Source organism: Tabrizicola flagellatus (genome assembly GCF_046295235.1).
Taxonomy (GTDB): domain Bacteria; phylum Pseudomonadota; class Alphaproteobacteria; order Rhodobacterales; family Rhodobacteraceae; genus Tabrizicola; species Tabrizicola flagellata_A.
Map to the genome: position 1 here is coordinate 1 of NZ_JBKBLV010000018.1, position 52,919 is coordinate 52,919.

Below are 52,919 nucleotides of genomic sequence, written 5' to 3' on the forward strand. Positions count from 1 at the left end.
ACGGAAGGGGCCGAAAGGGCCGGCGCATGAGCCGGATGATCCGCAGCATCGTCACGCTGGGCGGCTGGACGCTGGTCTCGCGCGGGGCGGGGCTGGTGCGCGAGCTGATGATGGCCGCCTACCTTGGCGCGGGGCCGGTGGCAGACGCCTTCAACGTGGCCTTCTCGCTGCCGAACATGTTCCGCCGCTTTTTCGCGGAAGGCGCGTTCAACCAGGCCTTCGTGCCGCTCTACTCCAAGAAGGTCGAGGCCGGCACCGATGCCGAGGATTTCGCGCAGAACGCCTTTTCCGGCCTGACCGCCTTCCTGATCCTCTTCACCCTGATCGGCACCATCGCCATGCCGTTTCTGGTCTGGGCCATGGCCTCGGGCTTCGTCGGCGACGGGCGCTTCGACCTCGCGGTCGAGTTCGGGCGGATCACCTTCGTCTATATCGGCTTCATCTCGCTCTTCGCGCTGCTATCGGGCATCCTGAACGCCCATGGCCACTTTGCCGAGGCGGGCGCGGTGCCGGTGCTGATGAACCTTGTCTTCATCGCCGCCATGATGCTGGCCCACTACAACGGCTGGGATATGGGCCTGACGCTGGCCTGGACCACGCCGATCACCGGGATCGCGCAACTGGCCTGGACGCTTTACGCCGCCCGCCGCATCGGCTTTGTCCCCCGCCTGCGTCTGCCGCGCCTGACCCCGGATTTCCGCCGGCTGATGGTCAACATGGGGCCGGCGCTCATGGTCGGCGGGGTGGTGCAGATCAACCTTCTGGTCTCGCGGCAGGTCGCCTCGGGGACAGAGGGCGCGATCTCCTGGCTGGTCTATGCCGACCGTCTCTACCAGCTGCCGCTGGGCGTGGTGGCGATCGCGGTGGGCACGGTGCTTCTGCCCGAACTGTCCCGCCGGCTTCAGGCCGGCGACAGCGCGGGCGGGCAGGACGCCTTCAACCGGGGGACGGAGTTCGCGCTGCTTCTCACCCTTCCCGCCGCCGTGGCGCTGGTCGTCATCGCCCTCCCGATCACCGAAGTCCTCTACCAGCGCGGCGCCTTCGGAGCCGACGATACCGCCGCCACCGCGCTTGCCCTGGCGATCTATGGCCTGGGCCTGCCCGCCTTCGTCCTGCAAAAGGCGCTGCAACCGCTGTTCTACGCCCGCGAGGACACGCGCAGCCCCTTCCGCTATGCCGTCTGGTCCATGGTCCTGAACGCAGTCCTTGCCTTCGGGATGATGCCCTGGATCGGCTTTTCCGCCGCCGCCTGGGCCACCACGCTGTCGGCCTGGGTCATGGTCGGTCAACTCTGGTGGGGCTCGCGGGCCTTGGGCGAGGAGACGCGCTTCGACGCCCGGTTCCGGTCGCGCCTCTGGCGGATCGCGCTGGCCTCGGCCCTGATGGGGGCGGCGCTCTGGGTCGGCTGGGGCCTCCTCATGCCCCTGCTGGAAGATCGCGGCTGGCGGATCCTCGGCCTTGTGCTTCTCATCGGGATCGGCATGGCCAGCTATGCCGTCGCAGCCTTTGCGCTCAGGGCCGTGCGCCTGTCGGACCTGCGGGCGCTCCAGCCTCAGCGCTGACGGATCTGGTCCAGCACCCGCCGGAACCCGCCGGGGCTGACCACGACCGACAACAGGAACCCCGCCGCAAAGCCCGCGACGTCGGCCACCCAGTCCCAGCCGCCGCCGAACAGCATCCCGAAGACGAACTGGAAGAACAAGAGGAACCCGATCAGCGAAAAGGCGCGCCACTTGTTCGCGCCCACCCGCGACAGGTTGGTGAAGATCATGAAGGTGAAGGCCCCGATCAGCCCGTAAACCGCCGGATAGGCCCCGATCAGCGGCGCGCGGATGCCTGGCACCAGAAGACCATAGGCCAGAGCCCCCGCCGCCGCCGAGCCCAGCACCACCGCCAGCACCGCCCACCAGCGGAAGACCTCGCCCACCCATTTGCCAAGCGCGAGCAGCATGACCACGGCAAACAGCGCATGGGTCACCCCGCCGTGCACCAGGCTGTAGCTGACCAGCCGGTGCAGCTCTGCGGCCGGGTGGCCGCCGGTTTCCCATTGCAGCTTCAGAAGCTCGGGGAACATCCCGAAGCGTTCCACCGCCTGCAACCGCCAGCCCACGCCCTGCGCCCCGCCGACCAGTCCGGCCTCGGCCAGCGACAGGAGCATCTCCATCGCGATCACCGGCAGGGCCAGGGCCCAGACGATCCAGGGCAGGGGGTTCAAGGGAGGGGCGTGCAATTCCTGATCCATGTCCTGCCTCGCTGCCTTGTCCGATTGACGCCTGTTTGCCCTTGGATTACGCGGGTCCGGCAGGATTTTCCAGATGGAGCCACCCCATGACCTCGCAGGCTTCGGCGGTCCAAACGCCGAAAACCTTCAAACCCCGCATCTTCTCGGGCATCCAGCCCTCGGGCGGGCTGACGCTGGGCAACTATCTCGGCGCGCTGAAACGCTTCGTGGAAAAGCAGGACGAGGGGATCGAGACGATCTATTGCCTCGTGGACCTGCACGCGATCACCGTCTGGCAGGATCCGGCGAAGCTCCGCCAGCAGACCCGCGAGGGCGCGGCCGCCTTCATCGCGGCGGGGATCGACCCGAAACGGTCCATCCTCTTCAACCAGTCCCAGGTCTCCGCCCACGCGGAACTTGGCTGGATCTTCAACTGCATCGCCCGCATGGGCTGGATGAGCCGGATGACCCAGTGGAAGGACAAGGCCGGCAAGAACGCCGAGGCGGCATCGCTCGGCCTCTTCGCCTATCCCTCGCTGATGGCGGCCGACATCCTTGTCTATCACGCGACCATGGTCCCGGTGGGCGAGGACCAGAAGCAGCACCTGGAGCTGACCCGCGACATCGCGATCAAGTTCAACAACGACTATGGCGTGGACTTCTTCCCGGTGGTCGAACCCCTGATCGAGGGCGCCGCGACCCGCGTCATGAGCTTGCGCGACGGGACGAAGAAGATGTCCAAGTCCGACCCCTCGGACCAGAGCCGGATCAACCTGACCGACAGCGCCGACATGATCGCACAGAAGATCCGCAAGGCCAAGACCGACCCCGATCCGCTGCCCGAAACCGCCGAGGGCCTGAAGGACCGCCCCGAGGCGCGGAACCTTGTGAACATCTATGCGGCCTTGGCCGGGCACAGCGTGGACCAGGTCATCCGCGACTTCGCCGGCGCCCAGTTCGGCACCTTCAAGCCCGCCCTCGCCGATCTTGCCGTCGCCAAGCTGTCGCCGATCACCACCGAGATGAACCGACTGATGGCCGACCCGGCCGAGATCGACCGCATCCTCGGCGACGGGGCCGAGCGGGCCGCCGCCATCGCCGAACCCATTCTCGAACAGGTGTTCGACATCACCGGAATGATCCGCTCGCGCCGCAAGTAATCCACAGCTTTTGCGCGCGCAGGGCCCGGCCTGTCACATTCCCGATTCAGCCCGACCCTAGGGTCAGGGCGTCCGGAGATGCGATCTGTCCCCATCGCCCCGGTCCCTGCCTGCTGTCCCCTGAAGGGCAAGGACCTGTTCCGACACGCCCCCGTGCACCCCCCGCACGGGGGCATTTTTCTGCCGCAGCGTGTCCCTGCGGCGGCCCTGCTCGCCCGGAATGCCAAGTCCTTGACTCCGCAGACTCTCCCGACCCCGATTTCCGCTTTTCCACAGCTATTTTCGCAAGAAATCGCTTTACAGGCTTTCGCTCCTGTCCCACCATATCTAGTAAGGGCCTCGTCAGGCAAACGCAGACCCTTGCCAGATACCCAGTTTCTAGTGGGTTTCGGCCCGCCAGAAGCTTCATGATGAGGCCGGGCATGTCGCTTTCCGAAGACTACGCTGCGATGGAGGATCTCCACCCCATCGACATCGTCGAAACCCTGGCCGAACACCACGCCTGGGAATTCGACCGTGTGACCGACGACCAGATCGCCATGGCGGTCGAGGGGCAATGGCGCACCTATTCCCTGACGCTGGCCTGGAGCGACCAGGACGAAACCCTGCGCCTGATCTGCACCTTCGAGATGGACCCGCCCGGCGAAAAGCTGCCGAACCTCCTCGACGTGCTGAACCGCTGCAACGACATGGTCTGGTCCGGCGCCTTCACCTGGTGGGCGGAACAGAAGCTGATGGTCTGGCGCTACGGGCTGGTGCTGTCGGGCGGCCAGATGGCCGGGCCGGAGCAGATCGACCGCCTGATCGCCAGCGCGGTCAGCGCCTCGGAACGGTTCTACCCGGCCTTCCAGCTCGTCTCCTGGGGCGACCAGTCCCCGGCCGAGGCGATGAAGGTTGCCATTGCCGAGGCCTACGGCCGCGCCTAACCTGCCCCCGGTTCGAAAGGGGGATCGGATGAACCTGGATCGTGTGACCCGTGAGGGGCTGGTGCTCTTGGGCTGCGGCAAGATGGGCACGGCGCTGTTGACCGGCTGGCTCGCCGCCGGGGTGCCGCCGGCCTCGGTCTGGGTGATCGAGCCGAATCCGACCGACTGGCTGAAGGGCACCGGCGTTCACCTGAACAGGGGCGTTCCCGCCGCGCCGGCCGTGGCGCTTCTGGCGGTCAAGCCGCAGATGATGGGCGCCGCGCTGCCGGCCTTGCAGGCGCTGGGCAACGGCAGGACGCTGTTCGTCTCGATCGCCGCTGGCACCAAGATCGCCACCTTCGAGGAGGTGCTCGGCACCCGCACCCCCATCGTCCGCACCATGCCGAACACCCCGGCGATGGTGGGCCGGGGGATCACCGCGCTCTGCCGCAATGCACATGTGTCGGACGCCGATTTCGCCCTGGCGCGCGACCTGATGGCCGCCGTGGGCGAGGTGGTGGACCTGACCTCCGAGGACCAGATCGACGCGGTCACCGCCGTCTCGGGCTCGGGCCCCGCCTATGTCTTCCACCTGATCGAGGCCCTCGCCGCCGCAGGGGAAGCCGAGGGCCTGCCTGCCGGGATGGCGATGCAACTCGCCCGCGCCACGGTCTGCGGGGCGGGGGAACTGGCCTATCAGAGCCCGGAAAGCGCCGCGCAACTGCGCATTGACGTCACCTCGCCCGGTGGCACCACGGCTGCGGCGCTGGCGGTGCTGATGGACCCCGAGACGGGCTTCCCGGCCCTGATGCGCCGGGCGGTGAAGGCCGCCGCCGACCGGGGACGGGAACTCGGCAAATGACCATCACCTACGACGATTTCGCCCGCGTGGACATCCGCGTCGGCCGCATCACCCGCGCCGAACCCTTCCCCGAGGCGAGGAAGCCCGCCTACAGGCTCTGGGTCGATTTCGGGCCGGAGATCGGGGAGAAACGATCTTCGGCCCAGATCACGAAACATTACCGGCTCGAGGACCTGGTCGGCCGGCAGGTGCTGGCCGTGGTCAACTTCCCGCCGCGCCAGATCGGCCCGGTCCTGTCCGAGGTGCTGGTCCTGGGCCTGCCCGACGCCGCGGGCGCGGTGGTGCTGATCGGCCCGGACCAGGAGGTGCCGCTGGGCGGCAGGCTGTTCTGATACGGTGGTTGGCGTGAAGAATTGTCAGCTACACTGCTGTGCATCTCGATGACTTCTTTCTGGCTATCCTGAAGCATAATGCTCAGTTCATCTACTCCCCTAGCCACTTCGCAAGGGTAGTTCCCCGCGATGAACGCCTTCATGCAAAGGGGGCGGAATTGCCATCGGTCGCGACTGGACACCTTGTCATCGGACTGTCTAGGCTTTGGGTTGAAGTGCGAAAGCATGGGGGAGCTATGCGCAAGTTGGTGTTTGCGGCCGCCGCGGCATTGATGGGATGCAAGGCAGATTATGTTGGCGAAGGAAGCATCAAGGCGGCTCAGGCTGCCATTGATGGGAAAGCGGCTACAATGACCGGTGTAATCGGCATCGAAACCGGCAGCGAGACAAAGTGCAGGGAACTCGCTCCATCTCTGGCCGAGGCGCTTGCCACGGAATATGCAGGCGCGACATTCATCGGATGCACGCGGCGCAATTTCGACAACTTCGCAGATTTCAGGGTGGCGCTGCCGGTCCTCCCAGCGAACACCAAGTCTGGTCCACCGCTGTCGATGCGGACAAGTCTTGCTGACGACACGGTTATGGTCGGCCTGTATCTTGACCTTGATGCCGTGGAACGCCTGAGGGCAGAACTGCCTGATGACGTCACACTCTTTGCTTCGGGGCCAATCGACATCGCTGTGACCGTTGACGTACGAAATGATACTGATGCCCAGGTTTCGGTGACTACGAACGGAGCGTTCGTGGATGGGCAGCCCATGCCAAACCAGAGAGTGCACGATCTCGCTTCGGGCGCGATCATTCGTATTCAGCCCTCAAACGTTCATGCAGCCGCACTGGCGAACGGGCAGGGTGCCTTTCTATTCAGCTTTGACCGCTGATGCGTCAGTCGGTGCAGATCGGGGCGCGCGACGCCTCTTGCTAAGTCAAACGTATCTCAGACCCCGATCAGTTCCGCCTGCCGTACGATGACCTCGGCCTGGCGCATGCTGGCGATGTCCACCAGCCGCCCCTTGTAGACCGCGGCCCCCTGGCCCGCGGCCTTCGCAGCCTCCATCGCCTCCAGGATCTCGCGCGCCTCGCGCACGGCGGCTTCCGAGGGGGTGAACACCTCGTTCGCCAGTGCCACCTGCTTGGGGTGGATCGCCCATTTTCCGACCATCCCCAGCGTCGCCGAGCGTCGCGCCTGGGCGCGGAAGCCCTCCTCGTCGCTGAAATCCCCGAACGGCCCGTCCACCGGCAGGACGCCATGCGTCCGGCAGGCCGCCACGATCGCCGCCTGCGCCCAATGCCAGGGGTCGGACCAGTACTTCTGCCCCTCGCGGTGCATGTAGTAGTTTTCCTGCGTCCCCCCGATCCCGGTGGTCTGCATCCCCATCGAGGCCGCGAAATCCGCCGCGCCAAGGCTCATCGCCTGCAACCGGGGACTGCTGGCGGCGATCTCCTCGACATGGGCGATCCCCGCCGCCGTCTCGATGATGACCTCCAGGCTGATGCGCTTGCCGCGCCCTGCCGCCGCCTCGCAGGCCGTGACGAGCGCATCGACCGCATAGACATCCGCCGCGCAACCGACTTTCGGGATCATGATCTGGTCGAGCCGCTCGCCCGCCTGTTCCAGGAGGTCCACCACATCGCGATACCAGAAGGGGGTGTCGAGCCCGTTGATCCGCACCGACAGCGTCTTGCGGCCCCAGTCCACCTCGGAAATCGCCTTGATGATGTTCGCCCGCGCCTGCGGCTTGTCCGCCGGGGCGACGGAATCCTCGAGGTCCAGGTTGATGACATCCGCTGCCGAGGCCGCCATCTTGGCAAAGAGTTCGGGGCGCGACCCCGGGCCGAACAGCTGGCAGCGGTTCGGGCGGGCGGGGGCGGGGGGTTGCAGGCGGAAGCTCATCTAAGATTCCCGTGGGCAAGGATATTACGTCGGATTCGCAAAGACGGTTATATTGTTGCGTGCCGCAGTGCAACATCCGTTTTGCATGCGCAGAAAGTGCCGCCGCTTCCCAATCCCTTTCGCGGCCCCTAAAGTTCCCCCCATGATTACCGCCCAGGCCGAGACCTTCCCCCTTCGCACCCCCTTCACCATCTCGCGCGGGTCCAAGACCGAGGCGCGGGTGGTGACCTGCACGGTCGCGCGCGGCGGCGTCAGGGCCTGGGGCGAAGGGCTTCCCTATCCGCGCTATGGCGAGACGGTGGAGGCGGCCGTGGCGGCGATCAAGGGCTTGCCCGAGGGGATCACGCGCGCCGCGCTGCAAGAGGCGATGAACCCCGGCGCGGCACGGAACGCCGTGGACTGCGCACTGTGGGATCTGGAGGCGAAAGCCTCGGGTCGGCCGGTCTGGCAGCTGGCGGGTTTGGCCGCCCCGAAGCCGGTGGAGATCGCCTTCACTCTCTCGCTCGATACGCCCGAGAAGATGCGCGAGGCGGCGGCGCGGAATGCCCATCGGGCGGTACTGAAGGTCAAGCTCGGCACCCCCGCCGACATGCCCCGGATCGAGGCGGTCCGCGCCGGTGCTCCCAAGGTCCGCCTGATCGTCGATGCGAACGAGGGCTGGACGCCCGAGGTCTACAGCGACTTGGCCCCCCACCTGATCCGCCTTGGGGTGGAGATGGTGGAGCAGCCCCTGCCGCAGGGGGCCGACGACATGCTGGCCGAGATCGCGCGGCCTTTGCCGGTCTGTGCGGACGAAAGCGCTCATGACGCGGCCTCGCTCCCCAGCCTCTTGGGCAAGTACGACGTGGTCAACCTGAAGCTCGACAAGACCGGGGGGCTGACCGAGGCGCTGCGCGCGCGGGACGAGGCGCGGCGGTTGGGGTTGCGGGTGATGGTCGGCTGCATGATCTCGACCTCGCTTTCCATGGCCCCGGCGATCCTGGTCGCGCAAGGTGCCGACTGGTCGGACCTTGACGGCCCCGCCGACATGGCGCAGGACCGCGCGCATCCGGTCACCTATGACGACCGCCACATCCACCCGGCCCTGCCGCAGCTTTGGGGATAACAGCATGACCCGCACTGTCTATGTGAATGGAGACTACCTGCCCGAAGCGGAAGCGAAGGTCTCGATCTTCGACCGGGGGTTCCTGATGGCCGACGGCGTCTATGAGGTGACCTCGGTGCTGGACGGCAAGCTGATCGACTTCGAGGGGCACATCCGGCGGCTGGAGCGGTCGCTGCGGGAGCTCGAGATGACCTGCCCGATCTCGTCTGATGAGCTGCTGGCGATGCATCGCAAGCTGGTGGCGCGGAACGGGATCGACCAGGGGATGATCTACCTTCAGGTCACGCGGGGGAACCCTGGGGACCGGTCGTTCCTGTTCCCCGACGTCTCGGTCCCCGGCACCGTGGTAGCCTTCACGCAGAACATCCCGAACCTTGCGGATGCTCCGGCGGCCAAGACCGGGTTCCGGGTCATCACGATCCCGGACCTGCGCTGGAGCCGCGTCGATATCAAGACGGTGCAGCTGCTGTATCCCTCGATGGGGAAGATGGCGGCGAAAAAGGCCGGGGTGGATGACAGCTGGTTCACCGACGAGGCGGGTGCGGTGACCGAGGGGACCTCGAACAACGCCTATATCGTGAAGGGGAACCGGATCATCACGCGGGCCCTGGGCAACGACATCCTGCACGGGATCACCCGGGCGGCGGTCCTGCGCTTCGCGGCCGAGGCCCAATTCGAGGTGGAGGAGCGGCCGTTCACCCCGGCCGAGGCGCAGGGGGCGGACGAGGCGTTCTCCACCGCGGCCTCGATCTTCGTGATGCCGGTCGTGGAGGTGGATGGCAAGCCGGTCGGTTCGGGCAAGCCGGGGCCGGTGGCGACGCGCCTGCGCGAGATCTACCTGGACGAGATGCGGAAGGCCGCGATCTGAAGGTGTCCACGGTGGACAATCGCCGAGTTGCATTTGGAAACAAGAACTTGCGATTTTCCGTTAGGGGTTCCTTAACCCCTGTCCACGGCGCCTCGGGGGCCGCATGACGCTGTATATCGATGCGGACGCCTGCCCGGTGAAGGCCGAGGCCGAGACGGTCGCCACCCGCCACAGGGTGCGGATGGTGGTGGTGTCGAACGGGGGGATCCGGCCCTCGCAGAACCCGCTCGTCGAGAGCGTCTTCGTGGGCCAGGGGCCGGATGAGGCCGACAAGTGGATCGCCGAGGCCTGCGGGCCGGGGGACGTGGTCGTCACCGGGGACATTCCGCTGGCCGCGAAATGCGTGGCAAGGGGCGCGCGGGTGGTGAAGCACAACGGCGAGGAACTGACGGCGGCCAATGTCGGCATGGCGCTGGCGACGCGGGACCTGATGCAGGATCTGCGCTCGGCCGATCCGTTCCGGCAGGGCGGGGGCAAGATGTTTTCCAAGGCGGACCGGAGCCGGTTCCTAGATGTGTTGGACCGGGTGTTGCGGGCGGCGGCGCGGGGAGCATGAGTGGTCCCGGGCGTGTTGCGGTTGCGTGGGTTGGACGTGGGGATGGTGCGCTGTAGCGCACCCTACGGTGGGGGTGCGGTGGTGCGCGTTGCACGGTCGGGAAGGTGCGCTGTAGCGCACCCTACGCGGCGGTGAGCCGCGCACCGTTCTCTTTCGACGGCTTCCGGCGCGGGGCGCGGGACGGGGTGCCGTTGGCGCTGTCGATCTTCGCCTATGGGGTGGGGTTCGGGCTGGTCGCGGCACAGGCCGGGTTCGGCGTTGGCAAGGCCGTGGCGACCAGTGCGGCGATCTATTCCGGCTCGGCGCAGCTGGCGGCGGTGAACCTGCTGCAGACCGGCGAGGCGACGCTTTGGGCACTGTTCGCCACCATCCTGGTCATCAACGCGCGGTATCTTCTGTTCGGGGCGGCCTTGCAGCCGTGGCTGTGGTCGGCGGGGCCGGTTCGGGCCTATGGGAGCTTGCTGCTTCTTGGCGATGCCAACTGGCTGATGACGATGCGCAAGGTCCGCGCGGGCGAGGAGGACCGGGCCTATCTTGCCGGTACCGGGGCGCCGATCACGGCGGGATGGTTGGCGGGGACGGCGCTGGGCGCGGGGGCGGTGACGGTGCTGCCGAGGCCCGAGGCGCTGGGCTTCGACCTGATGCTCGCCTGCTTTGCCGCGGGGATGATGACGGCCATGGTCAAGGCGTGGGCGGACCTGCTGCCGGTGGCGGTGGGCGCGGGGACGGCGCTGGTCGTGGCGCATCTGTTCGGCCCGGCCCCGGCGATCATCGCGGCGGGGCTGGCGGGGGCTGCGGTCGCGGCGCTGGTGCACCGATGACGGACAGCTTTCCGGTCCTGCTGGCGGTCATGGCCTCGGCGGCCTTCCTGTGCCGGGTGGCGGGGTTCACGCTGATGCGCCTTGTGCCGGTGACGCCCCGCATCGAGGCGGCCTTGCGCGCCACGCCTCTGGCGGTGATGGCGGGGATCACGGCGCTGGCGGTGCAGGCGGGCGGGCTGGCTGAGGGGCTGGCGCTGACCGCCGTCGTCGGGCTGACGCTGGTGTTGCGCAGCGACGTGGCCGCGGCCTTGCTGGGGGTGGTCGTAGTGGCGGCGCTGCGCCGGGCGGGGGTTTGAGGAACGGCTCCTGCGGCGCGCGCTCGGCTTCGCGTTGCGGTGAAGGGTAACTCCTCGTTCGCCTTCGGCTTCTCGTCGTGAGGGAGCGGTTCCAGCGAGGAGGGGCCGAAGAGGCCCAGGACGAGCGGCGCCGAAAAGCAGAACCGGCGGCCCCTTGCGGGACCGCCGTTTTCCGTTTCCTGGCCCTGCCGGCTTAGTGCAGCCGGGCTTCGACCTGGGCGATGGCGTCGTCGATCGAAGTCGAGACGGCATCGGCGGTCATCTGCTTGGACAGCACGTCGCCGGCAGCGGCCACGGCCACCGCGACGGCCTGTTCCCGGACCTGGCGGATCGCGGCGGCTTCGGCCGACGCGATCTGTTCGGTGGCCGACGCCATCCGGCGGGCGATCGAGGCCTTGAGGTCCTCCTTCGCCTGGGCGGCGGCGGCGAGTGCCTCCTCCCGGGCCGCGCTGACGATTCGGTCGGCCTGTTCCTGGACTTCCTTCTGCCGGCGTTCGTAGGTGGCGAGGATCGACTTGGCTTCCTCGCGCAGGGCGCGAGCCTCGTCGAGTTCGGCCTTGATGGCGGCGGCGCGGGCGTCGAGCATACCCGTCAGCTTGGCCGGGACCTTCATGTAGACCAGGATACCGATGAAGGCGATGAAGGCGATCAGGACCACGAAGTTCGTGTTCTGCAGCGAGAAGAACGGACCTGAGGCCGCCATCGCGGGCGAGGCGACAAGGGTGAAGAGAATGGAGAGCTTCTTCATCGCCTTACCCTTTCAGCCGGGCGGCAACGGCCGCGGTCACGGTTTTTGCGTCTGCGCCGACGCCAAGCGCGGCAACCAGTTCGGCCGCGACATCACGGGCCACTTCGGACACCGCCTGGGCGGCGCCGTCGCGGATTTCGGCAATCGTCTTCTCGGATTCCGCCGCCTTTGCCGCGATTTCGGCATCGGCTTTCGCGGTGGCCGCATCGAGGTCCTTCTGGATCTCGGCCCTGGCCTGGGCCACGATCTTCGCGGCCTCGGTCCGAGCATTGGCCAGCGCTTCGTTGTAGGATTTCTCGGCCTCGATCGCTTTCTGCTTCAGCTCTTCGGCTGCGGCAAGGTCGTTGGTGATCGTGCTTTTCCGGTCGGCCAGCACCGCGCCGATGCGGGGCAGGGCGATGCGCGACAGCACGAAATAGATCACGACCAGCGTGACCAGAAGCCAGAAGATCTGGTTCGGCCAGGTCGAGAAGTCGAGCTGGGGCATCCCCACAGCCTTTCCCGCCTCGGCAGTAGCTTCGGTTGCCATGTCGTCTCTCCTGTGGAACCTGGGCCGGGGATCATCCCGGCCCGGATGTCAGCGCAGAAAGATCAGACGGCGAACATCAGCAGGAGAGCGATCAGGAACGAGAAGATCCCGAGAGCTTCCGCGAAGGCGATGCCGACGAAGAGGTTGGCCATCTGGCCCGGGGCCGCCGACGGGTTGCGCAGTGCGCCCGCCAGGAAGTTCCCGGCAATGTGGCCCACGCCGATGCCGGCGCCGCCGAGGCCGATGGTGGCCAGACCGGCACCGATGTATTTGCCGAGCAGAGCGAGTTCGCCTTCCATGATGTCTCTCCTATGGATGGAATGCTGAGGTTGGTTGGACCCGGACCTAGTGATGGGCGTCGCCGACGGCGTCGCGCAGGTACACGCAGGTCAGAATGGTGAAGACGTAGGCCTGAACGGCGGCCACGAGCGTTTCCAGCCCGTAGATCGCGATGATGGCGGCGATCGGCACGACCGAGGCGATGCCCATGGCGCCGGCAAAGCCTGCGAAGACCTTGATCACGGCGTGGCCAGCCATCAGGTTGCCGCCAAGACGGATGGAGTGCGAGAGCGGCCGCACGAAGTAGGAGATCAGTTCGATCACCGCGAGGATCGGGCGCAGCACCAGCGGCGCCGAGGAGACCCAGAACATCGACAGGAAGCCGAGGCCCTTGCGGTAGAGGCCGACCAGGGTGACGGTCAGGAACACCAGGAGCGCCAGCACCGCCGTGACCGCGATGTGCGAGGTGGTGGTGAAGGACATCGGGATCAGGCCCAGCATGTTCGACAGGAAGACGAACATGAACAGCGTCATGATGTAGGGGAAGAACTTCAGCCCTTCGTGGCCGGCCACGTCCTCGACCATCTTGTGGATGAAGCCGTAGAACAGTTCGGCCACCGATTGCCCGCGCGAGGGGACGATGGCGCGGCGGCGAGTGGACAGGACCAGAAGCGCGATCATCGCAAGGACCGCGATGCCCATCCAGAGCGTGACATTGGTGGGCGTGTACCATTCGATGGGACCGTCGCCGAACAACGGCTTGACGACGAACTGATCCATCGGGTGGATCTGAAGCCCGCTGCCGTGTTCTTCCGTCGCCATCGTCAGTTCCCTTCCTTGTTGGCCTGTTCGGCCTTCCGTCCCAGTTCCCTCGCGCTGCCCAGCATCGTCCTGACGCCTGCCGCGAAGCCGAAGAGCGAGAAGATCACCAGGAAGACCGGCAGCGTGCCGAACAGCACGTCGAGCCCGTAACCGATGCCGGACCCCAGCATGATGCCGGTCGCCAGCTCGATCACCATCCTCCAGGCCAGCTCGCCCTGCGAGAAACCCTTGGCTGCGGCAGACCTGGGCGGCGGTTCCTTCGCCTTCACCTTCGACAGCCGCGCCTCGAGCTCGCGCAGGCGGTCGGGATCGGGTTCGGTCGCCATCGGCCATGTCCCTCGCAGTCGAGGCGGTTCTACGGAGAGGGGCATGGAGAGTCAAGCGTGCAAAACTTCCGGCAAGTCATTGAAAAGAATATATTATGATGATTGCTTTTGGTGCTGCGGGCCGGCTTTGGGCTTGATTTCATATTCAACCCCGCGGTTGACGATTTTGCAGCCCGCGGAAATAGTCGCCCGATGACCGACCGCCTTGATGCCGTCTTTGCCGCGCTTGCCGACCCGACCCGCCGGGCGATCCTGACCATGCTTCTGGAGGACGACATGGCCGTGACCGATGTGGCCGAGCCCTTCGCGATGAGCCTGGCCGCGATCTCCAAGCATCTGTCGGTGCTGGCCGATGCCGGGCTGATCAGCCGGGAACGGCGTGGCCGGGTGATCTGGTGCAAACTCGAACCCGAGGCGATGCGCGCGGCCTCGGTCTGGATGCGGGGGTTCGGGTTGTTCGACCCCGTGGACCTCGACGCCTTCGAGCGGTTCCTGGAGCAGGAGCTGTCGGAAGAGGACTAGCGCCGCCGCCGTCGCCTGAACCAGCGTTGCAGCGACCAGCGGCTGCGGATGATCGCGGCCGAGATTGGCCCGCGCAGGCGCGGCAGGTCGATGGCCAGCAGGAGCAGCCCGGCGGGCAGCATCCACAGGCCGAGGATCGGCAGGAACCAGAAGAGGCCGCCGATGGTCAAAAGGATGGCGAGCGGAAAGCGGATCGGAAACCAGCTGTCCCGGCGCAGTCGCGAAAGGGGCGCACGCAGCTGCGGCACCAGGCGTTCAAGTGCATGAAACTGCCGATTGAACCGGCGCTCGCGGCGTGACATCGAGAACCCTCTCCGCAGGATCATGCGACAGGAAGGTGACAGGGGTGCGACGCCGGATCACTGTCGCGTACGCCAGTGCCGGGTCAGGCGGCGCGCCTTGTGTCGCGCCCGGATCACCAGGGCAGAGATCGGTCCGCGCAGCATGGGCAGGTCCACGGCAAGGAGGAGCATGCCGAGGGGCAGCATCCAGATCCCGAGGAAGGGCAGGAAGGAAAGCAGCCCCCCGGCGATCAGAAGCAGAGCAAGCGGAAAGCGGATCGGAAACCAGCTGTCGCGGCGCAGCGTGGACATCGGTCCGCGCAGGGGCGGAATCAACCGCTCCAGCGCGTCGAACTGTCGTTGGAACCGGCGTTCCCGTCTGTGCTTTGCGGCCATGCCGTCAAGATGGGGACCGCGGGCGGCGCTTCAAGGGCAGGCTCGTCGAGCGCTTCGTGCACTCCTCGCGGGGGGGGGCGCCCGACGAGTGCAAGAAGTGCTCGAGGGGGCGTCGCTTACCCGTCGATTCGGATGCGCGCGTTCGAGGGATCGAAGGGGCTGTCCTCGGTCACGACCGCATCCCATTCCCTCAGCTGGATCTTCACCTTCAGCTTCTGGCCGGGGGTGGCGAGGTCCGGGTGCACATAGCCCATGCCGATCTGCTTGCCGAAGGCGACCGAATACCCACCCGAGGTCAGTCGGCCGACCTTCACCCCGTCATGGAAGATCGCCTCCTTGCCCCAGGGATCGGTGTCGTCCGGCCCGTCGATCAGCAGCGTCACGCATTTGAAACGGATGCCGGTCTCCAGCATCTTCTCCTTGCCGCGGAAGTCCTTGGACAGGTCCACGAAACGGTCGAGCCCGCCTTCCAGCGGCGTCGCGTCGCGGCCAAGCTCGGACCCGAAGGCGCGGTAGGATTTCTCCTGCCGCAGCCAGTTCTGCGCCCGGGCGCCGACGCCCTTGAGCCCGTGCTTTTCGCCGACCGACCAGATAAGGTCCCAGAGATAGCGGCCGAATTCGATGGGATAGTGCAGTTCCCAGCCGAGTTCCCCCGTATAGGCCACGCGGACGGCGCGGACGGGGCACATGCCCAGTTCGATGTCGCGGTAGGAAAGCCAGGGGAAACGCTTGTTGCCCAGCACCGTTTCGGGGTCGGCGTCCTTGACGATCTCCTTCAAGAGCGCGCGGGAATTGGGGCCGGCCAGCGCATAGACGCCCCATTGCGTGGTCACGTCATGGATGTCGATGTGCCCGCCGCCCTGCGCCATCCAGTCCTCGGCCGATTTCAGCAGGAAATCCGCGTCATAGGCCGTCCAGGCCCCGGCAGAAATCAGGTAGTATTCGTCCTGTTTCAGCCGGACGATGGTGTATTCGGTCCGCGTCGTGCCGTGGTCGGTCAGCGCGTAGGTCAGGTTGATCCGGCCCACGTTCGGCAGCTTGTTGCAGGTGAAGTGGTCGAGGAAGGCGGTCGCGCCCGGGCCACGGAAGAGGTGTTTAGTGAAGGCGCTGGCGTCGATGATGCCGACGGTGTTGCGGACGGCCTCAGCCTCGGCCTTGGCGTATTGCCACCAGTCGCCGCGACGGAAGCTGCGGGAGTTGTGGTCGAAGTCGGCGGGGGCGTCCTTCGGGCCGTAGTAGTTCGGGCGTTCCCAGCCGTTCACCTGGCCGAACTGCGCGCCCATTTCCTTTTGCCGGTCATAGGCCGGGGCGGTGCGCAAGGGGCGGCAGGCTTCGCGTTCCTCGTCCGGGTGGTGCAGGATGAAGACGTGGTCGTAGCACTCCTCGTTCTTGCGGGAGGCGTATTCGGTGGTCATCCAGCCGCCGAAGCGCTTGGGGTCGAGGGAGGCCATGTCGATCTCGGCCTCGCCCTGGGTCATCAACTGGGCGAGGTAATAGCCCGTGCCGCCTGCTGCCGTGATGCCGAAGGAAAAGCCCTCGGCCAGCCACATGTTGCGCAGGCCCGGGGCGGGGCCGACGAGGGGGTTGCCGTCGGGGGTATAGCAGATCGGGCCGTTGTAATCGTCCTTCAGGCCCACGGTTTCCGAGGACGGAATCCGGTGGATGAAGGACATGTATTCCTGCTCGATCCGTTCGAGGTCGAGCGGGAACAGGTCGGCGCGGAAGCTGTCGGGGACGCCATACTGGAAGCGCGCCGGGGCGCCCTTTTCGTAGGGGCCGAGGATCCAGCCGCCGCGTTCCTCGCGGACATACCACTTGGCGTCGGCATCGCGGAGGACCGGGTGCTGGGGATTGGTTTTCCGCCATTCGACAAGGGCCGGGTCGGGTTCGGTCACGATATACTGGTGTTCGACCGGGATCGCGGGGGTCTTGATGCCCAGAAGCCGCGCGGTGCGCTGGGCGTGGTTGCCGGTGGCAGTGACGACATGTTCGGCGGTGATGTCGAAGCGGTCGTCGGTGGGAATCAGCATGCCCCCCTTGTCCTCAAGCCGCGTGCAGGAGACGATCCATTCCGACCCGGTCCAGCGGTAGCCGTCCACCTGGATCTTGCGTTCGATCGTCGCGCCAAGCTGCCGCGCGCCCTTGGCCATCGCCTGCGTCACGTCCGCCGGGTTGATGTAGCCGTCCTGCGGGTGGTAGAGCGCGCCGATCAGGTCCTCGGTCCGCACCAGCGGCCAGCGGTCCTTGATCTCCTTCGGGGTCAGGAACTCGTGATAGACCCCGGCGGTCTCGGCGACCGAGGAATAGAGCATGTATTCGTCCATCCGCGCCTGGGTCTGCGCCATGCGCAGGTTGCCGACGACGTAGAAGCCGGGGTTCAGGCCCGTCTCGGCCTCGAGCCCCTTGTAGAAATCGACCGAGTACTTGTGGATGTGGGTCGTCGCGTAGGACATGTTGAACAAGGGCAGAAGCCCGGCCGCATGCCAGGTGGATCCCGCCGTAAGCTCGTCCCGTTCGACCAGCATCGTGTCCCATCCGGCTTTCGCAAGGTGATAGGCGATCCCGGTGCCGACTGCGCCGCCACCGACGACCAGTGCCTTGACGTGGGTTTTCATGGAAGGGACTCCCGCAATAGGTTTGCCCCTATCTGCCAGAGCCGGGGGAATTCGGGCAAGGTTACGCGACCTTTGAGGTCCGAAAACGACATGCTGTCGGTCCTGAACCGGATCGGGCCATCGCCGGCGACGGGCGGCGCGGGCATTTCACCAGCTTGCCGCAGTCTTGCCCGTTTCCTGGTTTTCAACCTGGCCCATGGAAAAGGCAGAATCGTTCACACCCCGGCCCGAGAGCCCCGCCCGCCCCGCGCTGGTCGCGCTGTCGGCGATCCTTCTGTCCTGGCTGGCGTACTATGCGGCACAGGCGGCCTAATACGGGCCGGGGGGCAGCCTGTCGCTCTGGGGTGTGCAGACCGCGGTCGCGAATGGTGCGGTGGTGGTGGCCGGGCTGGTGCTGGGCCTGGCGCTGGTCGGGCGGATCGACCTTCTGGCGCGCGTGGTGACGCTTCTGTTCCTCTTGGCGACGGTGCTGAACCTGGCGCTCTGGACTCTCTACCGCGAGGCGCCGCAGCTTTTCGCCGCGCCCGGTGGAGCCGGGGCGATCCGGGCCGTTGCGCTTTTGATGCAGGTGGCGCTTCTCGTCTGGCTGTTGCGCGCGCCGGGGCGGCAGTGGCTGCCGGCGGGGCTGGTGATGGCGGTGGTGTTTGTCGCCGCGAAGGACGTGGCGCAGCGCTTGCCCCGCAGACCCCGGGCGTGCCCGAGGTTCTGGCCCTGACCCTGGGCGGAACGGCAAGCCAGTCGGTGTTCCTGTCCGAGGTGGAGCGCGCGGCGGCGATCCTCGATGCGCAATACGGGTCGGGGCCGCGCACGACCCGGCTGGCGAACAGCCGGGCCCACCCGACGCGCTATCCCATGGCGAACCGGGCGAACCTGGCGCGGGCGCTGAAGGAAATCGGCGCGCGGCAGGGACCCGAGGACCTGGCCTTCCTGTTTCTCACCTCGCACGGGCAGAAGGACCGGCTGGCGCTGGATTTTCCCGAGGCCGGGACCTCGGACCTCACGGCGTCCGACTTCCGGCAGATGCTGGCGGACAGCGGCATCGGGCCGGCGGTGATCGTGGTTTCGTCCTGCTTTTCGGGGTCATTCCTCGACGACATCGCGGCGCCGGACCGCCTGGTCATAACCGCCGCGCGGGGCGACCGGACCTCGTTCGGCTGCCGCGACGGGGCGGAGTGGACCGAGTTCGGCCAGTCCTTCTTCGACCGCGCGCTGCGGGCGGACCCCGACCCGCGCCGGGCCTTCCCGGTCGCGGCCGAGGACGTGGCCCGGAAAGAGGCGGCGGGCAAGCTGACGCCCAGCCTGCCGCAGATGCAGGAAGGGGCCGAAATCGGCGCGGTGCTGGACCGGGTGCTGGCGCGCTGAGGGGCGCCTCGTCGTGCGCCTTCGGCTTCTCCTCGCCGGGCGCTGACGACAATAAGCCGAAGGCGCACGAGGAGGGATCCCTTGCCGTTCCGGGCTTTCTGCGCAAGGTTGGCGCGAATTGGAAGGAAGGCCCCCAGATGACCCGTTACAACCAACCCCTCGGCGGCAACGAGATGCCGCGCTTCGGCGGACCGGCGACGATGATGCGTTTGCCGGGAGCGACCTCGGCCAGAGGGCTGGATGCGGCCTTCATCGGCATTCCGATGGACCATGGCACCTCGAACCGGCCCGGCACCCGGCTGGGGCCGCGCCAGATCCGCGACGAAAGCCGGATGATCCGGCCCTACAACATGGCCACCGGCGCGGCGCCCTTCGAGCACCTCCAGGTCGCGGACTTGGGCGACGTGGCGATCAACACCTTCGACCTGAAGAAGTCGGTGGACATCATCACCGCGCATTACCGCGAGGTGCTGGCCCATGGCACGATCCCCCTGACGCTCGGCGGCGACCACACGCTGACCTGGCCGATCCTGCGCGCGATCAAGGAACGGCACGGGCGGGTCGCGCTGATCCATGTCGATGCGCATGCCGACATCAACGACACCATGTTCGGCGAAACGGTGGCCCATGGCTGCCCCTTCCGCCGCGCCTGGGAGGATGGCTGCCTGATCAACGACAAGGTGTTCCAGATCGGCCTTCGCGCCACCGGCTATGCGGCGGACGATTTCGACTGGGGCCGCCGGCAGGGCTGGACGGTCGTGCAGGCCGAGGAGTGCTGGCACAAGTCGCTGACCCCGCTGATGCGCATCGTCCGCGACCGGATCGGCGATGCCCCGGTCTATCTGTCCTACGACATCGACAGCCTCGATTCGGCCTTCGCCCCCGGCACCGGCACGGTGGAACCGGGCGGGCTGACCACCTGGCAGGGGCTGGAGATCATCCGCGGCTGCGCCGGGCTGAACCTGGTCGGCTGCGACCTGGTCGAGGTCTCGCCGCCCTATGACCCCACGGGCAACACCGCGCTGATCGCGGCGAATTTCCTTTATGAGATGCTTTGCGTGCTGCCCGGCGTGCCGCAGGTGCCGTCGCGCTTTTCCGGCCTGACCTTCTAGGCCGGGGCCTCAGTCGCCCCCGACCGTGCAGCGCTTGACGCCGTCCTTCCCGGTCGTGCAGGAACTGCCCTTGCCGGTCTCCCTGGGCGCGGGTTTGTCCTCCGCCTCGCTGCCGCCGAAGAGCCCGCCGAAGAACCCGCCGCCGCCACCCGACCCGGCCTGCGCGCCTTCGGCCTGTTCGGACGCGGCGCGGTCGGCGGCCTCGCGTTCGGCTTCGGCGGCGGCACGGGCTTCGCGGTCGGCCAGATAGGCCTCGCGCTCGGCCTGTTCCATGGCGGAGGCCAGCACGATCACCGGCACCTTGCCGAGGCCTTCGACCTTGTCGATCACGCTGGCGTTCATCGCCTCGACATGCAGGCTCTGGAAGAAGGGCACCAGCTCGGCATCCTTCATCCGCTTCGGTGCGAGCACTCGCAGGTGGATCTGCGCGCCGACGTCGGCAAAGAAGAGGCGGCCGCGAAACCCTTCGGGCAAGAGATCCTCGGTCACGTCGAGGCCGCGCACGGTCATGAATTCCGTGCCGCGGAACTCGGCCGTCATCATCTGCAACTCCATCCGCTGCTGCATGGCGGCAAAGCTGGTGAAGATGATGTTCGGATAGCGCACCGCCTTGATCAGCACGGTCCGGTCGCCGTTCTGATAGGCGAGCGTGACGGCCTCGGTTCCCGTGCCGGCACTCGCCTCGACCATCTTTTCCAGGCTGCTGATCGCCTTGCGGTCGGCGCCCTTGGTCGATTTCGGCAGGAAGGGCTTCACGTCGTCGGGCACGGCGGCGCGCACGGTCCAGCCTTCGGGCGGCTTGGGCAGCATGTCGGCCAGTTTCGACGGCATCCCGGCGGCATTGGCTGCGCCGGTCAGCCCGGCGACCCGGCCGGTCAGGCCCGAGACATATTCCTGGAAGGTCAGGCCCTCGGCATCCTCGCGGCCGGCCCATTTTGCCGACATGCGGAAGTCGAAATACAGGTAGCCGCCTGCCATGATGGCGAACAGGATCAACGAGCCGACAAGGCGTATCACGGGTCAGTCCTTCCCTTGGTCCCGGCGTTGCGGGTCTGTGCACAATGCCGTCCTAGCGGCAAAATTTGGCAAGCTTCGGGCAGGAAATAAAAAAATTTACGCCTGTCGCCGCGCCGAGGCCAGCGCGAACAGTCCTGCGGCGACGACGATGATCGAGGGGCCGGTGGGTGTGTCCTGCCAGAGCGAGAGTCCGAGCCCGCCAAGCCCGGAAAGCGCCCCGATCAGGATCGCAAGACCCGCCATGGCCTCGGGTGTGCGGGCGAAGCTGCGGGCGGTGGCGGCGGGGATGATGAGCATGGCGGCGATCAGCAGCGCCCCGACGATCTTCAGCGCCACGGCGACGACAAGGGCCAGGGCCACGACCAGCACCAGCCGCTCGCGGTCGGGGTCGAGACCGGCGGCATGGGCAAGGTCCTCGGACAGGGTTGCCGTCAGAAGCCGCTGCCAGCGCCAGGCCAGAAGCGCGAGGACGGCCAGCGACCCCGCCCAGACCAGCGCCAGCTCGGACCGCGACACGGCGAGGATATCGCCGAAGAGGTAGGACGACAGGTCGGTGCGGACGGTGGGGAAGAAGCTGACCGCCACCAGACCGAAGGCCAGCGCGGAATGGGCGAGCACCCCGAGCGTCGTGTCCATCGCCCAGCCCCGCGCCGACAGGCCCGCGACGGTGACGGCCATCGCCAAGGCCACCGTCAGCGTGCCAAGGCCGATCGGCAGGTCGGTCGCCAGCGCCAGTGCGACCCCCAGGACGGCGGCATGGGCGGTTGCATCGCCGAAATAGGCCATGCGCCGCCAGACGACGAAGGACCCGAGCGGGCCGGTCGCAAGCGAGAGACCCACGGCGGCGAGACCGGCGCGGACAAGGAAATCGTCAAGCATGGTCGTGCGCGTGGTCCTTTGCGTGGTCGTGCCCGTGGTGGTGGTCGTGCGGGTGGTGGTGGTGCGGGTGTGCGGCGTCGTGGTCGTGGTCGTGTTCGTGGCGATACAGCGCCAGCGCCCCTTGCGTGCCCAGACCGAACAGCGCCCGGTATTCCGGCGCGGTGGAGACCACGCGCGGCGTGCCTTCGCAGCAGATGTGGCCGTTGAGGCAGATCACCCGGTCGCTTGCGGCCATCACGACATGCAGGTCGTGGCTCACCATCAGGACCGCTGCGCCGGTGTCGCGCCGGACCTCCTCGATCAGGCGATAGAAGGCCGCCTCGCCCGGCTGGTCGAGGCCCGAGGTCGGCTCGTCCAGCATCAGGATCTGCGGCTTGCCCAGCAGCGCGCGGGCCAGAAGCACGCGCTGCTGCTGCCCGCCGGAGAGGGTGGTCATCTGCTCGTTCTCCTGCCCCGCCATGCCGACCCGGGCCAGCGCCTCGGCGGCGGCCGCGTCCGACACCCGGACCGGCAGCGACAGGAAGCGGCGCACGGTGATCGGCAGGGTGCGGTCGATCGCCAGCCGCTGGGGGACATAGCCGATGCGCAGTCCGGCCTCGCGCAGGATGCGGCCTTCGGTGACCGGCACGATCCCCAGAAGCGCGCGCAGAAGCGTGGACTTGCCCGAGCCGTTCGGGCCGAGGATCGTCACGATCTCGCCCGGTGCGACGGAAAGGGTGATGTCGTGCAGGACTTCCTCGGCCCCGAACCGGACGCAGATGTGATCGGCGGACAGGAGGCTCATGCCTGCACCTGGCAGGCAGGGCAGAGGCCGAGCGCCTCGATCGTGGTGCGTTCGACGTGGAAGCCGGCCCGGGCGGCCTCGGTCTCGACCGCGGCGCGGGCGGCGGTGGCGGCGGCTTCGGCGACGCTGTGGCAGCCGCGGCAGATCAGGAAGGCCGGGGCGTGATCCTCGCCCATGTGGGCGCAGGCGGTGAAGGCGTTCAGGCGCTGGATGCGGTGGGCAAGCCCCTGATCCACCAGGAATTCCAGCGCGCGATAGGCGACGGGGGGCTGGTTGCCGAAGCCTTCCTGCGCCAGGCGCGACAGCACGTCATAGGCGCCAAGGGCCTTGTGCTCCTCGAGCAGGATTTCCAGCACGCGGCGGCGGACGGGCGTCATCCGCGCGCCGGTTGCGGCGGTCAGCGCCTCGGCCCGGTTGAGCGCGTCATGGGCGCAATGGGCATGGTCATGCGCGGCGAAGGCCAGGTCGGGCGCGGCGCAGCCGGGGCAGTCGTGGGGGTCGGGCATGATGGACACCGCCGGGGGTTGACTTGTTATGATATTACATACATAGATCGGCGCGCAAACGAAAGGCCCGACCGATGCGTTATATCATTACTCTTCTTGCCAGTGCCACCCCCGCCCTTGCCGAGGTGCCGCAGGTGGTGACCGACATTCCGCCGGTGCATGCGCTGGTGGCGCAGGTGATGGGCGACCTCGGGGCGCCGGAGCGGCTCTTGGCGCGGGGCGCGGACGAGCATGATTTCCAGCTGCGCCCCAGCCAGGCGCGGTCGGTGGCGGGGGCGGATCTGGTGGTCTGGATCGGGCCGGAGCTGACGCCCTGGCTGGACAGCGCGCTGTCGGTGCGGCCCGAGGGAGCGGCGGCGCTGGCGCTGCTGGATGCCGAGGGCACGCAGCGCCGGTCCTATGGAGAGCCGGCGGGGGGTGACGACCACGGGCATGACCATGGCCACGACCACGGGGCCGAGGACCCGCATGCCTGGCTCGACCCTGACAACGCGCGGGTCTGGCTGGGCCTGATCGCGGCGGAGCTTGGCCGGCTGGACCCGGAACACGCGACGATCTACGCGGCGAATGCGGCCGAGGCCGAGGCGGGGATCGCGGAGCTGGACGCCCGGCTTAAGGCCGAACTTGCGCCGGTGCAGGGCAAGCCCCTGGTCACCGCCCACGACGCCTTCGGCTATTTCGCCGATCAATACGGGCTGACGCTGGCCGGCAGCATCGCGCAGGGCGATGCCTCGGCGCCCGGGGCCGCGCGGCTGGAGGAGCTGCGGCGAGAGCTGGAGGCGGGGGGCGTGGTCTGCCTCTTTCCCGAGGTGCAGCACGACCCGAAACAGGCCGAACAGCTGGCCGAGGGGACCGGGGTGAGGATCGGCGGGGCGCTGGACCCGGTGGGCTCGTCGCTGGAGCCGGGGCCAGGGGCCTATGCGGCGCTGCTGCAGGGGCTGGCCGGGACGATCGCGGACTGCGCGGGGCGGTGATGTCCACGCCGGACGGGGCGGGCTGAGCGAACAGGATCAAGGGCTTGGGCGTGGGCATTTGCCGGCGGTCAACCTTGTCCGCCGCCCCCCACCCCCGGCCCCTCCCCACGCTGGGGGAGGGGAGGCGCCCGAGGCGGACGAAGGGGCGCCTGGTCGAGGGTGGCGCTTGCCCAGCCGGCGGATGCCTCCGGCGGGAGTATTTGGGAAAAGGGCAAGGGCCTTTGCGGGGTCAGTCGGCGGCCAGCGCCAGCAGGCGGTCGCAGTCGATGTGGCGGGCGAGATGGTCGGCCAGCGCGTCGAGCGTCTCCTCGGCCGTCCGGTCGTAGCTTTGGGTGCCCGGCGTCGCACCGAGGCTGGCGAGGAAGGCGCGGCGGAAGGCGTCCTCGGTGAACATGCCGTGCAAGTAGCTGCCCATCACGCGGCCGTCCGCGCGGATGGCGCCTTCGGGCTGGCCGCCCACGGTGAACAGGGGGCGGGCGCGGTCGGGGCCGTCGGTGCGGCCGAGGTGGATCTCGTAGCCCCGGACGCGGGTGTTCGAGGCGGGGTGCAGGGCCTCGGTCTCGGTGACGCGCTTGTCGGGGGTCATGGTGGTGGCAAGGTCGAGGAGGCCGAGGCCGGGGACGGACCCCGGTTTGCCCTCGATGCCCTCGGGGTCGGCGATTTCGCGCCCCAGCATCTGGTAGCCGCCGCAGAGGCCGAGGACGCGCGCGCCACGGCGCAGGGCGGCGGCGAGGTCGATGTCCCAGCCTTGCGCGCGGAAATGGGCGAGGTCGGCGATGGTGGCCTTCGATCCGGGCAGGATGATGAGGTCGGCCTCGACCGGCAGGGGCTGGCCGGGCTTGATGATCCGCAGCGTGACGCCCGGTTCCTGGGCCAATGGATCGAGGTCGTCGAAATTGGCGATGCGGTTCAGGTGCGGGACGGCGATCAGGAACTCTCCGCTTCCTCTCGTGCCTCCAAGGTCGGCCGCGTCCTCGGCGGGGAGCTTGTGGGCATCGGGGAACCACGGGACGGTGCCGAGGCCCGGCCAACCGGTGCGCGCCTCGATCAGGCGGTAGCCGTCGTCGAACAGGCGGGGATCGCCGCGGAACTTGTTGATGAGGAAGCCGCGGATCATCGCGGCATCGGCGGGGTCGAGGACCGCTTGCGTGCCCACGATTTGCGCGATGACGCCGCCGCGGTCGATGTCGCCGGCCAGGATCACCGGGGTCCCCGAGGCGATGGCGAAGCCCATGTTGGCGATGTCGCCCGCGCGCAGGTTCACCTCGGCCGGGCTGCCGGCGCCCTCGACGATGACGAGGTCTGCTTCGAGCTGGAGGCGGCGGAAGCTGTCGAGGACCGGGGCCATCAACTGCGGCTTCAGCGCGGCGTAGTCGCGGGCCTTCACGGTGGTCAGGCGGCGGCCCTGCACGATGACCTGCGCGCCGGTCTCCGATTCGGGCTTCAGCAGCACGGGATTCATGTCCACATGGGGGCGGACCCCGCAGGCGCGGGCCTGGAGCGCCTGGGCGCGGCCGATCTCGCCCCCTTCGGCCACGGCGGCGTTGTTCGACATGTTCTGCGGCTTGAACGGGCGGACGGTCAGGCCCTGGCGGCTGAAGTGGCGGCAGAGGCCCGCGACGAGCAGCGACTTGCCGACGTTCGACCCGGCGCCCTGGATCATGATCCTCATGGCCGTCGCGCCATGAGCCAGAGGAAGAACACCCCGCCGACCAGGCCGGTGACGACGCCGATCGGCATGTCCTCGGGCGCCATCACCACGCGGGCGACGGTGTCGGCGGCGACGAGGAAGACGGCCCCGGCCAGTGCCGAAAGGGGCAGGACGCGGGCGTTGTCGCCTCCGGTGGCGAAGCGGACGAGGTGGGGCATCATCAGGCCGACAAAGCCGATCAGGCCCGAGAAGGCCACCATGACGCCGGTGATGAGGGCGCCGGCGACAAAGACGGTGAGGCGGAAGCGGGCGACGGGGATGCCGAGCGAGGCGGCGGTCTCGTCGCCCAAGGACATGGCGTTGAGCGCGCCGCTCTGGCTCCAGAGCCAGAGGCCGGCGGGGAGGAGGACGGCGAGGGGATAGACGAGGTGCGACCACTGGGCGAGGCCGAGGCCGCCGAGCATCCAGAAGACGACGGTGTGGGTGGCCTTGGGATCGCCGAGGAAGATCAGGACATTCGCGCCGGCCATGATGATGAAGCTGACCGCGACGCCGGCGAGGACGAGGCGGTCGGCCGAGGTGGCCCCGGTCACCCGGGCGACGGCGAGGACAAGGAGCGTGGCGGCCAAGGCGCCGCCGAAGGCCATCAGGGGCACGGTCAGCAGGCCGAGGAAGAGGCCGGTGTGAAGGAGGGCGGCGATGGCTCCGAACGCCCCGCCCGAGGAGATGCCGAGCAGGTGGGGGTCGGCCAGCGGGTTTCTTGTCACCGACTGGAGGGCAGCGCCGGTGATCCCGAGTCCCGCGCCGACCAGCGCGGCGAGCAGCGCGCGGGGGAAGCGGATGTCCCAGACGATGGCCTCGCGCCCCGGAGTCCAGTCGGGGGTGACGAGGCCCGGCGTCAGGTGGTGCGCAAGGATGGCCCAGACGGTGGAGAGGGGGACGGGGACGGCGCCGACCGAGACGGCGAGGAGGATGGTCAGGAGGAGGACGGCGCCGCCACCCAGCGCAACACCGGCCCGGCGCGTGAGGCGCAGGGTCGGTGAGGCGGGGGTGGCGAGCGGGGTTTCGGTCATTTGGACCAGAAGGATCTGACGGTCGCCCCTGGGGCGCGGAGTTTTCGAAAACTCCGCATCGGAGCATTCAAAGGCTCCGGTCCGATTTCTTGGAAGAAATCGGCGCTGGGCCGGTTCTGGCGCGCAAAGGGTTGCATCACTCCCCCCAGAAGCCCGCCACCAGTTTTGCCACCGCGCGGATGTTGCGCGGGCCGGGCGTGGCCTCGACGTATTCCAGGACCACATAGCGGTCGTTCTTCACCGCGTCCACGCTGGCGAAGGCGGGGTTGCCTTCCAGGAAGGCGATCTTCTGGTCCGCCGTCACGTCGCCGTAGTTGACGATCACGATGACCTCGGGGTTGCGCTCCACCACCGGCTCCCAGGCCACGGTGGCCCAGCTTTTCTCAAGGTCGTCCATGATGTTCACGCCCCCCGCCGCCTCGATCAGGGCGGTCGGGATCGCGTAGGCCCCGGCGGTGAAGGGGCTTTCCTCGCCCGAGTCGTAGACGAAGACCCGCAGGGGTTTCGTGCGGTCCACCCCCGCCGTCACCTCGGCCAGCCGGGCCTGCCAGCCCGCGACCAGCGCCTGTGCCCGGTCCTCGACCCCGAAGATGCGCCCGAGGTTCAGGATGTCGCCGTACATATCCTGCATCGAGGACCGGGCCTTGGGGCCGATGTGGATGCAGCTTTCGGTGAGCTCGTAGGTCCTGATCCCCAGGGGCTCCAGCGTTTCGGGCGTGACCTCACCGCCGACCTTCATCCCGTAGTTCCAGCCGGCGAAGAAGAAGTCCGGCTCGGCCCCCGCCAGCACCTCGCGCGTGGGGTATTGCGCGGACAGTTCGGGCAGTTCGGCGATGCCTTCGCGCAGTTCGGCATCGAGCGTCTTCCAGCCCGAGACGCCGGTATAGCCCACCATCCGGTCGCGCAGGCCCAGGGCCAGCATCATCTCGACCAGGTTCACGTCATTGGCGATGGCGCGGCTGGGGGCGGCGTCGAAGGTGACCTCGCGGTTGCAGCTTTGCACCGTGACCGGGAAGGCGAGGGCCGGGGTGGAGAGGAGGAGGAAGGCGAGGAAGGCTTTCATTCAGGCGTCCAGTCGGAAGGAGAAACGGGGGGTGCCGCCCGAGCGGTCGATCCGGGGATGGACCCGGAAGGCGCGGGCGATGGTGGTTTCGGTCAGCGCCGCATCGGGCGGGCCGTCGGCGATGATGCGGCCCTGGTCGAGGATCAGGACCCGGTCGGCAAAGTCGGCAGCGAGGGTCAGGTCGTGCAGCGTGCAGACCACGGCAAGGCCGAGGCCGCGGAGCAGGCGGAGAAGCTCAAGCTGGTGGCGGATGTCGAGGTGGTTGGTCGGCTCGTCCAGCACCAGGATGCGGGGTTCCTGGGCAAGGGCCCGGGCGACCATGACGCGCTGACGCTCGCCGCCCGAGAGGGTGCCAAAGCGGCGGTCGGAAAGATGCGCAAGGTCCATGCGGACCATGGCAGCATCGGTGATGGCCTTGTCGCGCGCGCCCGGCCCCATGCCCTGCCGGTGCGGCAGCCGACCAAGCGCGACGATATCGCGGGTGGTGAGCGCGAAGTCGGTGGGCTGTTCCTGCAACACAGCGGCGACCACCTGGGCGGCCGCGCGCGCCGGCGTCAGCCATAGGTCGCGGCCCTCGACCAGCACCGTCCCCGACAGGGGCGCCTGGTGGCGGTAGAGAAGGCGGAGGAGCGAGGACTTCCCCGCCCCGTTCGCCCCGCAGATCGCCAGCACCTCGCCCTCGGCCAGGCGGAACGAGATGTCGTGCAGGATCACCGGCGCGCGCTTCGGCCCCCAGGTGACATTGCGCAGTTCGAGGACGGTCATTGCAGGGCGCCCTCGCGCGTCACGATGATCGCGGCGGGGATGCGGGCAAGCGTGGTGTCGCAGAGGCGCTGCGGCAGGTCACGCCCGTTCAGCCAGCCTTCCTCCAGCGCCGCATAGGTCCGGGCGAACTCCACCAGCTCGTCGAGCGGCTGGTCGGGGTCGATGTCGCCGAACAGCCAGGTCGCCTTGCCGGTGGCGCGGTAGCCGACGACGCAAGGCGCGCCGTGATCCGGCACGCAACCCGCAAGGCAGGCGGTGCCCGAGACCTCGAACGTCTCGCCAAGGTCAGCCATGGCAATGGCGGCGCGCAGCTTCTTCAGAAGGTCGAAGCCCGGCTTGCAGGCCTCGCCCTTGTGCTTGCAGGCCTTGCAGACAAGGATCTGGTGCGGCGCGGATTGCGCCACGGAATAGGGTCGGGCCTTGGGCCGCGGGTCGTCCATCGAACACTCCTTCCGGGGCACCCCGCCCGGCGGTCATTGGGTTTCGATGGCAGGTCTCCTGACTTCGCGGGTCTCGGCTCTCCCCCGCCTTCCCGGCTGATCGCCAGTGGCTTCGGGGGGTCGCTCACCGCTTACAGTTGCGGGGGCAGTCGGGGACTTGGCGGCTGATGCCTACACCTCACCCCGTTCCCTTTTCACCCGGCGGCGCTTTGCGCCGTGCCGGGAACCATCGCCCTTCTTCTGCGCCCGATCGGACCCTGGCGCAAGACGGAAAGCGACACCCGGATCGCAGCTTGCGGCAGCGGCGCGTAAACCGTCCTGTAAACCGGCTCGCGCGCCAGCGTGCTCGGCACAGATAACCCATTGAAAGGAAATGGTGGCGAGGGAGGGACTCGAACCCTCGACCTTGCGATTATGAGTCGCACGCTCTAACCAGCTGAGCTACCTAGCCACGGCTCGGCGGATTAAGGGGGGCGGAGGCAGAGGTCAAGGGTGAATCGCCCGCGTCGCCGCGCCAGCCAAAATTCTTCGCCGAAGAATTTCGGGCCCCCGGTCGCCGCCTCAGCGCGCGACGCGCGGGCGGCCCGAGGCGGTGGCGGTGACACGGGCCTCGATGAACATCTGCCGGCCCTCGATCTCTACCTCCTTCACCTCGCGCTCCACGCCCACGCGCAGATCGACGGCGCCGGCGGCCTTGGCGCGGGCCGAAGCCTCGGCGACCAGCGCGGCCTCCAGCGCGGAAAGCGCGGCCTCGGCGCTGGCAAAGGTCTGCAAGCCCTCGGCCAGATGCGCCACGAACCGCCCCTCGGCCGGCGAGGTGACGATGCCGGTCGCGCGCTGGCTGACCTGGCCGGCCACCGCGCCAATTGCATTGGCCACCCCGGCATGGTCGGGCAGGATCATCGGGCAGTTCAGCCGTTCGCCCACCGCGCCATAGTAGGACGGGGCCGAGGCGCCAAGGCCGATCACCGGCACGCCGAGCCTGAGGGAAACCTCGACCACGCCGCGATGCTGGCCGAGGCCCGCCGTGGTCAGGCTGTGGCGGGCAAGGGCCTGCGGGTCTTCGCCCGCGAAGGCCGCATCCTCGCCGAAGGCGGCCTCCAGAAGGCAGTCCACCGTCTGCCGGGTCAGCTGGTCCACCACGGCCTGCGCAAAGGCCTCCGGCCCGGGGGCGAACCGCTCGCCCGCCCCGGTCCGCCGCCTGGCGATCAGCCGAAGCGCCTTTTCCGCCGCTGCCCCGTCCCAGGTGTCGAGCCGCCCCAGCACATGCGCCGCATCCGAAGGCGTGACGCCCGAGATCATCACGAGGCCCCGCGCCACCAGCCGTTCCAGCGCCGCCACCTCCAGCCGTGAGGTCAGGGCATGGGCCATCGGCATCGGGCCCTTGATCCGGTCCAGCACCGCCAGGTCGCGGGCGTTCAGCCCCCCGCGCTGGCCGGTCATGGGGACGACGAAACGTCCGTCCATCTCGCCCACCGCCTCGGACGAAAGCCAGCGGTCCAGCGCGGCATGGACCATCGGCCCATGCTCGACGGCCAGGAGCGAGACCGGCATCAGCCGCCGCGGGCCGAGGCGCAGGCCGCCCTTCAGCCCCTCGGTCACCAGATGCACCTCGCTGTCGCCACCAAGGCCTGTGGTGCGCATCGCCACCGCCTCGACCATGGTGCGAAAGCCGCCGACGCGGGCGCCCTGGGGGTCGATCTCGGGCAGCCCGTCGCGGAGGAGCGCGACATCGGTCGTCGTGCCGCCGATGTCGCTGACCAGCGCATCCTGCGCCCCGGTCAGCCAGCGCGCGCCGACGATCGAGGCGGCGGGGCCGGACAGGATCGTCTCGATCGGGCGTTCGCGCACCATTGCTGCGGAAATCAGCGCCCCGTCGCCGCGGACGACCATCAGGGGGGCGTCGATCCCGATGGCGGCGAGGTGCCGCTCGCAGGCCGCCACCAGCCGGTCGATCATGCCGATCAGCCGGGCGTTCAGCACGGCCGTCAGCGCGCGCTTCGGGCCGTTCAGGTTGGCGGACAGTTCGTGCGAACAGGTCACCGGCCGGCCCGTGACGCGGCGGATCAGGTCGCGGGCGGCCACCTCATGCGCGGGGTTGCGGGTGGCGAACTGGGCGGCGACGGCAAAGCCCGAGACCTCGTCGCCTAGCTCCCGCACCATCAGTTCGAGAAGCGACAGGTCCAGGGCCGCGACCTCGGTCCCGGCATGGGTATGTCCGCCGGGCAGGCGCACCACGGGATCGCCCTTCAGCGCCTCGGTCAACCCGGCGCGGGTCAGGTCGGCGTCGTCGAAGCCGATGAAGACCAGCGCCACCCGCGCGCCCTGGCCTTCGACCAGCGCGTTGGTGGCCAGCGTGGTGGACAGCGAGACCAGCGCCACATCGGCGGGCCGGACCCCGGCGGCGGCGATCGCGGCATTGACCGCCTGGCCGATGCCTATGGCCAGATCCTGCCGCGAGGTCAGCGCCTTGGCCTTGCCGAGGACGACATTCGCCGCCTCGTCGAGGATCACCGCATCGGTATAGGTGCCCCCGGTATCGACACCCAGAAAATAGGCCATTGCCGCCCCTGAACCTGCCCCGTTCCCTGCCAGCTAGACGAGCTTGCCGCCGCTGTCAGCCCCGGAAACGACATCAGGCCCGCCGCCGGCGCCGATGGGCGGGGGGCAGGTTCAGCATCGCCCGGTATTTCGCCACCGTGCGCCGGGCGATGGGCGCGCCGCCCTCGGCCAGCGCCTCGGCCAGCGCCTCGTCGGAGAGGGGATGGTCGGGGTCCTCGGCGGCCACCAGCCGGGCAAGCCGGTCCCGCAGCGCCCCGGCGGAGGGCCCGCCCTCCTGCGGGGCGCGGGTGAAGAGGCTGCGCAGCCACCAGGTGCCGCGCGGCGTATCGACTGCGGTGCCGGCCACGACCCGGCTGACGGTGCTTTCGTGCAGGCCAAGCGCGGCGCCGACCTCGGCCATGGTCATCGGTTGCAGCGCGCCGAGGCCCGCCTCCAGCGCGGCGGTCTGGCGGGTCAGGATCTCTTGCCCGACGGACAGCAGAGTGGCGTTCCGCCCCTCGATCATCTTGATCAGTGCGCGCGCCTCGGCCCGGCCCTTGCCCCGACCCTCGGCGACCGAGACCGAGGGCAGGGCGGATCGGTTCAGCGACACGATCCAGCCCGAGGCGCCCTTCTCGGCGATCAGGTCGGGTTCACGCACCGGGGCGGCGTAGGGCTCGAATCCCGCGCCGGGCTTCGGATCATAGCTGCGCAGCCGCCCAAAGGCCGCGCGAAGTTCGGCCGAATCCAGCCCCGCCTCCCGGGCGATGCGGTCGATCTCGCCCCTGGCCAGGAGGTCCAGCCGGTCAAGGAGCGACACCATCGCCCGGTCCAGTTCGCCCGCCTCCTCGGCCTGAAGCCGCAGGCAGTCAGCCAGGTTGCGGGCGAACAGCCCGGTCGGCTCGGCCTGCCTTTGCAGGCGGGTCAGCACGCCATCGACCGCAGCGACGCCGACACCCAGTTCTGCGGCGACGGCGGCCGGCGGGCGGCCGAGCCAGCCCGAGGGTTCCAGCGCCTCGGCGAGCGCCATGGCGATGCGGGTCTCGGCCGGGTCCAGGCGCAGGGCCTCGATCACCGACAGGACATGGCCGACGAGGCTTGGCCCCGCGGCCGCCTGTTCGGGGCGCTCCGCATCCGCGGCGAAGGCGGTGCGCCAGCGCGGGATCCATTCCTGCACCTGGGGGCGGGTGAGGATGATCTGCGGGTTCTCGGCCGCCTGTTCCTCGAGATAGCGGGACAGGCCCGCGGCATCGGCGCGCAGGATGCGGATCGAGGCCGCAAGCCCGGTGGTCAGCGCCATGCGCTGGGTCTGCTGGACCGAAATGCGGGAACTGGACTTCAATCGGCTCCTCCGGCCCCATGGTTCCCATGGATGCCGTCATGTCGCAAGTCTTTATCCAGAAACGATTTCCTGCGGAAATCGTAACAGTGGCCGCATGGCGTGGGTCCGTGGGTCCTGCGAATTCCGGTCTCGGCGGTCAGGAGAAAACCCCCTCGCAGTACCATCTGTCGGTCACCGCCCCGCCTCGGCCGTAGAACAGCCAGAGCCTTTCGCCCCCCTCGGTCTCTACCCGCCAGTAGTCGCGGGCGCCGCCGCGCCAGTCGGGATCCTCCAGCCACCATTCCGGTTGCAGCCGTTCCGGCCCCGCAGCCATGCGCAGGGCAAAATCGCGCCGGCGCCAGCGGAAACGGGCGGGCGGGTCGGGGGTTTCGGGCGCCTCGACCGGCTCGGGGCGGAACATGACCAGCGGGCGGGGGGCGGCGGGGGCGGGCCAGGGGCCGTCATGCGGCTGGCTCCAGGCGGCCATCAGCACCCTGGCGGACTTGGCGGGGACGTGGCTGTCGGCCGGGTGCAGGCGCAGCACGGCTTCGATCCCCAGCCGGGCGCCCAGGCGGCCGATCAGATCCTCCAGCGCCTGCCCCGGCGCGGGGGAGGCCCCCGCCAGCGCCTGTTCCGTCACGGCGATCTGCCCGCGATGCTGGACGGGGCTGACCGCCTCGGTCGCCAGCGCCTCGAGCCGCAGGCAGTCGATCCCGAAGCCCGCGTCCAGCTGGTCGAGCTTGAGGTGCAACAGCGGCCGGATCCGGTCGGGGCTGTCGGTCGCCCGCGCCAGCCCGACCTCGACCGAGGCCACGCCGCCATCGGCGCGGAAGCCCTGGAACAGAACGCGCCGCACTCCGCGACCCCGGGCGCGCAGCTTGTCGCAGAAGGGCGGCAGCAGGCGGTCGAGCGCCGCCTCGACATCGGATCGCAGGCCGATCGGATCGGGCAGGGTCAGCCGCACGGCGAAATGCATCGGCGGGCGGGCGGGGCTGACAGGTTCGGGCTCCATCCCCAGGGCCTGGTCCAGCCGGCGCAGCGTGTCGGCGCCGAAGCGGCGGGCAAGCGCGGCGCGGGGGATTCCCGCGATCTCGCCCACACGGCGCAGGCCGAGGCGGGTCAGCCGGTCCACCACGTCGCCGGGCAGGCGCAGCGCGGCCAGGGGCAGGTCGGCCAGCGCCTCATACAGCCGGCCGGGCGGGGCGATCACCGCCGTCTCGGCCCCGCGCGCGGCCACCACGCGCGGCGGGCCGCCGCCCCGTTCCCACCCCCGGCGTTTCGCGGCGCGGGACCGGGTCGCCCGCGCCTCCTGCTCGATGGCATCGCCCGAGCGCAGCGGCGCCACCCGCGCCCCGCCATACCGCGCCAGCGCCCAGGCCGCGCCGAGCGTGTCGGCGATCGCGGCGCGCACCGTCAGGCCGAGGTCCGCGCAGTCCTCGGCCACCCGGGCCAGCACCCCCTCTTCTCCGCCATGCAGATGCGACGCCCCCGTCAGGTCGATCATCAGCCCCGCCGGCGGCTCTTCGGCCACCCAGGGCGACAGGCGCCCGGCCCAGCGGCGCAGGGAAAGCAGGAACTGCGCCTCGGCCGGGGGATCGGCGGCGACGGTCAGCAGCGCCGGGCAGATCGCCGTGGCATCGCGCAAGGGCTGGCCGGCAGAGAGGCCCGCCGCCTCGGCCTCGGCCGAGAGCGAGACCAGCACCTGCGCGCCGTTGCGGTCCCCCACCACGGCCAGCGGCACCGGCACCGCATCCTGGCGCCGCCGCATGACCCGCTCGGCGGCCAGCCGCGGAAACCACAGCGACAGGATGCGGCGCCCGGCCATCCCCCGACCTTTCCGTTCCGACTCGTTTGTTCGCTTTATGTTCTCATGATGCCGCCGGGCCGCGAGCATGTCGAGTCCCCGCACAGCCGCAGATGACAAGTGCGTGAGAGCACAGAGCCGCAACTACCGCGTCACAAAGTCGCGTCTATACTGCTTCCGGAAAGCCAACGAGGGAGCCAGTTCATGAAGTTCGTGAAAGCCGTGATGATCGGCGCAATCCTGACCGCAGGGGCCGCCTTTGCCGAGGGAGACCGTACCGACCCGAACGCCATTGCGCGCTCGGACCTGATGAAGATCGTCGGCAAGAACACCGGCATCCTCGGCGGCATGGCCAAGGGCGAAGCCGCCTATGACGCTGCCGCCGCCGAAGGCGCCAAGGCTGCGCTGATCGAGGCTGCGGCCAGGATCGAGGAAACCTTCAAGGACCAGGGCGGTGCCGACCCGGCCTCGGAAGCCAAACCGGAGATCTGGGCGAACTGGGAGGATTTCCTGACCAAGGCCAAGGCGCTTGGCGATGCGGCGGGGGCGATGGATGTCGCCTCGGCCGAGTCGATCGGCGCCGGAATGGGCGCGCTGGGCGGGGCCTGCAAGGACTGCCACACCACCTATCGCGTGATGAAACAGTAACCGCTGCGCCACCGCGAGACAGAGGGCCCCGGTCAGCCGACCGGGGCCTTCTCATCCGCACCAGACCCGGACGATGCGCCCGCGTGCGTCGAGGTCGAGGTTCAGCCGCTGCGGGCTGTAGTCCTCGGTGACCGGCATGCCCGGCTCGATCACCCGGCTGCCCATGGGCAGGGTCATCGCCGCCAGGACCGATCGGTTCCGACCGACCAGATCCTGCATCCCCGAGGCGCCGCAGGCGTCCGGCCCGGACGGCGGCGGGGGTGTCGGCACGGGCGGCTCTGCGGCCACGCAGGCCGCCAGCAGGCCCGCCGCCAGCAGGCCCGCACCCATATGTGCCCGGCGGTCAGCCACAGACGACCCGCTCGATCACGTCGCGCCGGTCCAGCCAGAAGTTCAGCCGGTCGGCGCGATAGTCCATCGTCACCGCCATGCCGTGCTGGATCACCCGCACCTCCTGGCTGAACCGCATCCCGTCCAGCAGGACGCCGGGCTTGCCGACCAGATACTGGAACTGGCTCGCGCCGCAGGCATCAGGGCCGGGATCGACCGGGGCGGGCAGCGGCTCGACACAGGCCGACAGAAGCGGCGCGGCAAGGGTTAGGGCGACAATCGCATGTCTCATGGTCGTTTCCTGAATTGCGTTCTGCGACAGTCTGGCACACCTTGGCCCGGACCTTAAGGGAGGGAATACCAGATGCGCACCCGTGCCGCCGTCGCCGTCGCCGCCGGAAAACCCTTGCAGATCATGGAGGTGAACCTCGACGACCCCAGGGAAGGCGAGGTTCTGGTCGAGATCAAGGCCACCGGCATCTGCCACACCGACGAATTCACCCTGTCGGGCGCCGACCCCGAAGGCATCTTCCCCGCGATCCTCGGCCACGAAGGCGCGGGCGTGGTGGTGAAATGCGGTCCCGGCGTCAAGACGCTGAAGCCGGGCGACCATGTCATCCCGCTCTACACCCCGGAATGCCGGGAATGCCCCTCCTGCCTGAGCCGCAAGACCAACCTCTGCACCGCGATCCGCGACACGCAAGGAAAAGGGCTGATGCCGGACGGGACGACGCGGTTCTCGATGCTCGACGGCACGCCGATCTACCACTACATGGGCTGCTCGACCTTCGCCAACCACACGGTCCTTCCCGAGATCGCGCTGGCCAAGGTGCGCGAGGACGCGCCCTTCGACAAGATCTGCTACATCGGCTGCGGCGTGACCACCGGGGTCGGCGCGGTGCTGAACACCGCCAATGTCGAGGCCGGGGCGACGGCGGCAGTGTTCGGACTGGGCGGAATCGGGCTGAACGTGATCCAGGGGCTGAAGCTGGCCGGAGCCGACAAGATCATCGGCATCGACATCAACGACGACAAGGAGGAATGGGGCCGCCGCTTCGGCATGACCCATTTCGTCAACCCGACGAAGATCGAGGGCGACATCGTCCCGCATATCGTCAACATGACGAAGACGCCCTTCGACAAGATCGGCGGGGTGGACTACAGCTTCGACTGCACCGGCAATGTCAAGGTTATGCGGGCGGCGCTGGAATGCACCCATCGCGGCTGGGGCCAGTCGATCGTGATCGGCGTGGCGCCCGCCGGGGCGACCATCGAGACGCGCCCCTTCCAGCTGGTCACCGGCCGCGTCTGGAAAGGCACCGCCTTCGGCGGCGCGCGGGGTCGGACGGATGTGCCGAAGATCGTGGACTGGTACATGGACGGCAAGATCCAGATAGACCCGATGATCACCCACATCCTGACGCTGGACGAGATCAACAAGGGCTTCGACCTGATGCACGAGGGCAAGTCGATCCGCTCGGTGGTGGTGTTCTGATCCACCGCGGCGCGGGCAGGGATATGAATACCTGACTTGGTGCGCGGCCCGACTGGCGCCATCCTCCGCTTCGGCCGGTGATTTTTCGGCCGGTCCTTCCTGAAGGTATTGGAGCAAACCATGTCAGAGATGCCCCGGGGCCATGTTTCGGCCCTTCTGCCCGCGGTTCTGGTCGCCTCGGGCCTTTCCCTTGCCGCATCCGATCCCGCACTGGCTGTGGGATCGGCCGTCTTGCCCGCCACCGGAGAGCTGCCTGCCGTCATGCAGGCGCTGCCGCAGGGCTTTGCGATCCCTGACCGGCTGGCCGCCTATGAACGCGAGCAGGCCGAAGAGACCCAGGTCGCCATGCGCTTTCTGGACTGGCTCTTCGGGGACGAGCCGGTGAACCGTTGCGGCACCACCTCGGGCTGCCGCTCGGGCTGGGACGACAGCGACTGCTTCTAGGCCGACCTGCCGGGGCACGCGGGCCGCGTGCCCCGGTGCATTCGCCGAAAGGATTTTCCCGATGACCAGACCACCGCGCCTTGCGGTCGTGACCGTGGCCGACGACCTTCATGCCCATGTCCTGCGCAAGGTGCTGCGCGACCGCCACGCCCGCGACCTTGCCATCGTCCATTCCGATCGCCTGGCTGCCACCGGCCTGGTGAACTGGTCCGCCGATGCCGCGCGCCCGGCCACGCTGCCCGATTGCGACGGCCCCCCGGTGGATCTGGAGGCGCTGGACCTGATCTGGTGGCGCCGCCCCTCGGGCAAGGGCTGGAACCCGAACTCGGGCTTCCTGGCCAGCGTCACCGACGAGGCCGCCCGCGACCTCATATACAACGACTGCGTGGCCGCGCTGAATGGGCTGGTGCAGACCGATTTTCGCGGCGCCTGGGTCAACCATCCCGAAGCCACCCGCCGGGCCGAGATGAAATTCGTCCAGCTGCGCGCCGCGCATCAGGCCGGGCTGAAGGTACCGCGCACGCTGATCAGCCAGAATCCGCAGGAAATCCGCGCCTTCTGCGCGGGGGGGCGGATGATCGTGAAGGCCATCGCCGGAACCGTGAAGACGCCCCTGATGGCCCAGCCGGTCACGCCTGCGCTTCTGGCCAACGACGCCGCGCTCAGCCTGTCGCCCGCGATCTGGCAGGAACATATCGACGGCACCCGGCACCTGCGTGTCCATGTCTTCGGCGACCGGATCGTCGCGGCGCAACTCGATTGCCCGGAACTCGACTGGCGCGTTCACCTGGAAAAGACCGCCGTCATCCCGGTCGGGCTTGACCCCGGCCTGACCGCGGCCTTGCGCCGGGTCATGGCGGCGCTTGACCTTCGGATGGGAATCTTCGACCTCAAGATCGACCCCGAGGGCCAGGTCTGGTGGCTGGAGGTCAACCCCCAGGGTCAGTTCCTGTTCATCGAGGGCATGTCCGGCCTGCCGCTGGCCGAACCATTCGCCGCCTTCCTGCTGGACGAGGCCGACCGCCCCGCGGCCCGCGCCGCCTGACTTGCGTCCGGCTCGGGCTGGGCTAACCTCACACCATGCACCGCCTGAGCCCTTCTGCCGCGACCATGCCCCCTGACCGGGCCGCGCCGGCGCGCATCAGCCCTGTCCAGTCGCACCGCTTTCAAGTAAGTGAGCGACCTGCGGTCGAACCGCAGGGGGGCGGTTGATGCCTGACCGACTGAAGGTGGTTGCAGCACCCGGACCGGGTCCGTGGAAGCTCCGGCAGGTGCGGGTGCTGGGCTGGCTGGCCGCGTTCTGGCTGGTCTCGGACCTCGGCTACTATTTCGGTCTGCCCGCGCTGGGCATCGGCAACGACTACAACGCGAACCCGATGCCGGTCGCGGCCTTCTACCTGTTCTGGGCCGGACTGGCCGCGATCGTGTTCTGGCCGCTCTACAGCCGCTGGAATGCCGACGGGCGCTGGCCGACCTTGCAGAACCGGGTGCTGGCGGCGACGATCTGGACCGGCACCTTCGCCCTGGCAATGGCTTTCCTGCTCTGGGGCCTGCCCGCGCTGCCCCAGGCCAGCTGGCCCGCCGATCTGGGCGAACCGCCGGACCTTCTGGTTGCCACGCCGGCCTACTTCCTGCCCAAGACGGTCGAGATCCTGTTCCAGCAGCTTCTGGTGCTGGCGATGATCGTCAGCCTGTCGCTGGACGGGCTGCCGATGCGGACCCTCACGCTGTTCTCGGCGCTGCTCTTCGGCGGCATGCATGTCCTGTTGGCCTTTTCGGGCATACCGCCGCGCGCGGTGATCGTTTTCCTGCTGGGCGCCACGCTGTTCGGCGCCCTGCTGCCCCGGATGATCCTGCGGGCCCGCTTCGGCCTTGCGGCCGCCTTCGCGCTGCACTGGGCCTTCTACGCCGTCGCACTGACCCAGGCCCGGATCTTCGGGCCGCATGTCGCAAGCTCGGTAATGGGATAGGTCCATGTCCGCCACCCCCGCCCTCCGCGCGCTGGCCGCCCTTGGCGTCGAGGTCACGCTGCATCCCTACGCCTACGACCCGAAGGCCGAGGCGACGGGGCTGCAAGCCGCCGAGGCGCTGGGGATCGACCCGGCCGTGATGCTGAAGACGCTTATGGTCGAGGTGGACGGGCGCCCGGCCTGCTGCGTGATCCCGGCCGACCGCCAGCTTTCGATGAAGCGCGTCGCCGCCGCCTTCGGCGGCAAGTCGGCCGCGATGATGCCAGTGCCCAAGGCAGAGAGGCTGACCGGCTATCACGTCGGCGGCATCTCGCCCTTCGGCCAGAAGCGCGCGGTGCCCACTGCCTTCGAGGCCATAGCCTGCATGGCGCCCCGCGTCTGGATCAACGCCGGTCAGCGCGGGTTGCTGCTGTCGCTGCCACCCGAGGCGGCGCTTGCGGCGCTGGGCGCCCGGGCCTGCCCGCTGATCGCCTGAGCGCATCCGGCCGTACAGCTAGCGCCCCTTCGCCCAGACACGATAGGGACGCTCCACCCATAGCGCCGCCGCGATCGACACGGCCGTTGCCAGCACGCCAAGCGCCAGCATGGGCACGAGCGAGCCGTAAGGGGCCACCCCGGCCATGCGCAAGAGCGTCCCGGCGACCGAAAAGACCAGGAGGTGCAGGAGGTAAAGCAGATAGGATGCTTCACCCCAGACCAGGGTCCAGCCCGGCATCCGCCAGCCGCCGGCTGCCAGCCCGTAGACCAGTGCCGCCGAGGGCAGCCCCGCCACCCATTCCCTTCCCCAGGCAAGGGGCAGGAGGCCCGTCACCACCGCCGCCAACCCCAGCGCGCCTGACAGCACCGCCAGCCCCGCCCCCCGCCGCCAGCCGGCCGCAAGGGCCAGTGCGATCAGCCCGCCAAACAGAAACTCGACGACCCCGGAATAGAGGATCAGCCCCAGCCAGCCGGGCAGCGGCACTTGCGCAAGCTTCAGCCCCTGCGTCACCAGCGCCCAGCCGATCAGCGCCAGCATCGCCCCTCGCGCGCCGAATCGGAAGAAGCTGGCGGCGAAGACCAGGTAGAACAGCCCCTCTACCGTCAGCGTCCAGGCCACCGCCATCACCTGATCCGGCAGCGGCAGCAGAAGGACCGAGACCACCAGGCTCCACCCGTCCGGCCAGGCCGACCAGTCGCCGCGAAGGATCGCCAGCCCCGCCATTGCCATCAGGGTCAGCCCCAGCACGGCCCAGTAGGGCGGCATGATCCGCCAGAACCTCTGCCGCAGGAACCAGGCCGCGCCCCGGTCCTGCCGGCCCATGGCCGCGTGGAAGATGACAAAGCCCGAAAGGACGAAGAACGCGTCCACCCCGGCCTCGCCACCATGGAACCAGCGCAGGAGCCCCGGATCCTGCCCCTCGGCCACCGCAGCGGCCTGAAGGTGGAACAGCACGACCAGTGTCGCGGCCACCCCGCGCAACATCTGCAATCCACCGATCATCCGTCCGTCCTGGCCTTCCGCAGGCGATTTCGCCCGCCGATGGACCCAAGTCAACGGTGCGATTACGCTTTCCTTGCGGCGCCGGCTCGGCCACAAAGGGGCAGACGAGAGGAGCCCCCTTTGCCCGCAGACCCCCGCGCCCTTCGCCTGGCCGTCCTGATCGACGCCGACAACATCCCCGCCCGCCATATCGAGGCGGTGCTGGACGAACTCGCCGCCTATGGCGAACCCTCGGTGCGCCGGGTCTATGGCGACTGGTCCTCGCAGGCGCTGGGCCAATGGAAGGAAAAGGCCCGCAACCTGGGCCTCGTCATGCATCAGCAGTCGGCCAACACGAAGGGCAAGAACGCCTCCGACATCGGGCTCGTGATCGACGCCATGGACATCCTGCATGCCGGCAAGGTCGATGGCTTCGTGCTGGTCTCCTCCGACAGCGACTTCACCCGCCTTGCCTCCCGCATCCGCGAGGACGGGCTGCAGGTGATCGGCGTGGGCGAGAAGAAGACGCCCGAATCGCTGCGCAATGTCTGCAACCGCTTCCTCTTCCTGGAAAACATCGCCAACCCGCCCGAACCCGCGCCCGAGGCGCCGGGGCCGGCGAAACCCGCGAAGGAACCGGCCAAGGCCGAGAAGGACCCGCCGTCCAAGGCCATCCCCCTGGTCCTTGCCGCGATGAAGAAGATCGGGATGGAGGAGGACAGCTATTCCCTCGGCGTGCTTGGCCAGGTGCTGACCCAGCTTTACCCCGATTTCGACAGCCGCAGCTACGGCTGCCAGAAACTCTCCGACCTCCTGAAACGCACCGGCCGCTTCGAGGTGCTGAAGGGCGAGGGTAACCACCTGATCGTCCGCGACAAGGCCTGATCCGGGCCCTGATCCGCGGCCTGATCCCGGCGCGCACCCTGTCGCCGGGGCGCTTCCCTCCCCCCCTCGTGGGGGAGGGAGAGGGTGGGGGGCCACCGGCCCGAGCCCTAGAAGATCGTCGCCAGCCAGCCCGCGAAGGCCTCTACCGCAGCCCGCCGCGGGCCTTTGGGCAGGACCAGCGCATAGGTCACGACCGGCAGTCCGGACAGCGGCAGCCGCACCAGCCGCCCGGCCTCCAGATCGGCGCGGCAGATGATCTTGGTCGCCGTGGCCGCGCCCAGCCCCTGCCGGCAGGCCGACATCTCCAGATGCGGGCTGCCGACCTCCACCCGCCGCAAACGGGCAGGGTCGAGGCCGGCGCCCGCCACCTCGGCCAGATCCAGATGCCGGTCCACTCCCATCACCCAGGGCATGTCCTGCGGATGCAGCCCGGTCGCGAGCAGCGAGGGCGCACAGACCGCGATCACCGGCGACCGGCAGAGCGGCCGGATCTCCTCTTCCGCCGTCTCTTCCCAGCCGTCCGACAGGGCGCGGATCGCCAGGTCAAAGCCCTCGCGGGCCAGGTCCAGCTTCTCGGGACTGGGCGACAGGGCGACCTCGACGCCGGGATGCGCGGCCCAGAACCCGGGCAGGCGCGGCATGATGTGGGTCTCGGCGATGAAGGTCGTGGTGGTGACCCGCACCACGCGCCGCGCCTCGTGCTCCCGCAGCGCGGCGATGCCCGCCTCCACCCGCCCGAACCCCTCGCCCAGCGCCCGTGCCAGCGCCGCCCCCGCCTCGGTCAGCGCCACCGTCCGCCCCGCCCGGCGCACGAGCTGCACGCCCAACTCGCCCTCCAGCGCCCGCACCGACTGGGTCACGGCGGCATGGGTCACGTTCAGCACCCGCCCGGCCTCGGCGAAACTGCCGGCCCGCGCGGTGGCGTCGAAGGCCCGCAGCATGGACAGGGACGGCAGGTCACGCCAGCGCAACATGTAATCTCAACTTTCGTCCCGTGGAAATTGCTGAGTCGGATACTCGCAGATTTCATGGCATATCCAAGACCTGATCCACCACGGAACGAAAGCCATGCACGGCGTCAACCTCGACCTTCTGCGCTGCACCCCCCACCACCCGGACGGCCGGCCGAAGGACCCCCATGCCCACCACCGCATCGCGCTGGCCGAAGGCCTGCACCAGTCCCGCCTCCACCGCTGGCGCTCCCTTCTCGGCCGCCTTGCAACCCTGTTCCACGCCCGCGCACCAAGGCCGCGGCCCTGCCTCGACCGCAGCCCCTGACTGCATTTGCCCTTTCGCAAATACTCCACGGGGGGCGCGGGGGGTGTGAAACCCCCCGTTCCGCCGGCCGCGCGAAGGCGCGACCCTACTCCACCTCGACCGTGACCCAGGTCTCGAAACAGACCCCGCCGGCCAGCGCCATGACCCCGATCGTGGCCCGCCCGCCAAGGCCCCGCTCCGGTCCGAAGACCTCGACGAACAGGTCCGACAAGCCGCTGGACACCTTGTGCACCTCCTCGAACTCCGGCGTGCAGACGACGAAGTTAAGGCTCCGCACGATCCCCTTCACCCGGTCGAGCGAGCCCACCGCCTGCCGGATCCCACCCAGCACGTTCAGCCCCGTCCGCCGCGCCGCCTTATAGCCCTCCTCGACCGTCAGCCCCGCACCGAGCCGGCCCTTGTGGGTGATCTCGCTGCCCGCCTGCGCCACATGGCCCGACAGGAACAGAAGGCTGCCGATCCGGTGAAAGGGCTTCATCGTGCCGTAGCCGGCGCCGTAATAGCCGTCTCGGTCGAAATCGGGGATATCGAGGCCCATCCGCAGGGCCAGCATTTCGGGCTGGGTCATCGCGCACTCCATGATTCGCGGGTCAAGGTTAACGCAAGCCTCGGGCGGGCGGCCCGCCCGACGCATGCCCGACGCATGCCAGACGGATGCCAGACGCGGGACATCGGCCCGATCTGCCGGATTAATCCCGCGTTCGCAGGGACTTGGCCCGTCCTGTGCGCCCTCCAACGCAGCCTCTCTCGAAACCCGCGTTCATTTCCGATCAAGCATTCCCTAGCTTCCCCGCAAAGGAGCCCGCCATGACCCCCATTTCCCTCGGCCTCGACACGTTCGGCGATGTGACCCTCGGCCCCGATGGCCAGCCGCAACCCATGGACCACGTCCTGCGCGAGGTCGTGGAGCAGGCGGTCCTCGCCGACGAGCTTGGCATCGATTTCATCGGGTTAGGCGAACATCACCGCCCCGATTTCGCGATCTCGGCCCCGGAAATCGTGCTGGCCGCCATCGCGGGCCGCACGCGGCGGATCAAGCTCGGCACCGCGGTCACGGTGCTGTCCACCGACGATCCGGTGCGGGTGTTCCAGCGGTTCTCCACCCTGCACGCCCTGTCGAACGGAAGGGCGGAACCGATCCTGGGGCGCGGCTCCTTCACCGAAAGTTATGCGCTCTTCGGGCTTGACCTGAGCGACTACGACCAGCTCTTCGAGGAACGCCTTGAAATCTTTGCCCGCCTGCTGCGCGAACCCCGCATCACCTGGTCCGGCCAGACCCGCAGCCCGCTGCAGGACGCCCTCGTCGTCCCGCCGCTTGGCCAGCCGATGACGGTCTGGGTCGGCGTGGGCGGCAGCCCGGAAAGCGTGGTGCGCGTGGTGCGGCAGGACCTGCAACTGGTGCTGGCCATCATCGGCGGCGATCCGGGCCGGTTCGCGCCCTACATCGACCTCTACCACCGCGCCTGTGCCCAGCTTGGCCGCCCCGTCCGGCCCATCGGCGCCCATTCCCCCGGCTTCATCGCCGCCACCGACGAACTGGCGCAGGAAAAGCTCTGGCCGCACTACGCCGAGATGTTTGGCCGCATCGGGCGCGAGCGTGGCTGGCCCCCTGTCACGAAGGACCGCTACCTGGCCGAGATCGCCCACGGCGCGCTCTTCGTCGGCAGCCCGGAAACCGTCGCCCGCAAGATCGCCCGCACCGTCCGCACCCTGGGCATCCAGCGCTTCGACATCAAGTATTCCAACGGCCCGATGCCGCATGCCGACCTGATGGACTGCATCCGGCTTTACGGCGAGAAGGTCGTGCCGATGGTGCAGGAGATGCTGGCCGAGAAAGCCGCGTGAGACTGGCGCAGGGTGCGCTACAGCGCACCACCGCCCCCCAGATGTTGTGTCCCGCGCTTGGCGGCAAGCAACATCTGGCGATGACGCTCCCGGAACCGTTCCCGGTCCGCGGACGTATACTCCCCGACGCAGGCGGGGCAGCAGACGCCGTCCTCGTAGTCCGGGTCCGCCTGGCCCTCTGCCGTCACCGGTCGCCGGCAGGCCCCGCAGATCTTCAGTCCCCCCGGCTGCAACCCGTGGCCGACCGACACCCGGTCGTCGAAGACGAAGCATTGCCCCTGCCACAGGCTTTCTGCCTCGCGCACCTCTTCCAGGTATTTCAGGATCCCGCCCTTCAGGTGATAGACCTGATTAAGCCCCTGGCCCAGAAGGTAATTCGTCGACTTCTCGCAGCGGATGCCGCCGGTGCAGAACATGGCGATCCGCTTGCCCGCGAACCTTTCGCGGTTGGCCTGCCACCAGGCGGGAAACTCGCCGAAGGCCTTCGTCCCCGGGTCCACCGCGCCCTGGAAGGTGCCGATCGCCACCTCGTAATCGTTGCGGGTGTCGATCACCACGGTATCAGGATCGCGGATCAGCGCGTTCCAGTCCCGCGGCGCCACATAGTGGCCGACCCGCGCCAGCGGGTCCACGTCCGGCTGGCCCATGGTGACGATCTCGCGCTTCAGCTTCACCTTCATCCGCCCGAAGGGCATGGTCTCGGCGAAGCTTTCCTTCCACTCCAGCCCCGCGCAGCCCGGCAGCGCCCGCACCGCCGCCAGCGCCGCGTCGATCCCCTGCCGCGTCCCGGCGATGGTGCCGTTGATCCCCTCGGGCGCGAGCAACAGCGACCCCCTGACCCCGTTCGCCGTGCAGACGTCCAGCAGCCCCGGCTTCAGCGCAGCAGGGTCAGGGAAACGGGTGAAATGATAGAGGGCCGCGACGGTCAGCATGGCCCCCCTTTGCGCCCATCCCCCCGGAATTTCAAGCGCTTCGCTTGACGCACCCCGGACCGGCCCTTACGCAGGGAAGATCACCACCCGGAGGCCGCCATGAGACCCGCAACCGACGCGCTGATCGTGATCGACGTGCAGAACGATTTCTGCCCCGGCGGTGCGCTGGCCGTGGCGGGGGGCGACGAGATCATCAGCCGGATCAACGGCTTGATGGACGATTTCCCGACCGTTGTCCTGACGCAGGACTGGCACCCGGCCGCCCATGCCTCCTTCGCCGCGAACCATCCGGGCGCGGCACCGTTCAGCATGACCCAGATGCCCTATGGCCCCCAGGTGCTCTGGCCCACGCATTGCGTGATCGGCACCGAAGGCGCGGCCTTCCACCCGGGTTTGCGCACTGACGCGGCGCAACTTATTGTCCGCAAAGGCTTTCGGGCCGAAATCGACAGCTATTCCGCCTTCTTCGAGAACGATCACACCACACCCACCGGGCTGGAAGGCTACCTGCGCAGCCGGGGGATAGAGGCGCTGACGCTCGTCGGGCTGGCCACCGACTACTGCGTTGCCTATTCGGCGCTGGACGCGGCGCGGTTGGGCTTCGCGGTCACGGTGCTGGAGGAGGCATGCCGGGCGATCGATCTGAACGGCTCCCTTGCCGAGGCGAGGGCCAGCATGCGGACCGCGGGAATCCGTCTGCTATGAGGGCCTGGGGCGCCCTGGGACTTGCTTTGCTCAGCCTTGCCGGTGGAACGGCTGCGACTGCGGCCGAAGCCTGTGCCGTCGCCCCCTATGCCGACGCTCCAGCGAACCTGTCCGCGCTGGTGCAACGCCTTGTCACGACGCTGGAACCAATCCCTTCGCTGTCGACAGCCTTGTTCGATCAGGCTCCGACAATCTGCCTGAGTGACGAATTGGTCGAAGAACAGGGATATTACGAGCCGAAGTCCGGCAAGATCGTGCTGAACAGCCTGCTGGAACAGGACTTTCAGCTGGCAATCCTGATCCATGAAGTCCGGCACCTCGAACAGTTCGGTCGCGGGTCCTGCCCTGCGATCTCTTACCGGATGAGCGACTACGTCGCCGCGCGGCTGGCGCTGGAGGCAGATGCCGCGGCGATCGGCGTCTATGTTGCCTGGACTCTCCGCCAGTCCGGCGATCCGGGCCCGTGGGAGATGCTGAAGACCTGGCACACCCATGACGACCTGGTCGCGCGCTTCGCGGAAGAAATCGATCTGGGTGGAGATGAGGTTGTCGCCACTTCGGCCACCTTCGCACAATGGTATGAGAGCGCCGACCGCCGCGAGATCTACACCTTCGCGATCTGCATGAACTACCTGGACGAGCTTGACCGCAATAAGGTGAACCAGGGAGCGGTGACCTTGCCCGAAGACTTCGCCGAAAGGCTGTGCGTGATGCCGGACAATCGGCCGTACACCTGCGCCGTGCGACCCTGACATGTCACCGGGGCGTGGTCCGGCTTGCCTTGGACGCTGCGTCGTTGGACAACGGAACTGCCCGCGGCAGCGGGAGCAAACAAGGAAACTGCCATGGTGGACATCGCGACCCGCGTCTGGAACCACAAGTGGAAGATCGATCCGATCGTGCGGTCGCTGATCGACACGGATTTCTACAAGCTTCTGATGTGCCAGTCGATTTTCCGCAACAAGCCGGATACGACGGTGGTGTTCAGCCTCATCAACCGCTCGACGAAGGTGCGGCTGGCCGACCTGATCGACGAAGGGGAACTGCGCGAACAGCTGGACCATGTGCGCTCGCTGTCCCTCACGCGCGGCGAAAGCACCTGGCTGCGCGGGAACACCTTCTACGGCAAGCGGCAGATGTTCCGCCCCGATTTCATGGAATGGTTCGAGGGCCTGCGCCTGCCGGCCTATCACCTGGAAAAGCGCGACGGCCAGTTCGAGCTGACCTTCGAGGGCCGCTGGCCCGAGGTCATGCTGTGGGAGATCCCGGCGCTGGCGGTGCTGATGGAACTGCGCAGCCGCGCGGTGCTGCATCACCTTGGCCGGTTCGAGTTGCAGGTGCTCTACGCTCGCGCCATGACGCGGCTGTGGGAAAAGATCGAACGCCTGCGCCGGATCGAGGGCCTGCGCATCGCCGATTTCGGCACCCGGCGGCGGCACGGGTTCCTCTGGCAGGACTGGTGCGTGCAGGCGATGATCGAGGGGCTGGGACCGTGCTTCATCGGCACCTCGAACTGTCTGATCGCCAAGAACCGCGATGTCGAGGCGATCGGAACCAACGCGCATGAATTGCCAATGGTCTACAGCGCCCTGGCGGATACCGACGAGGAGTTGCGGCAGGCGCCCTACAAGGTTCTGGCCGACTGGCACGAGGAACACGACGGCAACCTTCGGATCATGCTGCCGGACACCTACGGAACCGAGGGCTTCCTGCGGAACGCGCCGGACTGGCTGGCGAAATGGACCGGCATCCGCATCGATTCCGGCGATCCGGTGCGCGGCGCCGAAACCGCGATCCGCTGGTGGCGGGAGCGCGGCGAGGACCCGCGGGAAAAGCTGGTGATCTTCTCGGACGGGCTGGACGTGGAGAAGATCGAGGAGCTCTACGCCCGCTTCCACGGCCGGGTGAAGGTGTCCTTCGGCTGGGGCACCATGCTGACGAACGATTTCCGCGGCCTCGTGGCCGATGACGCGCTGGCGCCCTTCAGCCTGGTCTGCAAGGCGCTGTCGGCGAACGGGCGGCCGACGGTGAAGCTGTCGGACAACCCGGCCAAGGCCATGGGGCCGGCGGAGGAGATCGAACGCTACAAGCGGGTGTTCGGCGTCGGCCAGCAGGAGGAAATCGAGGTCGTCGTCTGAGGCAGGCCCAAGAATTTTCGGCGAGAATTCTTAGGCGGTTCAACCCAGGACAGCGCGCGCGCAAGACATGGCACGGGCCAGGTGGCTGGCGTGGATCGGGTCGTCCGGCGCCAGCCGCGGCATGGTCCAGCCGACCGAGGCCAGCGTCCGGGCCAGGGTGAAGGCCTCGACCATCGCGCCATCGGTCGTGCCATAGCCCGCCATCAGCGCCGCGCGCAGCTGCGGCTGTTCGGGATGCGCCCAGGTCTGCACCAGCGCGGTGCCGAGGTCGTACAGCCGGAAGCCGAAGCCCGCGTCGTCGAAGTCGATGAGCGAAACCGAACGCCCGTTCACCAGCACGTTTTCCCACAGCACATCGGCGTGGATCAGCCCCTGATCGCCCGCCAGCCGCTCGCGCAGCGCATCCCGCGCGCGGATCAGGACCGCGCGCTGCTCGGGGCTGGCGGCGGGATGCTCCCAGAACCGGCCCCAGAGCGGATTGTCCCCGACCAGCCCCGCAAGATCCCAGCGCGGACGGGTGAAACCCGCGGGCAGCACCAGGGCGTCGGTCGTCCGGTGCACCCGGGCGAGGAGCGCGCCGAGTGCGTGATAGAGGTCCAGCACCTCGGCCAGCGGGCGGGCGAAGGGCAGGGCGGCCTCGCCCAGGGCCTCGCCCTCGATCCAGGCGATCGCCGAGGCATGGCGGCCGTCCGGCAGCGGTACCAGAAGCCGGCCATCCAGAGCGGGCAGGGCGGCGGGCACGGGACAGCCGGCCGCGGCGAGCCCTGCGCACCACCAGAGCTCCGAGCGGATCGCGGCGGGGGATTGATAGCCTGCCCGGTGCAGCCGCAGCGCGGCGCGGGCGCCCGAGGGCAGGGCCATCTCGAACACATGGTTCTCGCGGTCGCGCAGAAGGCGCAGCACGCGCCCGCCCCAGGCCCGGGCGGCGGTCTCGGCCGGGGTCATTCCTCGTCCCCGACCTTGCCGCGCAGGGCCTTGACCTGGCCCCGCGCAGTCTTGGCGGCGACCCGGCGGCGCTGGCTGGCGAGCGTCGGCTTGGTCGCGATCCGCCGTTTCGGCGCGACCAGCGCGGCGCGGATCAGATCCACCAGCCTTTCGCGTGCGATCTCGCGGTTGCGGGCCTGGCTGCGCGTCTCGTCCACCTGGAGGACGATGGCACCTTCCGCCGTCCAGCGCCGCCCCGCCAGCCGCTTCAGCCGCGCCTTCACTCCCGGCGCCAGATGCGGCGAACGCTCAGCCTCGAACCGCAGCTCGACGGCGGTCGAGACCTTGTTGACGTTCTGCCCGCCGGGGCCGGAGGCGCGCATGAAGCTTTCGCTCAGTTCCCAGTCGGCGATGGTCAGGGTGTCGGTGACGTGCAGCATGGCGCGGTTATGGCGCGGGACCCGCCGTCAGACGAGCGCAAAATTCTTCGGCGAAGAATTTTGCGTCCCCGCGTGGGTGCCCGGTCCGCAGGCATCAGCGTCCCTTCTGACGCAGCCAGTCCCGGATGATCTCGCGGTGACGCTCCCCGGAGTAGCTCGGGAAATGGCCGCCATGGACCACCCGGACCGGCAGCCGCAACAACCTTTCCATAGAGGCGATGTACTGCCAGCGTTCAAGGTCGCTCGTGCCCTCGATCAACTCGCCGTCATAGACGATGTCGCCCGAGAACAGGATGCCCGTCGCCGCCTCCCAGAGCGCGATGCCGCCGGGGGAATGGCCGGGGGTATGGATCACCTCGAACTGCCGGTCGCCGAGATCGACCACATCGCCATCCCACAGGATGCGGCCGACCGGAGCGGCCCGGACCGTGTAGGTCTCGGACCGGTAGGGCTCGGGCGGCAGGGTCGTGAAGATCTCGTCGGTCACATACTTGTCGGCAAGGGTATTCTCCCGGGTCGGCGCCCGCAACAGGTGCGCCTCAGCGGCGTGGCAGAGCCGGCAGGGGAATTCGTGGTGCAGGCCGATGTGGTCGAAATGGGTGTGGCTGGCCACGGCCTGAAGCGGGCGTTCGGTGACCAGCGGCACCTGTTCGCGCAAGGAGACCACGCCCATGCCGCTGTCCACCAGCATGTCGCTGTCGCGGCCCCGGACGTGCCAGACATTGCAGCGGTAGAATTCGTGGATGTGGGGCTCGTCGATATGGGTGACGCCGTCACCCACCCCACGCACCCGCCACCAGTCTTGCGGCTTCGCCCTCATTCCGACAGCACCACATGGGTTTCGGCGCCGAGGTCCAGCACCTCCCCTTCCTCGATCATCCGACTTTGCGGCAGATGCACGACCAGCCGCAAGTCAGGCGCGCTGACCGGCGCGACATGGGCCCGGACATGAGTGCCGAAGAAGGCCGCGTCCCGCACCGTGCAGGGGCCGATGCGCAGCGTGCCGGCGGGCGAGATCGCCTCGGGACGGATGCAGAGTATGCCATCCGCGACCGGGACCGGGCCGAAGGGGGCCTTTCCGCCCGAGACCGGGATCCGGTTGATCTCGCCCATGAAGCCGGCGGTGAAGAGCGTCTTCGGGTGCAGATAGACCTCGCGCGGGGGGCCGTGATCCTCGATCCGGCCGTGGTTCATCACCACGATCCGGTCGGCGATGGCCATGGCCTCTTCCTGGTCGTGGGTGACATGGACGAAGGTCGTGCCCACCCGCCGCTGGATCGCCTTCAGCTCGTCCTGCATCTGGCGCCGCAGCTTCAGGTCCAGCGCGCCGAGGGGTTCGTCCAGCAGCAGCACGTCCGGTTCGACGGCCAGCGCCCGGGCCAGGGCCACCCGCTGGCGCTGCCCGCCCGAGAGTTCGTGCGGCCGGCGGTCGCCGCGCCCCTCGAGGCCCACAAGCGCCAGCATCGCATCGGCCTTCCTTGCGCGGTCGGCGCGGGGTGCGCCGCGCATCCGAAGGCCGAAGCCCACGTTGTCGCGCAGCGACATGTGGGGAAAGAGCGCGTAATCCTGAAAGACGGTCGTCGTCGGTCGATCCTTGGGTGCGACACCGGCCATGTCCCGCCCACCGATCAGGATCTGGCCCGAGGTCGGCTCGGCAAAGCCGCCGATCAGGTTCAGAAGCGTGGTCTTGCCGCAGCCCGAGGGGCCGAGAAGGACAACGAACTCCCCCGCCGCGATGTCGAGGCTGACATCATCCAGCGCAAGTGCCGCGCCATAGCGTTGCGAGACGGAACGGATCGAGACGGAAGCGGTCACTTCGCCCTCCGGAAGACGAGAAGTTCAAGCAGGATCACCAGCGTCACCGAAACGAGGAAGACGAGCGAGCCCACCGCATTCGTGGCCGGCGACAGGCCCGAGCGGAGCATGGACCAGATTTCCACCGGCAGGGTGACGTCGAAGCGGGTCAGGAGGAAGGCAATGATGAATTCGTCCCATGAGAAGGTGACCGACAGGAAGAAGGCAGCGGCGAGCGGCGCGGCCAGCATGGGGGCGGAGATCAGGACAAGCACCTTCCACTCCGGCGCGCCAAGGTCGCGGGCGGCGCGTTCGGCGTTCCGCTGGTGGTCGCCCATGGCGGCATAGGTGATGGCAAAGCAGAGCGGCAGGTTGATGACGACATGGCCGATCCCGGCGGTCCAGAGAGACAGGCGCACCCCGGTCTGGGTGTAGAGGTTCAGAAGGCCCAGCGCGATGATGAGGTAGCTGACGGTCAGGGGCGCAATCAGGACCCCCCGCATCAGCGCCGAGCCGGGCAGGCGGACCCGGGCCAGCGCATGGGCGGCGAGGAAGCCGAGGATCAGCGCGACGGTCGATGAGACCACCGCGACCAGCAGCGAATTCCAGAGCGCGGCCATCAGTTTCCCGTCGGACAGGACCTTGGCGTACCAGTCGAGCGTGACGCCCCGGAAGGGCGGCACTGGAAGGCGTCCGTCCTGAAAGCTGAAGACGACCAGCACCGCGACCGGCAGGAAGACGAAGGCATAGGCCGCCGCGAGATAGGCCCAGGAGAGCAGGCGCATCAGGTGCCTCCGTTCAG

At 68.5% G+C, this 52,919-nt stretch carries 61 protein-coding genes, 1 tRNA gene and 1 riboswitch; of the genes, 28 read left to right on the forward strand and 34 right to left on the reverse strand.

What is annotated here, in order from left to right; genetic code table 11:
* Positions 1 to 26 precede the first annotated feature (26 nt).
* A complete protein-coding gene (gene murJ / locus ACK4IU_RS09585; RefSeq protein WP_409734283.1) occupies positions 27 to 1,562 on the forward strand; it encodes a murein biosynthesis integral membrane protein MurJ in 1,536 nt (511 codons plus the stop codon).
* Here the strand turns inward: murJ and ACK4IU_RS09590 are convergent.
* Positions 1,553 to 2,242 carry a rhomboid family intramembrane serine protease gene (locus tag ACK4IU_RS09590; protein WP_409734286.1) on the reverse strand — a complete coding sequence of 230 codons (690 nt, stop codon included), beginning with the start codon at positions 2,240 to 2,242 and terminating at the stop codon, positions 1,553 to 1,555. The two genes, murJ and ACK4IU_RS09590, sit on opposite strands and share 10 nt — an antisense overlap.
* 86 nt (positions 2,243 to 2,328) lie before the next feature.
* On the opposite strand from ACK4IU_RS09590, the gene trpS reads away from it, so the two are divergent.
* From trpS to ACK4IU_RS09615, 5 genes are all read left to right on the forward strand, one after another.
* A complete protein-coding gene (trpS, locus tag ACK4IU_RS09595) occupies positions 2,329 to 3,381 on the forward strand; it encodes a tryptophan--tRNA ligase (RefSeq protein WP_409734289.1) in 1,053 nt (350 codons plus the stop codon).
* Between the two features lie 422 nt (positions 3,382 to 3,803).
* The gene (locus ACK4IU_RS09600) at positions 3,804 to 4,307 is read left to right on the forward strand and encodes a YbjN domain-containing protein (RefSeq protein ID WP_409734292.1); all 504 of its coding nucleotides are present in this window, start codon (positions 3,804 to 3,806) and stop codon (positions 4,305 to 4,307) included.
* A gap of 28 nt (positions 4,308 to 4,335) precedes the next feature.
* Positions 4,336 to 5,148: a pyrroline-5-carboxylate reductase gene (gene proC / locus ACK4IU_RS09605; RefSeq protein ID WP_409734295.1), complete on the forward strand. Its 813-nt coding sequence runs from the start codon at positions 4,336 to 4,338 to the stop codon at positions 5,146 to 5,148.
* The gene (locus ACK4IU_RS09610) at positions 5,145 to 5,480 is read left to right on the forward strand and encodes a tRNA-binding protein (RefSeq protein WP_409734298.1); all 336 of its coding nucleotides are present in this window, start codon (positions 5,145 to 5,147) and stop codon (positions 5,478 to 5,480) included. The genes proC and ACK4IU_RS09610 overlap by 4 nt, the downstream gene beginning before the upstream one ends.
* A gap of 236 nt (positions 5,481 to 5,716) precedes the next feature.
* On the forward strand, positions 5,717 to 6,361 hold the full coding sequence (locus ACK4IU_RS09615; protein WP_409734300.1) for a hypothetical protein: 645 nt from the start codon (positions 5,717 to 5,719) through the stop codon (positions 6,359 to 6,361).
* Between the two features lie 56 nt (positions 6,362 to 6,417).
* Here ACK4IU_RS09615 and ACK4IU_RS09620 read toward each other — a convergent pair whose 3' ends face one another.
* Complete coding sequence (locus ACK4IU_RS09620) at positions 6,418 to 7,374, reverse strand: L-malyl-CoA/beta-methylmalyl-CoA lyase (RefSeq protein ID WP_409734302.1); 957 nt, start codon at positions 7,372 to 7,374, stop codon at positions 6,418 to 6,420.
* Positions 7,375 to 7,516: 142 nt separating this feature from the next.
* On the opposite strand from ACK4IU_RS09620, the gene dgcA reads away from it, so the two are divergent.
* The 5 genes from dgcA (at position 7,517) to ACK4IU_RS09645 (ending at position 11,020) form a co-directional block, all read left to right on the forward strand.
* On the forward strand, positions 7,517 to 8,479 hold the full coding sequence (gene dgcA, locus ACK4IU_RS09625; protein ID WP_409734304.1) for an N-acetyl-D-Glu racemase DgcA: 963 nt from the start codon (positions 7,517 to 7,519) through the stop codon (positions 8,477 to 8,479).
* Positions 8,480 to 8,483: 4 nt separating this feature from the next.
* On the forward strand, positions 8,484 to 9,347 hold the full coding sequence (locus tag ACK4IU_RS09630) for a D-amino-acid transaminase (protein WP_409734306.1): 864 nt from the start codon (positions 8,484 to 8,486) through the stop codon (positions 9,345 to 9,347).
* Positions 9,348 to 9,450: 103 nt separating this feature from the next.
* A complete protein-coding gene (locus ACK4IU_RS09635) occupies positions 9,451 to 9,903 on the forward strand; it encodes a YaiI/YqxD family protein (protein ID WP_409734309.1) in 453 nt (150 codons plus the stop codon).
* A gap of 131 nt (positions 9,904 to 10,034) precedes the next feature.
* Positions 10,035 to 10,724, forward strand: a complete 690-nt coding sequence (locus tag ACK4IU_RS09640; protein WP_409734311.1) for an AzlC family ABC transporter permease — start codon at positions 10,035 to 10,037, stop codon at positions 10,722 to 10,724.
* Positions 10,721 to 11,020 carry an AzlD family protein gene (locus ACK4IU_RS09645; protein WP_409734313.1) on the forward strand — a complete coding sequence of 100 codons (300 nt, stop codon included), beginning with the start codon at positions 10,721 to 10,723 and terminating at the stop codon, positions 11,018 to 11,020. The genes ACK4IU_RS09640 and ACK4IU_RS09645 overlap by 4 nt, the downstream gene beginning before the upstream one ends.
* A gap of 193 nt (positions 11,021 to 11,213) precedes the next feature.
* Here the strand turns inward: ACK4IU_RS09645 and ACK4IU_RS09650 are convergent, their stop codons facing one another.
* From ACK4IU_RS09650 to ACK4IU_RS09670, 5 genes are all read right to left on the reverse strand, one after another.
* A complete protein-coding gene (locus ACK4IU_RS09650) occupies positions 11,214 to 11,768 on the reverse strand; it encodes a F0F1 ATP synthase subunit B (RefSeq protein WP_409734315.1) in 555 nt (184 codons plus the stop codon).
* Positions 11,769 to 11,772: 4 nt separating this feature from the next.
* On the reverse strand, positions 11,773 to 12,297 hold the full coding sequence (locus ACK4IU_RS09655) for a F0F1 ATP synthase subunit B' (RefSeq protein ID WP_409734317.1): 525 nt from the start codon (positions 12,295 to 12,297) through the stop codon (positions 11,773 to 11,775).
* 62 nt (positions 12,298 to 12,359) lie between these two features.
* Entirely contained in the window at positions 12,360 to 12,596 is a 237-nt protein-coding gene (locus tag ACK4IU_RS09660; RefSeq protein ID WP_135448301.1) for a F0F1 ATP synthase subunit C, read from the reverse strand.
* Between the two features lie 46 nt (positions 12,597 to 12,642).
* Positions 12,643 to 13,398 (reverse strand): F0F1 ATP synthase subunit A, encoded by a 756-nt coding sequence (locus tag ACK4IU_RS09665; RefSeq protein WP_409734321.1) that lies wholly within the window; start codon positions 13,396 to 13,398, stop codon positions 12,643 to 12,645.
* Between the two features lie 2 nt (positions 13,399 to 13,400).
* Complete coding sequence (locus tag ACK4IU_RS09670) at positions 13,401 to 13,724, reverse strand: AtpZ/AtpI family protein (RefSeq protein ID WP_409734323.1); 324 nt, start codon at positions 13,722 to 13,724, stop codon at positions 13,401 to 13,403.
* 192 nt (positions 13,725 to 13,916) lie between these two features.
* On the opposite strand from ACK4IU_RS09670, the gene ACK4IU_RS09675 reads away from it, so the two are divergent.
* The gene (locus ACK4IU_RS09675) at positions 13,917 to 14,246 is read left to right on the forward strand and encodes an ArsR/SmtB family transcription factor (protein ID WP_409734325.1); all 330 of its coding nucleotides are present in this window, start codon (positions 13,917 to 13,919) and stop codon (positions 14,244 to 14,246) included.
* Here ACK4IU_RS09675 and ACK4IU_RS09680 read toward each other — a convergent pair.
* From ACK4IU_RS09680 to ACK4IU_RS09690, 3 genes are all read right to left on the reverse strand, one after another.
* Positions 14,243 to 14,494 carry a hypothetical protein gene (locus ACK4IU_RS09680; RefSeq protein ID WP_409734327.1) on the reverse strand — a complete coding sequence of 84 codons (252 nt, stop codon included), beginning with the start codon at positions 14,492 to 14,494 and terminating at the stop codon, positions 14,243 to 14,245. The two genes, ACK4IU_RS09675 and ACK4IU_RS09680, sit on opposite strands and share 4 nt — an antisense overlap.
* A gap of 111 nt (positions 14,495 to 14,605) precedes the next feature.
* Positions 14,606 to 14,923 (reverse strand): hypothetical protein, encoded by a 318-nt coding sequence (locus ACK4IU_RS09685; protein ID WP_409734329.1) that lies wholly within the window; start codon positions 14,921 to 14,923, stop codon positions 14,606 to 14,608.
* Between the two features lie 116 nt (positions 14,924 to 15,039).
* Positions 15,040 to 17,538, reverse strand: a complete 2,499-nt coding sequence (locus tag ACK4IU_RS09690; protein WP_409734331.1) for an FAD-dependent oxidoreductase — start codon at positions 17,536 to 17,538, stop codon at positions 15,040 to 15,042.
* Positions 17,539 to 17,884: 346 nt separating this feature from the next.
* Between ACK4IU_RS09690 and ACK4IU_RS09695 the strand changes: the two genes are divergently transcribed.
* From ACK4IU_RS09695 to speB, 3 genes are all read left to right on the forward strand, one after another.
* Positions 17,885 to 18,253 carry a hypothetical protein gene (locus ACK4IU_RS09695; protein WP_409734334.1) on the forward strand — a complete coding sequence of 123 codons (369 nt, stop codon included), beginning with the start codon at positions 17,885 to 17,887 and terminating at the stop codon, positions 18,251 to 18,253.
* The gene (locus ACK4IU_RS09700) at positions 18,232 to 18,900 is read left to right on the forward strand and encodes a C13 family peptidase (protein WP_409734336.1); all 669 of its coding nucleotides are present in this window, start codon (positions 18,232 to 18,234) and stop codon (positions 18,898 to 18,900) included. Before ACK4IU_RS09695 ends, ACK4IU_RS09700 begins: the two co-directional genes overlap by 22 nt.
* Positions 18,901 to 19,037: 137 nt before the next feature.
* Positions 19,038 to 20,012: an agmatinase gene (gene speB, locus ACK4IU_RS09705; protein WP_409734338.1), complete on the forward strand. Its 975-nt coding sequence runs from the start codon at positions 19,038 to 19,040 to the stop codon at positions 20,010 to 20,012.
* Between the two features lie 9 nt (positions 20,013 to 20,021).
* Here the strand turns inward: speB and ACK4IU_RS09710 are convergent, their stop codons facing one another.
* The 4 genes from ACK4IU_RS09710 to ACK4IU_RS09725 form a co-directional block, all read right to left on the reverse strand.
* The gene (locus ACK4IU_RS09710; protein WP_409734340.1) at positions 20,022 to 21,029 is read right to left on the reverse strand and encodes a hypothetical protein; all 1,008 of its coding nucleotides are present in this window, start codon (positions 21,027 to 21,029) and stop codon (positions 20,022 to 20,024) included.
* Positions 21,030 to 21,125: 96 nt separating this feature from the next.
* Complete coding sequence (locus ACK4IU_RS09715; protein WP_409734342.1) at positions 21,126 to 21,908, reverse strand: metal ABC transporter permease; 783 nt, start codon at positions 21,906 to 21,908, stop codon at positions 21,126 to 21,128.
* Positions 21,901 to 22,692: a metal ABC transporter ATP-binding protein gene (locus tag ACK4IU_RS09720; RefSeq protein WP_409734345.1), complete on the reverse strand. Its 792-nt coding sequence runs from the start codon at positions 22,690 to 22,692 to the stop codon at positions 21,901 to 21,903. Before ACK4IU_RS09720 ends, ACK4IU_RS09715 begins: the two co-directional genes overlap by 8 nt.
* Positions 22,689 to 23,198 carry a Fur family transcriptional regulator gene (locus ACK4IU_RS09725; RefSeq protein WP_409734348.1) on the reverse strand — a complete coding sequence of 170 codons (510 nt, stop codon included), beginning with the start codon at positions 23,196 to 23,198 and terminating at the stop codon, positions 22,689 to 22,691. The genes ACK4IU_RS09720 and ACK4IU_RS09725 overlap by 4 nt, the downstream gene beginning before the upstream one ends.
* 74 nt (positions 23,199 to 23,272) lie before the next feature.
* Here ACK4IU_RS09725 and ACK4IU_RS09730 point away from each other — a divergent pair, with 74 nt between their 5' ends.
* A complete protein-coding gene (locus ACK4IU_RS09730) occupies positions 23,273 to 24,172 on the forward strand; it encodes a zinc ABC transporter substrate-binding protein (RefSeq protein WP_409734350.1) in 900 nt (299 codons plus the stop codon).
* 229 nt (positions 24,173 to 24,401) lie between these two features.
* On the opposite strand, the gene ACK4IU_RS09735 is transcribed toward ACK4IU_RS09730, so the two are convergent.
* The 9 genes from ACK4IU_RS09735 to ACK4IU_RS09775 all read right to left on the reverse strand — a co-directional run bounded on the left by ACK4IU_RS09735 (position 24,402) and on the right by ACK4IU_RS09775 (position 34,851).
* Positions 24,402 to 25,844: a cobyric acid synthase gene (locus ACK4IU_RS09735; protein WP_409734352.1), complete on the reverse strand. Its 1,443-nt coding sequence runs from the start codon at positions 25,842 to 25,844 to the stop codon at positions 24,402 to 24,404.
* Entirely contained in the window at positions 25,841 to 26,896 is a 1,056-nt protein-coding gene (locus tag ACK4IU_RS09740; RefSeq protein ID WP_409734355.1) for a FecCD family ABC transporter permease, read from the reverse strand. Before ACK4IU_RS09740 ends, ACK4IU_RS09735 begins: the two co-directional genes overlap by 4 nt.
* Before the next feature lie 136 nt (positions 26,897 to 27,032).
* A complete protein-coding gene (locus ACK4IU_RS09745; protein WP_409734357.1) occupies positions 27,033 to 27,959 on the reverse strand; it encodes an ABC transporter substrate-binding protein in 927 nt (308 codons plus the stop codon).
* Positions 27,960 to 28,724: an ABC transporter ATP-binding protein gene (locus tag ACK4IU_RS09750; RefSeq protein WP_409734359.1), complete on the reverse strand. Its 765-nt coding sequence runs from the start codon at positions 28,722 to 28,724 to the stop codon at positions 27,960 to 27,962.
* Positions 28,721 to 29,164, reverse strand: a complete 444-nt coding sequence (locus tag ACK4IU_RS09755) for a DUF1636 family protein (RefSeq protein WP_409734361.1) — start codon at positions 29,162 to 29,164, stop codon at positions 28,721 to 28,723. Before ACK4IU_RS09755 ends, ACK4IU_RS09750 begins: the two co-directional genes overlap by 4 nt.
* Before the next feature lie 30 nt (positions 29,165 to 29,194).
* A riboswitch (cobalamin riboswitch) is annotated at positions 29,195 to 29,410 on the reverse strand.
* Between the two features lie 128 nt (positions 29,411 to 29,538).
* A tRNA-Met gene (locus ACK4IU_RS09760) sits at positions 29,539 to 29,615 on the reverse strand.
* 110 nt (positions 29,616 to 29,725) lie between these two features.
* On the reverse strand, positions 29,726 to 31,726 hold the full coding sequence (locus ACK4IU_RS09765) for a hydantoinase/oxoprolinase N-terminal domain-containing protein (RefSeq protein ID WP_409734363.1): 2,001 nt from the start codon (positions 31,724 to 31,726) through the stop codon (positions 29,726 to 29,728).
* A 73-nt stretch (positions 31,727 to 31,799) separates the two neighbouring features.
* Positions 31,800 to 33,047 (reverse strand): RNA polymerase factor sigma-54, encoded by a 1,248-nt coding sequence (gene rpoN / locus ACK4IU_RS09770; protein WP_409734365.1) that lies wholly within the window; start codon positions 33,045 to 33,047, stop codon positions 31,800 to 31,802.
* Positions 33,048 to 33,183: 136 nt separating this feature from the next.
* The gene (locus tag ACK4IU_RS09775) at positions 33,184 to 34,851 is read right to left on the reverse strand and encodes a DNA polymerase Y family protein (RefSeq protein WP_409734367.1); all 1,668 of its coding nucleotides are present in this window, start codon (positions 34,849 to 34,851) and stop codon (positions 33,184 to 33,186) included.
* 183 nt (positions 34,852 to 35,034) lie between these two features.
* On the opposite strand from ACK4IU_RS09775, the gene ACK4IU_RS09780 reads away from it, so the two are divergent.
* A complete protein-coding gene (locus ACK4IU_RS09780; protein WP_409734370.1) occupies positions 35,035 to 35,478 on the forward strand; it encodes a c-type cytochrome in 444 nt (147 codons plus the stop codon).
* A gap of 51 nt (positions 35,479 to 35,529) precedes the next feature.
* On the opposite strand, the gene ACK4IU_RS09785 is transcribed toward ACK4IU_RS09780, so the two are convergent.
* Together ACK4IU_RS09785 and ACK4IU_RS09790 are read right to left on the reverse strand one after the other, a co-directional pair.
* Positions 35,530 to 35,808, reverse strand: a complete 279-nt coding sequence (locus tag ACK4IU_RS09785; RefSeq protein WP_409734372.1) for an I78 family peptidase inhibitor — start codon at positions 35,806 to 35,808, stop codon at positions 35,530 to 35,532.
* 13 nt (positions 35,809 to 35,821) lie between these two features.
* Positions 35,822 to 36,100, reverse strand: coding sequence for an I78 family peptidase inhibitor (locus tag ACK4IU_RS09790; RefSeq protein ID WP_149588730.1), 279 nt, complete (start codon positions 36,098 to 36,100; stop codon positions 35,822 to 35,824).
* 72 nt (positions 36,101 to 36,172) lie between these two features.
* Here ACK4IU_RS09790 and ACK4IU_RS09795 point away from each other — a divergent pair, with 72 nt between their 5' ends.
* From ACK4IU_RS09795 to ACK4IU_RS09815, 5 genes are all read left to right on the forward strand, one after another.
* On the forward strand, positions 36,173 to 37,303 hold the full coding sequence (locus ACK4IU_RS09795) for an S-(hydroxymethyl)glutathione dehydrogenase/class III alcohol dehydrogenase (protein ID WP_409734375.1): 1,131 nt from the start codon (positions 36,173 to 36,175) through the stop codon (positions 37,301 to 37,303).
* A 120-nt stretch (positions 37,304 to 37,423) separates the two neighbouring features.
* Positions 37,424 to 37,747 carry a hypothetical protein gene (locus ACK4IU_RS09800; protein WP_409734377.1) on the forward strand — a complete coding sequence of 108 codons (324 nt, stop codon included), beginning with the start codon at positions 37,424 to 37,426 and terminating at the stop codon, positions 37,745 to 37,747.
* Between the two features lie 61 nt (positions 37,748 to 37,808).
* Positions 37,809 to 38,792: a hypothetical protein gene (locus tag ACK4IU_RS09805; RefSeq protein WP_409734379.1), complete on the forward strand. Its 984-nt coding sequence runs from the start codon at positions 37,809 to 37,811 to the stop codon at positions 38,790 to 38,792.
* A 166-nt stretch (positions 38,793 to 38,958) separates the two neighbouring features.
* A complete protein-coding gene (locus ACK4IU_RS09810) occupies positions 38,959 to 39,717 on the forward strand; it encodes a hypothetical protein (protein WP_409734381.1) in 759 nt (252 codons plus the stop codon).
* Positions 39,718 to 39,721: 4 nt separating this feature from the next.
* Entirely contained in the window at positions 39,722 to 40,192 is a 471-nt protein-coding gene (locus ACK4IU_RS09815) for an aminoacyl-tRNA deacylase (protein ID WP_409734384.1), read from the forward strand.
* A gap of 18 nt (positions 40,193 to 40,210) precedes the next feature.
* Here the strand turns inward: ACK4IU_RS09815 and ACK4IU_RS09820 are convergent, their stop codons facing one another.
* Positions 40,211 to 41,197, reverse strand: coding sequence for an acyltransferase family protein (locus ACK4IU_RS09820; protein WP_409734387.1), 987 nt, complete (start codon positions 41,195 to 41,197; stop codon positions 40,211 to 40,213).
* 120 nt (positions 41,198 to 41,317) lie between these two features.
* On the opposite strand from ACK4IU_RS09820, the gene ACK4IU_RS09825 reads away from it, so the two are divergent.
* Positions 41,318 to 42,061 carry an NYN domain-containing protein gene (locus tag ACK4IU_RS09825; protein WP_409734390.1) on the forward strand — a complete coding sequence of 248 codons (744 nt, stop codon included), beginning with the start codon at positions 41,318 to 41,320 and terminating at the stop codon, positions 42,059 to 42,061.
* A gap of 107 nt (positions 42,062 to 42,168) precedes the next feature.
* Here ACK4IU_RS09825 and ACK4IU_RS09830 read toward each other — a convergent pair whose 3' ends face one another.
* Entirely contained in the window at positions 42,169 to 43,035 is an 867-nt protein-coding gene (locus tag ACK4IU_RS09830; protein ID WP_409734393.1) for a LysR family transcriptional regulator, read from the reverse strand.
* Positions 43,036 to 43,129: 94 nt separating this feature from the next.
* Between ACK4IU_RS09830 and ACK4IU_RS09835 the strand changes: the two genes are divergently transcribed.
* Positions 43,130 to 43,339, forward strand: a complete 210-nt coding sequence (locus tag ACK4IU_RS09835) for a hypothetical protein (RefSeq protein ID WP_409734396.1) — start codon at positions 43,130 to 43,132, stop codon at positions 43,337 to 43,339.
* Between the two features lie 85 nt (positions 43,340 to 43,424).
* Here the strand turns inward: ACK4IU_RS09835 and ACK4IU_RS09840 are convergent, their stop codons facing one another.
* Positions 43,425 to 43,907, reverse strand: a complete 483-nt coding sequence (locus ACK4IU_RS09840; protein ID WP_409734399.1) for a RidA family protein — start codon at positions 43,905 to 43,907, stop codon at positions 43,425 to 43,427.
* Between the two features lie 239 nt (positions 43,908 to 44,146).
* Here ACK4IU_RS09840 and ACK4IU_RS09845 point away from each other — a divergent pair, with 239 nt between their 5' ends.
* Entirely contained in the window at positions 44,147 to 45,184 is a 1,038-nt protein-coding gene (locus ACK4IU_RS09845) for an LLM class flavin-dependent oxidoreductase (RefSeq protein ID WP_409734401.1), read from the forward strand.
* A gap of 17 nt (positions 45,185 to 45,201) precedes the next feature.
* Here the strand turns inward: ACK4IU_RS09845 and ACK4IU_RS09850 are convergent, their stop codons facing one another.
* A complete protein-coding gene (locus ACK4IU_RS09850; protein ID WP_409734403.1) occupies positions 45,202 to 46,116 on the reverse strand; it encodes a rhodanese-related sulfurtransferase in 915 nt (304 codons plus the stop codon).
* 99 nt (positions 46,117 to 46,215) lie between these two features.
* Between ACK4IU_RS09850 and pncA the strand changes: the two genes are divergently transcribed.
* From pncA to pncB, 3 genes are all read left to right on the forward strand, one after another.
* Positions 46,216 to 46,821 carry a bifunctional nicotinamidase/pyrazinamidase gene (pncA, locus tag ACK4IU_RS09855; RefSeq protein WP_409734404.1) on the forward strand — a complete coding sequence of 202 codons (606 nt, stop codon included), beginning with the start codon at positions 46,216 to 46,218 and terminating at the stop codon, positions 46,819 to 46,821.
* A 26-nt stretch (positions 46,822 to 46,847) separates the two neighbouring features.
* Positions 46,848 to 47,573, forward strand: coding sequence for a DUF6782 family putative metallopeptidase (locus ACK4IU_RS09860; RefSeq protein ID WP_409734408.1), 726 nt, complete (start codon positions 46,848 to 46,850; stop codon positions 47,571 to 47,573).
* A gap of 93 nt (positions 47,574 to 47,666) precedes the next feature.
* A complete protein-coding gene (gene pncB, locus ACK4IU_RS09865) occupies positions 47,667 to 48,959 on the forward strand; it encodes a nicotinate phosphoribosyltransferase (RefSeq protein WP_409734410.1) in 1,293 nt (430 codons plus the stop codon).
* Positions 48,960 to 48,998: 39 nt separating this feature from the next.
* On the opposite strand, the gene ACK4IU_RS09870 is transcribed toward pncB, so the two are convergent.
* The 5 genes from ACK4IU_RS09870 to ACK4IU_RS09890 form a co-directional block, all read right to left on the reverse strand.
* The gene (locus ACK4IU_RS09870; RefSeq protein ID WP_409734412.1) at positions 48,999 to 49,904 is read right to left on the reverse strand and encodes a phosphotransferase enzyme family protein; all 906 of its coding nucleotides are present in this window, start codon (positions 49,902 to 49,904) and stop codon (positions 48,999 to 49,001) included.
* The gene (gene arfB / locus ACK4IU_RS09875; protein WP_409734414.1) at positions 49,901 to 50,323 is read right to left on the reverse strand and encodes an alternative ribosome rescue aminoacyl-tRNA hydrolase ArfB; all 423 of its coding nucleotides are present in this window, start codon (positions 50,321 to 50,323) and stop codon (positions 49,901 to 49,903) included. Before arfB ends, ACK4IU_RS09870 begins: the two co-directional genes overlap by 4 nt.
* 94 nt (positions 50,324 to 50,417) lie before the next feature.
* Positions 50,418 to 51,143 carry an MBL fold metallo-hydrolase gene (locus ACK4IU_RS09880; protein WP_409734416.1) on the reverse strand — a complete coding sequence of 242 codons (726 nt, stop codon included), beginning with the start codon at positions 51,141 to 51,143 and terminating at the stop codon, positions 50,418 to 50,420.
* Positions 51,140 to 52,138: an ABC transporter ATP-binding protein gene (locus ACK4IU_RS09885; RefSeq protein ID WP_409734419.1), complete on the reverse strand. Its 999-nt coding sequence runs from the start codon at positions 52,136 to 52,138 to the stop codon at positions 51,140 to 51,142. The genes ACK4IU_RS09880 and ACK4IU_RS09885 overlap by 4 nt, the downstream gene beginning before the upstream one ends.
* Complete coding sequence (locus ACK4IU_RS09890; protein ID WP_409734421.1) at positions 52,135 to 52,902, reverse strand: ABC transporter permease; 768 nt, start codon at positions 52,900 to 52,902, stop codon at positions 52,135 to 52,137. The genes ACK4IU_RS09885 and ACK4IU_RS09890 overlap by 4 nt, the downstream gene beginning before the upstream one ends.
* Between the last annotated feature and the right edge of the window lie 17 nt (positions 52,903 to 52,919).

Bases quoted from the DNA above. Each gene is read 5' to 3' on its own strand.
- murJ (WP_409734283.1), top strand. From the start codon at position 27: ATGAGCCGGATGATCCGCAGCATCGTCACGCTGGGCGGCTGGACGCTG.
- ACK4IU_RS09590 (WP_409734286.1), bottom strand. From the start codon at position 2,242: ATGGATCAGGAATTGCACGCCCCTCCCTTGAACCCCCTGCCCTGGATC.
- trpS (WP_409734289.1), top strand. From the start codon at position 2,329: ATGACCTCGCAGGCTTCGGCGGTCCAAACGCCGAAAACCTTCAAACCC.
- ACK4IU_RS09600 (WP_409734292.1), top strand. From the start codon at position 3,804: ATGTCGCTTTCCGAAGACTACGCTGCGATGGAGGATCTCCACCCCATC.
- proC (WP_409734295.1), top strand. From the start codon at position 4,336: ATGAACCTGGATCGTGTGACCCGTGAGGGGCTGGTGCTCTTGGGCTGC.
- ACK4IU_RS09610 (WP_409734298.1), top strand. From the start codon at position 5,145: ATGACCATCACCTACGACGATTTCGCCCGCGTGGACATCCGCGTCGGC.
- ACK4IU_RS09615 (WP_409734300.1), top strand. From the start codon at position 5,717: ATGCGCAAGTTGGTGTTTGCGGCCGCCGCGGCATTGATGGGATGCAAG.
- ACK4IU_RS09620 (WP_409734302.1), bottom strand. From the start codon at position 7,374: ATGAGCTTCCGCCTGCAACCCCCCGCCCCCGCCCGCCCGAACCGCTGC.
- dgcA (WP_409734304.1), top strand. From the start codon at position 7,517: ATGATTACCGCCCAGGCCGAGACCTTCCCCCTTCGCACCCCCTTCACC.
- ACK4IU_RS09630 (WP_409734306.1), top strand. From the start codon at position 8,484: ATGACCCGCACTGTCTATGTGAATGGAGACTACCTGCCCGAAGCGGAA.
- ACK4IU_RS09635 (WP_409734309.1), top strand. From the start codon at position 9,451: ATGACGCTGTATATCGATGCGGACGCCTGCCCGGTGAAGGCCGAGGCC.
- ACK4IU_RS09645 (WP_409734313.1), top strand. From the start codon at position 10,721: ATGACGGACAGCTTTCCGGTCCTGCTGGCGGTCATGGCCTCGGCGGCC.
- ACK4IU_RS09650 (WP_409734315.1), bottom strand. From the start codon at position 11,768: ATGAAGAAGCTCTCCATTCTCTTCACCCTTGTCGCCTCGCCCGCGATG.
- ACK4IU_RS09655 (WP_409734317.1), bottom strand. From the start codon at position 12,297: ATGGCAACCGAAGCTACTGCCGAGGCGGGAAAGGCTGTGGGGATGCCC.
- ACK4IU_RS09660 (WP_135448301.1), bottom strand. From the start codon at position 12,596: ATGGAAGGCGAACTCGCTCTGCTCGGCAAATACATCGGTGCCGGTCTG.
- ACK4IU_RS09665 (WP_409734321.1), bottom strand. From the start codon at position 13,398: ATGGCGACGGAAGAACACGGCAGCGGGCTTCAGATCCACCCGATGGAT.
- ACK4IU_RS09670 (WP_409734323.1), bottom strand. From the start codon at position 13,724: ATGGCGACCGAACCCGATCCCGACCGCCTGCGCGAGCTCGAGGCGCGG.
- ACK4IU_RS09675 (WP_409734325.1), top strand. From the start codon at position 13,917: ATGACCGACCGCCTTGATGCCGTCTTTGCCGCGCTTGCCGACCCGACC.
- ACK4IU_RS09685 (WP_409734329.1), bottom strand. From the start codon at position 14,923: ATGGCCGCAAAGCACAGACGGGAACGCCGGTTCCAACGACAGTTCGAC.
- ACK4IU_RS09690 (WP_409734331.1), bottom strand. From the start codon at position 17,538: ATGAAAACCCACGTCAAGGCACTGGTCGTCGGTGGCGGCGCAGTCGGC.
- speB (WP_409734338.1), top strand. From the start codon at position 19,038: ATGACCCGTTACAACCAACCCCTCGGCGGCAACGAGATGCCGCGCTTC.
- ACK4IU_RS09715 (WP_409734342.1), bottom strand. From the start codon at position 21,908: ATGCTTGACGATTTCCTTGTCCGCGCCGGTCTCGCCGCCGTGGGTCTC.
- ACK4IU_RS09720 (WP_409734345.1), bottom strand. From the start codon at position 22,692: ATGAGCCTCCTGTCCGCCGATCACATCTGCGTCCGGTTCGGGGCCGAG.
- ACK4IU_RS09725 (WP_409734348.1), bottom strand. From the start codon at position 23,198: ATGCCCGACCCCCACGACTGCCCCGGCTGCGCCGCGCCCGACCTGGCC.
- ACK4IU_RS09730 (WP_409734350.1), top strand. From the start codon at position 23,273: ATGCGTTATATCATTACTCTTCTTGCCAGTGCCACCCCCGCCCTTGCC.
- ACK4IU_RS09735 (WP_409734352.1), bottom strand. From the start codon at position 25,844: ATGAGGATCATGATCCAGGGCGCCGGGTCGAACGTCGGCAAGTCGCTG.
- ACK4IU_RS09740 (WP_409734355.1), bottom strand. From the start codon at position 26,896: ATGACCGAAACCCCGCTCGCCACCCCCGCCTCACCGACCCTGCGCCTC.
- ACK4IU_RS09745 (WP_409734357.1), bottom strand. From the start codon at position 27,959: ATGAAAGCCTTCCTCGCCTTCCTCCTCCTCTCCACCCCGGCCCTCGCC.
- ACK4IU_RS09750 (WP_409734359.1), bottom strand. From the start codon at position 28,724: ATGACCGTCCTCGAACTGCGCAATGTCACCTGGGGGCCGAAGCGCGCG.
- ACK4IU_RS09755 (WP_409734361.1), bottom strand. From the start codon at position 29,164: ATGGACGACCCGCGGCCCAAGGCCCGACCCTATTCCGTGGCGCAATCC.
- ACK4IU_RS09765 (WP_409734363.1), bottom strand. From the start codon at position 31,726: ATGGCCTATTTTCTGGGTGTCGATACCGGGGGCACCTATACCGATGCG.
- ACK4IU_RS09775 (WP_409734367.1), bottom strand. From the start codon at position 34,851: ATGGCCGGGCGCCGCATCCTGTCGCTGTGGTTTCCGCGGCTGGCCGCC.
- ACK4IU_RS09780 (WP_409734370.1), top strand. From the start codon at position 35,035: ATGAAGTTCGTGAAAGCCGTGATGATCGGCGCAATCCTGACCGCAGGG.
- ACK4IU_RS09785 (WP_409734372.1), bottom strand. From the start codon at position 35,808: ATGGGTGCGGGCCTGCTGGCGGCGGGCCTGCTGGCGGCCTGCGTGGCC.
- ACK4IU_RS09790 (WP_149588730.1), bottom strand. From the start codon at position 36,100: ATGAGACATGCGATTGTCGCCCTAACCCTTGCCGCGCCGCTTCTGTCG.
- ACK4IU_RS09795 (WP_409734375.1), top strand. From the start codon at position 36,173: ATGCGCACCCGTGCCGCCGTCGCCGTCGCCGCCGGAAAACCCTTGCAG.
- ACK4IU_RS09800 (WP_409734377.1), top strand. From the start codon at position 37,424: ATGTCAGAGATGCCCCGGGGCCATGTTTCGGCCCTTCTGCCCGCGGTT.
- ACK4IU_RS09805 (WP_409734379.1), top strand. From the start codon at position 37,809: ATGACCAGACCACCGCGCCTTGCGGTCGTGACCGTGGCCGACGACCTT.
- ACK4IU_RS09810 (WP_409734381.1), top strand. From the start codon at position 38,959: ATGCCTGACCGACTGAAGGTGGTTGCAGCACCCGGACCGGGTCCGTGG.
- ACK4IU_RS09815 (WP_409734384.1), top strand. From the start codon at position 39,722: ATGTCCGCCACCCCCGCCCTCCGCGCGCTGGCCGCCCTTGGCGTCGAG.
- ACK4IU_RS09820 (WP_409734387.1), bottom strand. From the start codon at position 41,197: ATGATCGGTGGATTGCAGATGTTGCGCGGGGTGGCCGCGACACTGGTC.
- ACK4IU_RS09830 (WP_409734393.1), bottom strand. From the start codon at position 43,035: ATGTTGCGCTGGCGTGACCTGCCGTCCCTGTCCATGCTGCGGGCCTTC.
- ACK4IU_RS09835 (WP_409734396.1), top strand. From the start codon at position 43,130: ATGCACGGCGTCAACCTCGACCTTCTGCGCTGCACCCCCCACCACCCG.
- ACK4IU_RS09840 (WP_409734399.1), bottom strand. From the start codon at position 43,907: ATGACCCAGCCCGAAATGCTGGCCCTGCGGATGGGCCTCGATATCCCC.
- ACK4IU_RS09845 (WP_409734401.1), top strand. From the start codon at position 44,147: ATGACCCCCATTTCCCTCGGCCTCGACACGTTCGGCGATGTGACCCTC.
- ACK4IU_RS09850 (WP_409734403.1), bottom strand. From the start codon at position 46,116: ATGCTGACCGTCGCGGCCCTCTATCATTTCACCCGTTTCCCTGACCCT.
- pncA (WP_409734404.1), top strand. From the start codon at position 46,216: ATGAGACCCGCAACCGACGCGCTGATCGTGATCGACGTGCAGAACGAT.
- pncB (WP_409734410.1), top strand. From the start codon at position 47,667: ATGGTGGACATCGCGACCCGCGTCTGGAACCACAAGTGGAAGATCGAT.
- ACK4IU_RS09870 (WP_409734412.1), bottom strand. From the start codon at position 49,904: ATGACCCCGGCCGAGACCGCCGCCCGGGCCTGGGGCGGGCGCGTGCTG.
- arfB (WP_409734414.1), bottom strand. From the start codon at position 50,323: ATGCTGCACGTCACCGACACCCTGACCATCGCCGACTGGGAACTGAGC.
- ACK4IU_RS09880 (WP_409734416.1), bottom strand. From the start codon at position 51,143: ATGAGGGCGAAGCCGCAAGACTGGTGGCGGGTGCGTGGGGTGGGTGAC.
- ACK4IU_RS09890 (WP_409734421.1), bottom strand. From the start codon at position 52,902: ATGCGCCTGCTCTCCTGGGCCTATCTCGCGGCGGCCTATGCCTTCGTC.